The organism is Rhizobium pisi, from assembly GCF_003938655.1.
Lineage (GTDB): Bacteria > Pseudomonadota > Alphaproteobacteria > Rhizobiales > Rhizobiaceae > Rhizobium > Rhizobium pisi.
This window is the reverse complement of record NZ_RJJT01000016.1, coordinates 55,025-111,939: the sequence shown is the minus strand read 5'-3', so window position 1 is coordinate 111,939 and position 56,915 is coordinate 55,025. Positions and strand designations below refer to the sequence as shown.

Annotated in this window: 53 protein-coding genes and 1 pseudogene (1 of these 54 cut by a window edge); 25 read left to right on the top strand and 29 right to left on the bottom strand. The window is 61.4% G+C overall.

Annotated features, from left to right (window positions below):
• Positions 1-703, bottom strand: partial view of a polysaccharide deacetylase family protein gene (locus tag EFD55_RS22310; RefSeq protein WP_125847466.1) — the 5' portion only. It extends 287 nt beyond the left edge of the window; 703 of the gene's 990 nt are visible here — the first part of the coding sequence; it begins with the start codon at positions 701-703; its stop codon lies beyond the left edge, outside the window.
• 119 nt (positions 704-822) lie between these two features.
• On the opposite strand from EFD55_RS22310, the gene EFD55_RS22305 reads away from it, so the two are divergent.
• The 3 genes from EFD55_RS22305 to der all read left to right on the top strand — a co-directional run bounded on the left by EFD55_RS22305 (position 823) and on the right by der (position 3,626).
• Positions 823-1,407 carry an NnrU family protein gene (locus EFD55_RS22305; protein WP_125847464.1) on the top strand — a complete coding sequence of 195 codons (585 nt, stop codon included), beginning with the start codon at positions 823-825 and terminating at the stop codon, positions 1,405-1,407.
• 103 nt (positions 1,408-1,510) lie between these two features.
• Positions 1,511-2,194 (top strand): tetratricopeptide repeat protein, encoded by a 684-nt coding sequence (locus EFD55_RS22300; RefSeq protein WP_125847462.1) that lies wholly within the window; start codon positions 1,511-1,513, stop codon positions 2,192-2,194.
• 16 nt (positions 2,195-2,210) lie between these two features.
• Positions 2,211-3,626 (top strand): ribosome biogenesis GTPase Der, encoded by a 1,416-nt coding sequence (gene der / locus EFD55_RS22295; protein ID WP_125847460.1) that lies wholly within the window; start codon positions 2,211-2,213, stop codon positions 3,624-3,626.
• Positions 3,627-3,699: 73 nt separating this feature from the next.
• Here der and EFD55_RS22290 read toward each other — a convergent pair whose 3' ends face one another.
• Together EFD55_RS22290 and EFD55_RS22285 are read right to left on the bottom strand one after the other, a co-directional pair.
• Complete coding sequence (locus EFD55_RS22290) at positions 3,700-4,881, bottom strand: glycosyltransferase family 4 protein (protein ID WP_125847458.1); 1,182 nt, start codon at positions 4,879-4,881, stop codon at positions 3,700-3,702.
• A gap of 237 nt (positions 4,882-5,118) precedes the next feature.
• Positions 5,119-6,159, bottom strand: coding sequence for a glutamine synthetase beta-grasp domain-containing protein (locus EFD55_RS22285; RefSeq protein ID WP_125847456.1), 1,041 nt, complete (start codon positions 6,157-6,159; stop codon positions 5,119-5,121).
• Positions 6,160-6,591: 432 nt separating this feature from the next.
• On the opposite strand from EFD55_RS22285, the gene gstI reads away from it, so the two are divergent.
• Entirely contained in the window at positions 6,592-6,783 is a 192-nt protein-coding gene (gstI, locus tag EFD55_RS22280) for a glutamine synthetase translation inhibitor GstI (RefSeq protein WP_125847454.1), read from the top strand.
• 75 nt (positions 6,784-6,858) lie between these two features.
• On the opposite strand, the gene EFD55_RS22275 is transcribed toward gstI, so the two are convergent.
• The 7 genes from EFD55_RS22275 to EFD55_RS22245 all read right to left on the bottom strand — a co-directional run bounded on the left by EFD55_RS22275 (position 6,859) and on the right by EFD55_RS22245 (position 13,938).
• Positions 6,859-7,794 carry a sugar kinase gene (locus EFD55_RS22275; protein WP_281039993.1) on the bottom strand — a complete coding sequence of 312 codons (936 nt, stop codon included), beginning with the start codon at positions 7,792-7,794 and terminating at the stop codon, positions 6,859-6,861.
• Positions 7,795-7,970: 176 nt separating this feature from the next.
• Complete coding sequence (locus tag EFD55_RS22270; protein WP_125847450.1) at positions 7,971-8,312, bottom strand: hypothetical protein; 342 nt, start codon at positions 8,310-8,312, stop codon at positions 7,971-7,973.
• 177 nt (positions 8,313-8,489) lie between these two features.
• Positions 8,490-9,476, bottom strand: coding sequence for an ABC transporter ATP-binding protein (locus EFD55_RS22265; RefSeq protein ID WP_125847448.1), 987 nt, complete (start codon positions 9,474-9,476; stop codon positions 8,490-8,492).
• On the bottom strand, positions 9,469-10,470 hold the full coding sequence (locus EFD55_RS22260; protein ID WP_125847446.1) for an ABC transporter ATP-binding protein: 1,002 nt from the start codon (positions 10,468-10,470) through the stop codon (positions 9,469-9,471). The genes EFD55_RS22265 and EFD55_RS22260 overlap by 8 nt, the downstream gene beginning before the upstream one ends.
• Before the next feature lies 1 nt (position 10,471).
• Positions 10,472-11,389 carry an ABC transporter permease gene (locus EFD55_RS22255; protein ID WP_125847444.1) on the bottom strand — a complete coding sequence of 306 codons (918 nt, stop codon included), beginning with the start codon at positions 11,387-11,389 and terminating at the stop codon, positions 10,472-10,474.
• The gene (locus tag EFD55_RS22250; RefSeq protein WP_017965401.1) at positions 11,386-12,309 is read right to left on the bottom strand and encodes an ABC transporter permease subunit; all 924 of its coding nucleotides are present in this window, start codon (positions 12,307-12,309) and stop codon (positions 11,386-11,388) included. The genes EFD55_RS22255 and EFD55_RS22250 overlap by 4 nt, the downstream gene beginning before the upstream one ends.
• Before the next feature lie 48 nt (positions 12,310-12,357).
• A complete protein-coding gene (locus EFD55_RS22245; RefSeq protein ID WP_125847442.1) occupies positions 12,358-13,938 on the bottom strand; it encodes a peptide ABC transporter substrate-binding protein in 1,581 nt (526 codons plus the stop codon).
• 285 nt (positions 13,939-14,223) lie between these two features.
• Between EFD55_RS22245 and bglA the strand changes: the two genes are divergently transcribed.
• The 3 genes from bglA (at position 14,224) to EFD55_RS22230 (ending at position 16,531) form a co-directional block, all read left to right on the top strand.
• Positions 14,224-15,870: a beta-galactosidase BglA gene (gene bglA / locus EFD55_RS22240; RefSeq protein ID WP_125847440.1), complete on the top strand. Its 1,647-nt coding sequence runs from the start codon at positions 14,224-14,226 to the stop codon at positions 15,868-15,870.
• Positions 15,871-15,942: 72 nt separating this feature from the next.
• Positions 15,943-16,248, top strand: coding sequence for a type II toxin-antitoxin system RelE/ParE family toxin (locus EFD55_RS22235; protein ID WP_125847438.1), 306 nt, complete (start codon positions 15,943-15,945; stop codon positions 16,246-16,248).
• The gene (locus EFD55_RS22230) at positions 16,241-16,531 is read left to right on the top strand and encodes an addiction module antidote protein (RefSeq protein WP_125847436.1); all 291 of its coding nucleotides are present in this window, start codon (positions 16,241-16,243) and stop codon (positions 16,529-16,531) included. The genes EFD55_RS22235 and EFD55_RS22230 overlap by 8 nt, the downstream gene beginning before the upstream one ends.
• 33 nt (positions 16,532-16,564) lie before the next feature.
• On the opposite strand, the gene ade is transcribed toward EFD55_RS22230, so the two are convergent.
• Positions 16,565-18,262, bottom strand: coding sequence for an adenine deaminase (gene ade, locus EFD55_RS22225; RefSeq protein WP_125847434.1), 1,698 nt, complete (start codon positions 18,260-18,262; stop codon positions 16,565-16,567).
• Positions 18,263-18,379: 117 nt separating this feature from the next.
• The gene (locus EFD55_RS22220) at positions 18,380-19,483 is read right to left on the bottom strand and encodes a branched-chain amino acid ABC transporter substrate-binding protein (RefSeq protein WP_125847431.1); all 1,104 of its coding nucleotides are present in this window, start codon (positions 19,481-19,483) and stop codon (positions 18,380-18,382) included.
• 460 nt (positions 19,484-19,943) lie between these two features.
• On the opposite strand from EFD55_RS22220, the gene EFD55_RS22215 reads away from it, so the two are divergent.
• The gene (locus tag EFD55_RS22215) at positions 19,944-20,858 is read left to right on the top strand and encodes an HD-GYP domain-containing protein (protein ID WP_125847429.1); all 915 of its coding nucleotides are present in this window, start codon (positions 19,944-19,946) and stop codon (positions 20,856-20,858) included.
• A 76-nt stretch (positions 20,859-20,934) separates the two neighbouring features.
• Here the strand turns inward: EFD55_RS22215 and aptA are convergent, their stop codons facing one another.
• Entirely contained in the window at positions 20,935-22,260 is a 1,326-nt protein-coding gene (aptA, locus tag EFD55_RS22210) for an omega-aminotransferase AptA (RefSeq protein WP_125847427.1), read from the bottom strand.
• 250 nt (positions 22,261-22,510) lie between these two features.
• On the opposite strand from aptA, the gene EFD55_RS22205 reads away from it, so the two are divergent.
• Entirely contained in the window at positions 22,511-24,484 is a 1,974-nt protein-coding gene (locus EFD55_RS22205; protein ID WP_125847425.1) for a PhoX family protein, read from the top strand.
• Between the two features lie 173 nt (positions 24,485-24,657).
• Here EFD55_RS22205 and EFD55_RS22200 read toward each other — a convergent pair whose 3' ends face one another.
• The 5 genes from EFD55_RS22200 to EFD55_RS22180 all read right to left on the bottom strand — a co-directional run bounded on the left by EFD55_RS22200 (position 24,658) and on the right by EFD55_RS22180 (position 28,801).
• Entirely contained in the window at positions 24,658-24,975 is a 318-nt protein-coding gene (locus tag EFD55_RS22200; protein ID WP_125847423.1) for an ArsR/SmtB family transcription factor, read from the bottom strand.
• 117 nt (positions 24,976-25,092) lie between these two features.
• Positions 25,093-25,842, bottom strand: coding sequence for a HugZ family pyridoxamine 5'-phosphate oxidase (locus tag EFD55_RS22195; protein WP_125847421.1), 750 nt, complete (start codon positions 25,840-25,842; stop codon positions 25,093-25,095).
• 31 nt (positions 25,843-25,873) lie between these two features.
• A complete protein-coding gene (gene choV, locus EFD55_RS22190) occupies positions 25,874-26,926 on the bottom strand; it encodes a choline ABC transporter ATP-binding protein (protein WP_125847419.1) in 1,053 nt (350 codons plus the stop codon).
• A complete protein-coding gene (gene choW, locus EFD55_RS22185; protein WP_125847417.1) occupies positions 26,923-27,768 on the bottom strand; it encodes a choline ABC transporter permease subunit in 846 nt (281 codons plus the stop codon). The genes choV and choW overlap by 4 nt, the downstream gene beginning before the upstream one ends.
• Before the next feature lie 76 nt (positions 27,769-27,844).
• On the bottom strand, positions 27,845-28,801 hold the full coding sequence (locus EFD55_RS22180; protein ID WP_125847415.1) for a choline ABC transporter substrate-binding protein: 957 nt from the start codon (positions 28,799-28,801) through the stop codon (positions 27,845-27,847).
• A gap of 237 nt (positions 28,802-29,038) precedes the next feature.
• Here EFD55_RS22180 and EFD55_RS22175 point away from each other — a divergent pair, with 237 nt between their 5' ends.
• The 3 genes from EFD55_RS22175 to EFD55_RS22165 all read left to right on the top strand — a co-directional run bounded on the left by EFD55_RS22175 (position 29,039) and on the right by EFD55_RS22165 (position 32,113).
• Positions 29,039-29,641 carry a thymidine kinase gene (locus EFD55_RS22175; protein WP_125847413.1) on the top strand — a complete coding sequence of 201 codons (603 nt, stop codon included), beginning with the start codon at positions 29,039-29,041 and terminating at the stop codon, positions 29,639-29,641.
• Between the two features lie 116 nt (positions 29,642-29,757).
• A complete protein-coding gene (locus EFD55_RS22170; RefSeq protein WP_125847411.1) occupies positions 29,758-30,831 on the top strand; it encodes a hypothetical protein in 1,074 nt (357 codons plus the stop codon).
• Between the two features lie 151 nt (positions 30,832-30,982).
• The gene (locus EFD55_RS22165) at positions 30,983-32,113 is read left to right on the top strand and encodes a DUF2333 family protein (protein ID WP_125847409.1); all 1,131 of its coding nucleotides are present in this window, start codon (positions 30,983-30,985) and stop codon (positions 32,111-32,113) included.
• Positions 32,114-32,116: 3 nt separating this feature from the next.
• Here EFD55_RS22165 and EFD55_RS22160 read toward each other — a convergent pair whose 3' ends face one another.
• The 3 genes from EFD55_RS22160 to EFD55_RS33860 form a co-directional block, all read right to left on the bottom strand.
• The gene (locus EFD55_RS22160; RefSeq protein WP_125847407.1) at positions 32,117-32,578 is read right to left on the bottom strand and encodes a PAS domain-containing protein; all 462 of its coding nucleotides are present in this window, start codon (positions 32,576-32,578) and stop codon (positions 32,117-32,119) included.
• Positions 32,579-32,625: 47 nt separating this feature from the next.
• Complete coding sequence (locus tag EFD55_RS22155; protein WP_125847405.1) at positions 32,626-33,351, bottom strand: helix-turn-helix transcriptional regulator; 726 nt, start codon at positions 33,349-33,351, stop codon at positions 32,626-32,628.
• A 202-nt stretch (positions 33,352-33,553) separates the two neighbouring features.
• The gene (locus EFD55_RS33860) at positions 33,554-33,838 is read right to left on the bottom strand and encodes a hypothetical protein (RefSeq protein WP_210276304.1); all 285 of its coding nucleotides are present in this window, start codon (positions 33,836-33,838) and stop codon (positions 33,554-33,556) included.
• On the opposite strand from EFD55_RS33860, the gene EFD55_RS22150 reads away from it, so the two are divergent.
• Positions 33,825-35,408 carry a hypothetical protein gene (locus EFD55_RS22150; protein WP_245438518.1) on the top strand — a complete coding sequence of 528 codons (1,584 nt, stop codon included), beginning with the start codon at positions 33,825-33,827 and terminating at the stop codon, positions 35,406-35,408. The two genes, EFD55_RS33860 and EFD55_RS22150, sit on opposite strands and share 14 nt — an antisense overlap.
• Before the next feature lie 87 nt (positions 35,409-35,495).
• Here EFD55_RS22150 and EFD55_RS22145 read toward each other — a convergent pair whose 3' ends face one another.
• Positions 35,496-36,026 carry a TIGR00645 family protein gene (locus tag EFD55_RS22145; protein ID WP_125847401.1) on the bottom strand — a complete coding sequence of 177 codons (531 nt, stop codon included), beginning with the start codon at positions 36,024-36,026 and terminating at the stop codon, positions 35,496-35,498.
• A gap of 258 nt (positions 36,027-36,284) precedes the next feature.
• On the opposite strand from EFD55_RS22145, the gene EFD55_RS22140 reads away from it, so the two are divergent.
• Entirely contained in the window at positions 36,285-37,964 is a 1,680-nt protein-coding gene (locus tag EFD55_RS22140) for a formate--tetrahydrofolate ligase (protein ID WP_125847399.1), read from the top strand.
• Between the two features lie 156 nt (positions 37,965-38,120).
• Here the strand turns inward: EFD55_RS22140 and EFD55_RS22135 are convergent, their stop codons facing one another.
• Entirely contained in the window at positions 38,121-39,053 is a 933-nt protein-coding gene (locus tag EFD55_RS22135) for an extensin-like domain-containing protein (protein ID WP_125847397.1), read from the bottom strand.
• Between the two features lie 271 nt (positions 39,054-39,324).
• On the opposite strand from EFD55_RS22135, the gene EFD55_RS22130 reads away from it, so the two are divergent.
• The 6 genes from EFD55_RS22130 to queF all read left to right on the top strand — a co-directional run bounded on the left by EFD55_RS22130 (position 39,325) and on the right by queF (position 46,620).
• Positions 39,325-41,550, top strand: coding sequence for a TonB-dependent hemoglobin/transferrin/lactoferrin family receptor (locus EFD55_RS22130; RefSeq protein WP_125847395.1), 2,226 nt, complete (start codon positions 39,325-39,327; stop codon positions 41,548-41,550).
• Between the two features lie 267 nt (positions 41,551-41,817).
• The gene (locus EFD55_RS22125) at positions 41,818-44,007 is read left to right on the top strand and encodes an anthranilate synthase (RefSeq protein WP_125847393.1); all 2,190 of its coding nucleotides are present in this window, start codon (positions 41,818-41,820) and stop codon (positions 44,005-44,007) included.
• Positions 44,008-44,166: 159 nt separating this feature from the next.
• A complete protein-coding gene (locus tag EFD55_RS22120; RefSeq protein WP_125847391.1) occupies positions 44,167-44,406 on the top strand; it encodes a hypothetical protein in 240 nt (79 codons plus the stop codon).
• Positions 44,407-44,421: 15 nt separating this feature from the next.
• Positions 44,422-45,093, top strand: a complete 672-nt coding sequence (locus EFD55_RS22115) for a DUF2161 domain-containing phosphodiesterase (protein WP_125847389.1) — start codon at positions 44,422-44,424, stop codon at positions 45,091-45,093.
• A 148-nt stretch (positions 45,094-45,241) separates the two neighbouring features.
• Positions 45,242-46,156 (top strand): CDF family cation efflux transporter EmfA, encoded by a 915-nt coding sequence (gene emfA, locus EFD55_RS22110; protein WP_125847387.1) that lies wholly within the window; start codon positions 45,242-45,244, stop codon positions 46,154-46,156.
• Entirely contained in the window at positions 46,156-46,620 is a 465-nt protein-coding gene (gene queF / locus EFD55_RS22105) for a preQ(1) synthase (RefSeq protein ID WP_097590814.1), read from the top strand. Before emfA ends, queF begins: the two co-directional genes overlap by 1 nt.
• 136 nt (positions 46,621-46,756) lie before the next feature.
• Here queF and EFD55_RS22100 read toward each other — a convergent pair whose 3' ends face one another.
• Positions 46,757-47,524 (bottom strand): DUF2076 domain-containing protein, encoded by a 768-nt coding sequence (locus EFD55_RS22100; protein ID WP_125847385.1) that lies wholly within the window; start codon positions 47,522-47,524, stop codon positions 46,757-46,759.
• Positions 47,525-47,755: 231 nt separating this feature from the next.
• Here EFD55_RS22100 and EFD55_RS22095 point away from each other — a divergent pair, with 231 nt between their 5' ends.
• The 4 genes and pseudogenes from EFD55_RS22095 to leuA all read left to right on the top strand — a co-directional run bounded on the left by EFD55_RS22095 (position 47,756) and on the right by leuA (position 51,799).
• Positions 47,756-48,340 carry an ATP-dependent Clp protease proteolytic subunit gene (locus EFD55_RS22095; protein WP_125847383.1) on the top strand — a complete coding sequence of 195 codons (585 nt, stop codon included), beginning with the start codon at positions 47,756-47,758 and terminating at the stop codon, positions 48,338-48,340.
• 153 nt (positions 48,341-48,493) lie between these two features.
• Positions 48,494-49,724: pseudogene (locus EFD55_RS22090) on the top strand (benzoate/H(+) symporter BenE family transporter).
• Positions 49,725-49,785: 61 nt separating this feature from the next.
• Complete coding sequence (locus tag EFD55_RS34130; RefSeq protein ID WP_281039990.1) at positions 49,786-49,911, top strand: hypothetical protein; 126 nt, start codon at positions 49,786-49,788, stop codon at positions 49,909-49,911.
• A gap of 157 nt (positions 49,912-50,068) precedes the next feature.
• Positions 50,069-51,799, top strand: coding sequence for a 2-isopropylmalate synthase (leuA, locus tag EFD55_RS22085; protein WP_125847379.1), 1,731 nt, complete (start codon positions 50,069-50,071; stop codon positions 51,797-51,799).
• Positions 51,800-52,137: 338 nt separating this feature from the next.
• Here leuA and EFD55_RS22080 read toward each other — a convergent pair whose 3' ends face one another.
• The 4 genes from EFD55_RS22080 to EFD55_RS22065 form a co-directional block, all read right to left on the bottom strand.
• Complete coding sequence (locus tag EFD55_RS22080; protein ID WP_125847377.1) at positions 52,138-52,980, bottom strand: anti-sigma factor family protein; 843 nt, start codon at positions 52,978-52,980, stop codon at positions 52,138-52,140.
• A 2-nt stretch (positions 52,981-52,982) separates the two neighbouring features.
• On the bottom strand, positions 52,983-53,492 hold the full coding sequence (locus EFD55_RS22075) for an RNA polymerase sigma factor (protein WP_125847375.1): 510 nt from the start codon (positions 53,490-53,492) through the stop codon (positions 52,983-52,985).
• A 188-nt stretch (positions 53,493-53,680) separates the two neighbouring features.
• Positions 53,681-54,241, bottom strand: coding sequence for a tetratricopeptide repeat protein (locus EFD55_RS22070; RefSeq protein WP_125847373.1), 561 nt, complete (start codon positions 54,239-54,241; stop codon positions 53,681-53,683).
• 158 nt (positions 54,242-54,399) lie between these two features.
• Positions 54,400-55,308, bottom strand: a complete 909-nt coding sequence (locus EFD55_RS22065) for a metallophosphoesterase family protein (RefSeq protein ID WP_125847533.1) — start codon at positions 55,306-55,308, stop codon at positions 54,400-54,402.
• Between the two features lie 73 nt (positions 55,309-55,381).
• On the opposite strand from EFD55_RS22065, the gene EFD55_RS22060 reads away from it, so the two are divergent.
• Positions 55,382-55,858, top strand: a complete 477-nt coding sequence (locus EFD55_RS22060; RefSeq protein WP_125847370.1) for an NUDIX domain-containing protein — start codon at positions 55,382-55,384, stop codon at positions 55,856-55,858.
• Positions 55,859-55,864: 6 nt separating this feature from the next.
• Here the strand turns inward: EFD55_RS22060 and EFD55_RS22055 are convergent, their stop codons facing one another.
• Positions 55,865-56,851, bottom strand: coding sequence for a glutathione S-transferase family protein (locus tag EFD55_RS22055; RefSeq protein ID WP_125847367.1), 987 nt, complete (start codon positions 56,849-56,851; stop codon positions 55,865-55,867).
• Positions 56,852-56,915 lie beyond the last annotated feature (64 nt).

The following is a 56,915-nucleotide window of genomic DNA, read 5'->3' as shown; positions in this document are numbered from 1 at the left end:
AGAGATTGTAATCCATGCCGATGATCGGCTTCTCATTCGGGCCTTCCGGGATCAGCGGCAGGCCGAAGCGGATGATGCCGTCTTCCTCCACCGGCATGGCCGGGCCTTTGGTGACAAGGCTCGCATCATAGGTAAAGCCCGCCTTCTTTTCGGCGGCGATCATGTCGGCGCCCGCTGTCGCCGAGAGATAGGGCGCGCGAAATCCCTTGATGCCGTGATCGACCAGATCCTGCCAGCCGGTCGGCTCCGCAAGGTTGACACTCTTCCAGGCGTTTTTCAGCGTCTCGTGAAAGGTCGCGTATTCGGCCGACCAGTCGGCCTCGCTCCAGAGGCGGCCGTCGAAATGGCCGCAGGCGTGGCTCGATATGTCGTGGCCTTCGAGATGGGCGTGCCAGATATTGCCGAGGCGCTCGCGGATCTCGTCGTCGCTCTGGGCGAAGCCGACATTGGATTTTCCGCGTTTCTGGTGCGGCGCCTGATAGGCCTTTTTCGCCGCCTCATTCATCAGGAAGGTGCAGGAGAGGAAATAGGTGAAGTGGGCGCCGTTCCTGGCGGCCATCTCGCGGCTCTTCAACCAGAGCGCATTGTCGTGGGCGCCGTCAAAGGAAATGATGACGAGCTGTTTCGGCCGGTCGGCGGCCTCTGCGATTGCCGGAACGAGGAAGGAGGCAGCCAGGCAGGCGGAGAAGAGGGAACGAGACATGGGCACCGCGACAATTTGTTCGCGGTTTCCTTTACCAGAATTGCGGCGAAGCTGCGGTCGCGCTGGCATTTTTTCACGCGAGGCTCTAAGCCATGACAAACGGCACGGAAGGATCCGCAATGACATTGCTTATCGTCGGCATCATACTTTTCCTCGGCGTGCATCTGGTGCGGGTGGTGGCCCCCGGTTTCCGCCGCTCGATGATTGCAAGCCTCGGCGAGACGGGCTGGCGGGCCGGCTATTCGATCGCGAGCATCCTCACGCTGATCCTCCTGATTTACGGTTTCGGGCAGGCGCGTCAGGTGACCGGCATGCTCTACAATCCGCCGGTCTGGATGGCGCATATCACGATCACACTGATGCTGATCGCGCTGATCTGTCTCGTTGCCTCGCTGCTGCCGGCGGGGCATATCGCGACGAAGACCAAGCATCCGATGGTGCTGTCGGTGAAGATCTGGGCGCTGGCGCATCTGCTGGCCAATGGCGAGACGTCGTCGGTGCTGCTGTTTGCGGCATTTCTGGCCTGGGGCGTCATCCTGCGCATTTCCCTGAAGCGGCGGCAGCGGGCCGGCGAGATCACGCTTCGCCCCTTCGTCTCGGCCAAATACGACTTCTATGCAGTCGTCATCGGCATCGTCGTCTGGGCGCTGATCATCTGGAAGCTGCACGAGTGGTTGATCGGGGTTTCGCCGCTCGCCATGTGACGAATCTTTCACATCCCCCTTACAACGGCTGCAAAATGGGGTAGAAGGCCCGACAATATGCATCTTGCATGATGTTGGGTAATTTCCGCGGCCGGAGACGAGAATGGCATTCAACGACGACAGCTTCATCCGTGAAGTCAATGAGGAATTGCGGTCTGACCAGATGAAGGGCGTCTGGCGCCGCTTCGGCCGCTATATCATCGTCGTCGCCATCCTGATCGTCGTCGGCACCGCCGGCAAGGTTCTCTATCAATACTGGGACGACAACCGCTCCTCCAGCGCCGGCGACCAGTTCCTGGCGGCGATGAAGCTTGCCGACGAGAACAAGAACGACGAGGCGCTGGCCGCGCTCGACAAGCTGGAGAAGGAGGGCCATGGCGCCTATCCGGTGCTGGCGCGCATGCGGGCCGCGACCGTGCAGGCACAGAAGGGCGACGCTGCCGCGGCGATTGCCGCCTTCAACGAAATCGGCAAGGATAATGGCGTTCCGGCTGCCGTGCGCGATGCAGCGAAAATGCGCGCCGGCTGGCTGCTGATCGAGAACGGCTCCTACGAGCAGGTTTCGGCCGCGATCGAGGAAATGGCCGTGCCGGGCAACGCCTTCCGCCATTCGGCGCGCGAGGCGCTCGGCCTTGTCGCCTACAAGGCCGGCAACATGACGCAGGCGCGGCAGTGGTTCCAGTCGATCGTCGACGATACCGACAGCCCGCGCAATGTTGCCAATCGCGCCCATATGATGCTTGATCTCATTACCGCATCCGGCAAGGCGCCCGCCGCGCAGGGCTGAGTTTTAAGGAAAAAGAATGAGTTTCACGGTCGCGATCGTCGGTCGTCCGAATGTCGGCAAGTCGACGCTTTTCAACCGGCTGGTGGGAAAGAAGCTGGCGCTTGTCGATGACACGCCGGGTGTTACCCGCGACCGCCGGCCGGGCGATGCCCGGCTGATGGGCCTGACCTTCACGATCATCGATACGGCCGGTCTCGAAGAGGCCGACGAGGAAAGCCTGCAGGGCCGCATGCGCGCCCAGACGGAAGCGGCGATCGACGAGGCCGATCTTTCGCTCTTCGTCGTCGACGCCAAGAACGGGCTGACGCCCGTCGATACCGCGCTCGCCGAAATGCTGCGCCGGCGCGGCAAGCCGGTGGTGCTCGTCGCCAACAAATCCGAAGCGCGCGGTTCCGACAGCGGTTTCTATGATGCCTATACGCTCGGCTTGGGAGAGCCGACGCCGATTTCGGCCGAACACGGACAAGGCATGCTCGATCTGCGCGACGCGATCGTCGAGGCGATCGGCAAGGAGCGGGCCTATGCCAAGGAGGATGTTGCCGTCACCGACGTCGACATTGTCGAGACGGCTGATGAGGGTGAGGACGAGGAGCCCGCCTATGACGACACCAAGCCGCTCAGGGTGGCGATCGTCGGGCGGCCGAATGCCGGCAAGTCGACGCTGATCAACCGTTTCCTGGGCGAGGATCGGCTTTTGACCGGGCCGGAGGCGGGCATCACCCGCGATTCCATTTCGGTCGAATGGGACTGGCGCGGCCGCACCATCAAGATGTTCGATACGGCAGGCATGCGCCGCAAGGCGCGAGTGACCGAGAAGCTGGAAAAGCTTTCCGTCGCCGATGCGCTGCGCGCCATCCGCTTCGCTGAAACCGTGGTCATCGTCTTCGATGCGACGATCCCCTTCGAGAAGCAGGACCTGCAGATCGTCGACCTGGTGCTGCGCGAGGGGCGTGCTGCCGTTCTCGCCTTCAACAAATGGGACATGATCGAGGACCGGCAGGCGGTGCTTGCGGATCTGCGCGAGAAGACCGACCGACTGCTGCCGCAGGCGCGCGGCATTCGCGCCGTGCCGATCTCCGGCCAGACCGGCTGGGGCCTCGACAAGCTGATGCAGTCGATCATCGATACGGACAGGGTCTGGAACAAGCGCATTTCGACGGCTCGGCTCAACCGCTGGCTGGAGACGCAGCAGATCCAGCATCCGCCACCGGCCGTTTCCGGCCGCCGCATCAAGCTGAAATACATGACGCAGGTCAAGGCCCGCCCGCCGGCCTTCATGATCTCCTGCACCCGCTCCGACGCGCTGCCGGAATCCTATACGCGCTATCTGATCAACGGGCTGCGCAACGATTTCGACATGCCGAGCGTGCCGATCCGCATCCATTTCCGCTCGCCTGACAATCCGTTCGAAGGCAAGAAGAGACGGACGTAGGGCCGGGCTTGGCGCTGATTGGTAGCGTTTTGTGAAGTCATCAAGGTCGTGAACGACACGCTTGCAGGAGTGATCAATCTGCGGAGGGAAGAGGCCCGGCGGTTTCGCTGGGCTTTCTGCTTCTCGGAAGCGACTTGGCGTACTGCCAGGCCTTTCTCCATTTCGGCGTGATGACGCCGTTGGCGGCGCGGATGTTGTTGATGAACTGCAGCGTCGCGGCTTCCCAGGAATATTGCATGGCAAGGTCGCGGGACTTCTCGCGTGAGGCCGAGAGCGCGGCAAGGCATGCCGCCCGAAGATCGTGATCGAGCGCGCCGACCTCACTGTCCTCGCCGATAATGTCGAGCGGGCCGGTGACCGGATAGGCCGCGACCGGCACGCCTGAGGCCAGCGCTTCGAGGATGGTATTGCCGAAGGTATCGGTCAGCGACGGAAAGACAAAGACGTCGGCCTGGGCATAGGTTTTTGCCAGTTCCTCGCCGAACTTCACGCCGGTGAAGTGTACCTGGGGATAGCGCTGCTCCAGTTCGGCGCGCGCCGGGCCGTCGCCGACGACGACCTTCGAACCGGGCAGATCGAGATCGAGAAAGGCCGGCAGGTTCTTTTCCAGCGCCACGCGACCGACTGTCATGAAGATCGGCCGAGGGAGGCCGAAGGGCTCGTCTTCAAGCGGCATGGGATGGAATTGCGAGGCGTCGATGCCACGGGTCCAAGGCATCAGGTTCTTGATGCCGCGCGCCGATAGCTCGCGGGCAAGGCTCGGCGTCGCGACCATGCAGCCGGCGCCGCCATTGTGGAACCAGCGCACGAAGGCATAGAGCCAGCTCTGCGGGATCGGCAGGCGGGCAGAAACATATTCCGGAAAGCGCGTATGATAGCTGGTCGAGAAAGGCATGCGCTTGCGCAGGCACCAGCGGCGGGCGGTGAGCCCCAGCGGGCCTTCGGTGGCGATATGCACGTAGGAGGGATTGTGCTTTTCGATCTCGCGGGCGACACGGCGATAACCGGCGATCGACAGGCGGATCTCGGGATAGGTCGGGCAGGGGATGCTGTTGAAGCGCTCCGGCGTCACCATCGAGACTTCGACGCCCAGCTTTGCCAGTTCGCGGTTGGTGTTCTCGATCGAGCGCACGACGCCGTTGACCTGCGGATGCCAGGCGTCGGTGACGATCACGAGCCGTTCCGGCAGATTGCCGGCGGAGGCGGCATTGGCCCAGCTCTCGCCGCTGTAAGTGTTTGCCGGACGTTGCAGCATGTCACGATTTCCATCCGCGTTGCAGTGATATGCCAACGCTCAACCCCAAAGCGGGGTTCCGGAACGGCGATTCCCGCTTGCCTATTTTGAGGCATGACCATGATGGAAATATTACAGCCGCATGTCTGTGTTTGCAGAGCCTTAGCGGCTCGATCCCCGCGAATATGTCAGCGGTCGATCACGGCTTTCATGCGGAAGGAATGACGGCGCCGGTCGAGGACCGGCGCCGCTGGGAGGTCAGGCGGCGGCGGAAGCCGAGCCTGCGAGCGGAACTTCCGAGATCGTCTTCAGAACCTGCGAAGCGATCTGGTAGGGGCAGCCCTGCGAGTTCGGGCGGCGATCTTCCAGATAGCCCTTGTAGTCGTTCTTGATGAAGGAATGCGGTACGCGGATCGAAGCACCGCGGTCGGCAACGCCGTAGGAGAACTTGTTCCACGGAGCCGTCTCGTGCTTGCCGGTCAGGCGCTTGTCATTGTCAGGGCCGTAGACATTGATGTGGTCCATCAGGTTCTTTTCGAACTGCGCCATCAGCGCTTCGAAATAGGCCTTGCCGCCGACTTCACGCATGTACTTGGTCGAGAAGTTGCAGTGCATGCCCGAACCGTTCCAGTCGGTGTCGCCGAGCGGCTTGCAATGATACTCGATGTCGATGCCGTACTTTTCGGTCAGGCGCTGCAGCAGGTAGCGCGCCATCCAGATCTGGTCGGCAGCCTTCTTGGAGCCTTTGCCGAAAATCTGGAATTCCCACTGGCCCTTGGCCACTTCGGCATTGATGCCTTCGTGGTTGATGCCGGCAGCCAGGCACAGGTCGAGATGTTCTTCGACGATTTCGCGGGCGACGTCGCCGACGTTCGAATAGCCGACGCCGGTGTAGTAAGGACCCTGCGGAGCCGGATAGCCCTGCTCGGGGAAGCCGAGCGGACGGCCGTTCTGGTAGAAGAAATATTCCTGCTCGAAGCCGAACCAGGCATCCTCATCGTCGAGGATGGTGGCGCGGGCATTCGATGCGTGCGGGGTGACGCCATCGGGCATCATGACTTCGCACATGACGAGCGCGCCGTTGGTGCGGGCCGGGTCGGGATAGATGGCGACGGGCTTCAGCACGCAATCGGAGCTGCGGCCTTCGGCCTGCTGCGTCGAGGAGCCGTCAAAGCCCCAGAGCGGAAGCTGTTCCAGCGTCGGGAATACGTCAAATTCCTTGATCTGCGTCTTGCCACGCAGGTTCGGTACCGGAGTGTACCCATCGAGCCAAATATACTCGAGCTTATATTTTGTCATCGTGACTCTCTCAATGCTACGAAGGTGAGCAAATCCGGAGACGATCTCGGCGCGCAAACGCATCCGACCGCCAGGGGATGCATCTATTGAAGCATGTAGCGTGCCAGTTTGACGCCCTGCGAAAGAAAAATCACGAATCAGCCGGCCTGCGCGCTTTTTTCCGCTTCCCCTAAAGTAGCCCGATTTCACAGCCGAAGGCTGAATCATCAGGAAGAAAGGAAATTTTTGGCCTTGGAACCGGATGAAAAATTGGGCGTTAGCCTAAACTGATGAAGTGTTGAACAAATAGGCGCCAGCTTCTGGCGTAGACAGCATAGCGATCAATCACCGTGATGGTGATGCATATATTTTATGCAATTTGCATAAACTCTGTGCATCGTGCTATGGTTTCGGTGGCAAATGTTGATGCGCGAGCTGAATGGAGGCGATCTCATGCCCACCGGTTTCCATCGTGAATCCGCAACGATCTACCAGTTTCCCGTCAGGCCGCCGCGGGCCGTCAGCCGGTTCGAACGCGCCCGGATAATGGAGCGCGAGGCAGCCGATGTCTGCGACGCAGCGCTCGACAGCTGCTGGTATCATGACGAGGCGGTTCGCGAGACCGATCGGCCGACGAAGTCCTGATTTCCTGTTTCGCTCCGGGGAGCCGGAATGCCGATAAGGCGGGGAGCGCCCGCGCATGGCATTCTTGTTATATTGTCATGCGCGGGCCCGGCCGCCGCTCAAGCCAAGCTTTTCTTTCACGACCAACGCGCCATGCTCGCTGACGACGCGGGCTGCGACGCCTGCCGCGAAGCGGGCGGCGGCGGGCGCATCGCCGGTTTCCAGATATCGGGAAAGGAAGGCGCCATTGAAACTGTCGCCGGCGCTTGTCGTGTCGACCACCTTCTTCACCTTCTCGGCCGGAACGAAGGTCTCCTCGCCGGCGAAATTCAACCTGACGCCATCCGCACCGTTCTTGACGACAATATTGACGGCGCCGAGCGCCTTATAGCGGTGGATGGTCGCGTCGATGGAATCGTCGCCAAAATGGGCGGCCTCGTCGTCGAAACTCGGCATGACGAGCACGGAAGAGCGGGCGCCTTCGCTGATCGTCGTGTGCATCACGTCGTAGCTTGCCCAGAGGCGGGGACGGATGTTGGGGTCGAAGACCACGAGCTTGCCGGCGGCTTTGGCGCGGCGGATTTCGGCGAGCAGCGTTGCGGCATCCTCACGCGGAAGAATGGCAAGGGTGATGCCGGAGAAATAGACGACGTCAGCGCTTTCCACCGCCTCGCGCACACGGTCAGGATCGGCGGCGAGGCTGCGGGCAGCCGAATTGTCGCGCCAGTAGCTGAAGGAGCGCTCGCCGTCCTTCAGGTTGATCATATAGAGGCCGGGCGTTCTTCCTCTGATGCGGCGGATGAGGCTGGTGCCGATGCCTGATTTGTCGATGAAGGCCACCATCTCATCCGACATGGCGTCGTCGCCAAGCGCGGTGAAATAATCGACGGACCAGTCGGCGGCAAGACAGGCGCGGGCATACCAGGCGGTGTTGAAGGTATCGCCGGCAAAGCCCTTGCGCAGCAAGCCGTCGCCCGCCTGCGAAAGTTCCACCATGCATTCACCGATCGATAGAAACCGTCTTGCGCTCACCTTGTCCTCCCGGCATGAGCGCCGCTGATCCAACAGGCCGCTCCATCGCTTTGATTATCCGCTGATACGCGGAGCCGCGCGGAGAGACAAGCACCGATATCATCGGCGCCGATCTCACGCGGAATGAAAAGCCCGCCTTCACCGACGAAGCGAAGGCAGGCGCCGGCGAAGGATGGTTATTCGTGGATTGTGTAGCTGCCGAGTTCGCAAAGGTCCTGCGTGTCTTCGGTGGTATCGAGGTCGGAACCCTCTTCGAATTCGAAGCGCATATCGTATTTGCAGACCGTGCGGCCGTCGGCGATGGTGATGTTGACGCTTTCGCCCGGATCGAGAACGTTCTCGCCGAATACATCTTCCTCCCAGTTGTCGACGCCGGTCGGCGAGCTGTAGAAACGCGTCAGGACGGAATTGGTCCCATTGGTGAGCTGGAACTTCAGATCTTCGGCATGCGAAGGCCCGGCGGAGGCGGTGACGATCGCAGCCGCAAGTGCGATCAATCCTGACAGTTTCGATTTCATGTAACGTTCCCCTGGCCCATGATCAGGCCGGAACGAAATAGCATATCGCCATCTAAATCTTCGTTATCAGAGACTATAGATTCCGAAACAAGCCCGTTTCGGAACGCTCCGTCTTGAAGATGGATGCGCAGATATTCGGAAAAGAGCGAAGGCCACTTCAGGTGGCCTTCGTTCCATTCACGGCCTGTCCATGTGATAGCAGGCGGCCTTCTGGCCGGGGCGGACTTCCTCGGTCGGCGGCATTTCGGTGCGACAAATGTCGGTCGCTTTCCAGCAGCGGGGAGAGAAGACGCAGCCTTTCGGCGGATTGAGCGGCGAGGGTGGATCGCCCTGCAGGCGGATGCGGGTGCGCAGGCGCGCAAGTTTCGGATCCGGGATCGGCGCTGCGGAAAACAACGCCTGCGTATAGGGATGGGCGGGATGATCGAAGACGGTGGCGCAGTCACCGGCTTCCACCACCCTGCCGAGATAGAGCACCAGCACATCGTCCGAGATCAGGCGCACGACCGAGAGATCATGGCTGATGAAGATCAGCGTCAGGCCGAACTCCTTGCGCAATTTGCGCAGAAGCGTGATCACCTGGCCCTGGATCGAGACGTCGAGGGCGGAAACCGGCTCGTCGCAGACGATGAGCTTCGGTTTGGTGACAACCGCGCGGGCAATGCCGATGCGCTGTGCCTGGCCGCCGGAGAATTCGTGGGGATAGCGGTTGATCATCTCCGGCACGAGGCCGACAGCGGTCATGATCTCTCGCACGCGCTCGGTGCGCTCGGCCTTCGAAAGCTTCGGCTCGAAGACGGTGAGCGGCTCGGCGATGATATCGCCAACCGTCATGCGCGGGTCGAGCGAGGCGATCGGATCCTGGAAGATGATCTGCATGTCGCGGCGTGCGGCGCGCATTTCCTCATCGGTGAGGTCGAGAAGGTTGCGGCCCTGCCAGAGGATGCGGCCCTTCTGCGACTTCAGGAGCCGCAGGATGGAGCGGCCGAGCGTGGACTTGCCGCAGCCGGATTCGCCGACGATGCCGAGCGTGCGGCCCTCGGCGAGATCGAAGCTGACATTGTTGACGGCGGTGAGGAAGACCGGCGGCTTGAAGAGGCCTTTTGCCGGCAGTTCGAACTGGGTCGTCAGGTTCTCGACCCTCAGAAGCGATCGATCAGCCATGGTTCAACAACTCCTCACGACGGGGGAACGGATGGTAGCAGGCTGCGCAGTGGCGCGGCGCCAGCGTTTCGAGGGCGGGCGGGCGGTCGATGCAATCGTCCTGGACCTGCGAACAGCGCGGCGAGAAATTGCAGCCCTTCGGCAGGTGCTGCAGGTTCGGCGGACGGCCGGGGATGACGACGAGGTCATCGACATCCTGGTCAGGGCGCGGGATCGAGGCGTGCAGCGCTGCGGTATAGGGATGGGCCGGGTTGTCGAAGAGCTCGTCGACGGGCGCCTCCTCGACGATGCGGCCGGCATACATGACGGCGACACGGTCAGCGAGGCCGGCGATGACCCCGAGATCGTGGGTGATCATGATAAGGGCCGTATTCATTTCCGCCGTCAGATCGTTGAAGAGATCAAGGATCTGCGCCTGGATGGTGACGTCGAGCGCCGTCGTCGGCTCGTCGGCGATCAGGAGCTTCGGCTTGGTGAGCAGCGCCATGGCGATAACGATGCGCTGGCGCATGCCGCCGGAGAGCTCGTGCGGATAGAGGTTGAAGCGCCGCGTCGGGTCGGGGATGCCGACGCGTTTCAGCATGTCGAGGGCAGCAGTGGATGCGGCGCGTGCCGTCAGGCCACCGTGGACCTCGAGCTGTTCCGTCAGCTGCCGGGAGATCTTTAGCGACGGATTGAGGGCGGTCATCGGGTCCTGGAAGACCATGGCCATATCCTTGCCGCGGATCTGGTCGAGTTCGCGCGGCTTCAGCGCCAGCACGTCCTTGCCTTCGAGCAGCGCCTGTCCCGTCGTTTTGCCGTTCTTGGCGAGCAGGCCCATGATGCCGAGGAAGGTCTGGCTCTTGCCGGAACCGGATTCGCCGACGATGGCGATGCGCTCGCCGCGCCGGACGGTAAGGTTCATGCCGGAGACCGCCTTCACCTCGCCGTCGGGCGTCGCGAAGGTGATCGAGTAGTCCTTGAGTTCGAGGAGGATGTCTTTTTCTTGGAGCATTCTATCGATCCTTCGGGTCGAACGCGTCGCGCAGGCCGTCGCCGATGAAGAGCAGGCTGAGCAGCAGCGCCACAAGGAAGCTGGCCGGGAAGATCAGCAGCCATGGCATGCTTTCCATGGCGTCGGTTCCTTCGGCGATCAGCGTGCCAAGCGAGGTCAGCGGTTCCTGCACGCCGAAGCCGAGATAGGACAGGAAGCTTTCCGTGGCGATGATCTCGGGAACGGTCAGTGCGGCGAAGATCACCACCGGGCCGACGAGGTTCGGAATGATATGCTTGATGATGATCTTGAACGGCCGCTGCCCGGATGCGCGGGCCGCCTCGATGAATTCGCGGTGTTTGATCGATAGCGTCTGGCCGCGCACGATGCGGGCCATGGTCAGCCATTCCAGTGCGCCGATTGCGGCAAAGAGCAGATAGACGTTGCGGCCGAAAATCACCATCAACAGGATGACGAAGAGGATATAGGGAAGCGCATACATGATATCGACGAAGCGCATCATGATCGCATCCAGCCTGCCGCCGATATATCCCGATACTGCGCCGTAGAGCACGCCGATGAAGACGGAGACGACAGTTGCCGTCAGTGCCACGGCAAGCGAGACGCGGGTGCCGTAAAGGACGCGGGCGAGAAGGTCGCGGCCATTCGGGTCGGTGCCGAAATAGTGGCCGGTTTCGATCGAGGGCGGGATGCGGAAGGCCGCCCAATCCGGATCCTCGTAGTTGAAGGGAATGAACCAGGGACCGAGGAAGGCCACGAGGATCAGCAGCGCCAGGACGATAATCGACAGGACAGCTGCCTTGTTGCGCCCGAGGCGGCGCAGCGCATCCTTGGTCAGCGACCGGCTTTCGGGCGCAAGGCCTTCCGCCGCCAGCAGTTCCTGGGCAAGCAGTTCGCGTTTTGCGGGGTTGAGGATCATCGGTTTCTCACTTTCGGATCGAGCCACGCATAGGCGATGTCGACGAGAAGGTTCAGGAACACGATCAGCACCATGTAGAAGATGACCGTGCCGAGAACCATGCCGTAATCGCGGTTCAGCGCCGCGTTGACGAAATAGCGGCCGATGCCGGGCAATCCGAAGATGCTCTCGACAACCAGCGAGCCGGTGAGAAGGTAGCTTGCCGCGGGTCCGAGATAGGAGACGACAGGCATCAGCGCAGGCTTCAGCGCGTGGCGCATCACAGTCAACCGCGGGCCGATGCCCTTGGCCTTGGCGGTGCGGATGAAGTTCTGGTTCATCACCTCGATCATCGAGCCGCGCGTGATGCGCGAGATACGCCCGGCATGCGGCAAGGCAAGCACGACGATCGGCAGGATGAGGTATTTGATCGAGCCGTCGCCCCAGCCGCCAACCGGAAACCACGCGAGATGGATGCCGAAGACGAGCTGCAGGATGGGCGCTATCAGGAAGTTCGGCAGCACGACGCCGATCAGGATGAGCGCACCCAGAATATAATCCGGTGCCTTGTTCTGATAGAGCGCTCCAAGACAGCCGACGGCGACGCCGACAATGATGGCAATCAGGAAGGCAGCCGTACCGATGGTGAAGGTGTAGGGCAGACCGATCATGATCTGCTGGGCGACGGTGAAATCCTCGCTGGCGAAGGAGGGGCCGAGATCGCCCCTGAGCAGGTCTCCGACGTAGATCAGGTACTGCTGGATGAGCGGCTTATCCAGATTGTAGTGGATCGCAAGGTTCTTGAGGATCACCGGCGGCAATGGCCTTTCGCCATCGAAAGGGCCGCCGGGGGCAAGGCGCAAAACAAAAAACGAGGCTGTTACGGCGATCCACATGACGGGGATCGTCGACAGGAGGCGACGGAGGGCGTATTTGATCATGGTCGTGGGCCGGTCCTTTCCGCGGTGTGCGGAAAGGACCGTTTTCCCTTACTCTTTCATCGACAGCCAGCGGGTGCGGTGGATGTCCTGAATGTTGTCGACGAAGCCTTCGATCTTCGGCGAAACGACATTCTTGGAGACATAATAGTAGATCGGCAGGGCGGCGGATTCATCGAGCGCCAGTTGCTCGGCCTTCTTGAAGATTTCGGCGCGCTTCTTCAGATCGGTCTCGGCGTTGCCGTCCTTGATCATCTTGTCGTAATCAGGATTGGACCAGCGGCCGTAATTCATCTGCACGCCCGTCACCAGGAGGTTCAGGAAGTTATCAGGATCGTTGTAGTCGGCGAGCCAGCCGGCGCGGCCGATCTCGACCTGGCCACGCTGCATCTGGTCGTAATGCACCTTGGTTTCAGCATTGACGAGTTCGACATCGACGCCGAGCGGCTTCCACATGGAGGCGATGGCGACGGCGATGCGCTTGTGGTTGTCGTTGGTGTTGTAGCTGAGGACGGCGTGGAGCGGCTTGTCCGGGCCGAAGCCGGCTTCTTTCAGCAGCTTCTTGGCTTCTTCGACCTTGTCCTTATAAGGAAGATCCTTCCAGGAAACATAGGCCGGTTCGCCGTAGTTTGCCGTGCCCGGCGGAACCCAGGAGTAAGCCGGCAATTCGCCGGTGCCGAGGATCTGCGGACCGATGACTTCGCGGTTGATCGCCATGGAGAGAGCCTGGCGGACGCGCTTGTCGCTGAAGGGCGGCTTCTGCGAATTGACGACGTAGTAGTAGAGGCCGGAGAAGGGGGCGACATGCGCCTGGCCCGGCAGGTTCTTCTTCATCCACTCGTACTGGTCGGTCGGGAAGTCAGTGAGAATGTCGAATTCGCCGGCGCGGTAACGCTTCAGCGCGGCTTCCTGGTCCTCGAGCACGAAGAACTTGGCGCCGTCGATCTTCAGGTCCTTGTTGCCGTACCACTGGTCGTTCTTGACTGTTGTGACGTGCGAGCCCGGAACCCATTCGACCGGCTTGTAAGGGCCGTTGGTGACGATATTGCCGATCTTGACCCAATCCTGGCCCTTCGCCTCGACGACATGCTTCGGCAACGGATAGGCCGTGTAATGCATCAGGGCGTTAATGAAGTAAGGCGTCGGGTTTTCCAGGGTGATTTCGAGCGTCTTGTCGTCGATCGCCTTGACGCCGAGCTGGCTGAAATCGGTGATCTCACCCTTGTTGATCTTTTCGGCGTTCTTGATGGTGAACTGCAGATAGGCATAGTCGGCGGCGTTCTTCGGGTCGACGAGGCGCTGGAAGGCGAAGACGAAGTCTCCTGCCGTTACCGGCTGGCCATCGGACCACTTGATGCCGTCACGAAGCTTGAAGGTGTAGACCTTGCCATCAGGCGAAATGGTCCAGCTTTCGGCCTGGCCGGGGATCGGATTATCCTTGGCGTCCTCGGTGACGAGGCCTTCGAAAATGTCGCCGGCGATACGGTTTTCCCAGTCGCCGGAAAGTTTCTGCGGATCGAGCGACTGCGGGTCGCCACCATTGTGAATATTGAGCGTGGCCGCATGCGCCGAAAATGCCAGCAATGTGCCAAGCATTGCGGAGGCGAGAAATTTTTTCGTGAATTGGTTCATGGTGGGTCCACCTTTCTAGGCTTTGCGCCTTTATTAGACATTTGTTCCCGGGTTTGACCTCTTACGTGCAGGTCAGTGCGCACCTTATCGCAAAGGCTTTGCGTTGCAACCCCAAATCCGGAGGATGGATTTGGGTTGTGGACAAGCCTATAAACGCCGCCCCCTTGCCGGTTCGCGACGACGCGTTGCGACCACGTCGGGACCGTTCATAACGGCTTCGCCCGGTTGTCTTTTGTTGCGTCCGCTTTAGTGTGGCGGGCGCGAACAAGACAGGAGACGCAGCCGATGACATTGCAGGCAGGCGGGAATGCGGACTGGTGGCGCGGCGCGGTGATCTATCAGGTCTATCCGCGCTCGTTTCAGGACACCAACAGCGATGGGCTCGGCGACCTCAAGGGGATTACCCGCCGGCTGCCTTATATCGCCAGCCTCGGCGTCGATGCGATCTGGCTTTCCCCTTTCTTCAAATCGCCGATGGCCGATATGGGCTACGACGTTTCCGATTACTGCGACGTCGATCCGATCTTCGGGACGCTTGCCGATTTCGACGAGATGATGGCGGAAGCGCACAGGCTCGGCATCAAGGTCGTCATCGACCAGGTGATCTCGCATACCTCCGATCGCCATCCCTGGTTCGTCGAGAGCCGGTCGAGCCGGACCAATCCAAAAGCGGACTGGTATGTCTGGGCCGACCCGAAGCCGGATGGTACAGCGCCGAACAACTGGCTGTCGATCTTCGGCGGTCCCGGCTGGGAATGGGACGGCGTACGCCGCCAATATTACCAGCACAATTTCCTGACCTCGCAGCCGGATCTCAATTTCCATAGCGGGGAAGTGCAGGATGCGGTGCTCGAGACGGTGAAGTTCTGGCTCGACCGCGGCGTCGACGGCTTCCGGCTGGATACGGTCAACTATTATTTCTGCGACAAGCAGCTCAGAAGCAATCCGCCGCACGAGCCCGATACCAGCGACGGAGGCCTCGATGCGCCCGACACCAACCCCTACGGCATGCAGAACCACCTCTACGACAAGACGCAGCCGGAAAATATCGGCTTCCTCAAGCGATTCCGGGCACTGCTCGACCAATACGAGGACCGCACGACCGTCGGCGAAGTCGGCGACGGGGCGCGCTCGCTGAAGACGGTGGCCGCTTATACGAGCGGCGACGACAAGCTGCACATGTGCTACACGTTCGATTTGCTGGGGCCGGAGTTTACCGCCGAACATATCCGCGGCTGCGTCGATGCTTTCCAGAAAGCCGTGACCGACGGCTGGGTCTGCTGGGCTTTCTCCAATCACGACGTCATGCGCCATGTCAGCCGGTTCGCGCTGACGGAAGAAGAGCGCCCCGTCATCGCAAAACTGGCGATCTCAGTGCTCGCGGCGCTGCGCGGCTCGATCTGCCTCTATCAGGGCGAGGAACTCGGCCTGCCGGAGGCGGAGCTCGCCTTCGAGGATCTGCGCGACCCCTACGGCATCCGCTTCTGGCCGGCCTTCAAGGGTCGCGACGGATGCCGCACGCCGATGCCCTGGGAGGCCGGCAAGGCGCATGCCGGCTTCACCTCGGCCGAGAAGAGCTGGCTGCCGGTGCCCTACGAGCAGGCGGCACTTTCCGTGGATACGCAGGAGGGGAGCGACAGCTCGGTACTGCACCACTATCGCCAGACGCTCGCCTTCCGGAAGAGCCATCCGGCACTGATCGACGGCGACATGAGCTTCATCGACACCAACCAGGACCTGCTCGCCTTCATCCGCGAAAAGGCCGGCGAAAAGCTGCTTTTCGTTTTCAACCTGACGCGCAAACCGGCAGAATTCCGCCTGCCTGCCGGCATAGTGCTCGGGGAGCCGCTTGATATGCCGGGCTTCGACGCAGTGGCAGGCCCGGGATCGGTGAAGCTTGCGGCGCTGGATGGGTTTTGCGCGCGGGTTTGATATTTGGGCTGCTCGTTCCGGCCGTGGAAACGGCGGATTTTGACAGAATGTATTTTTTAACTTACAATTGACGTGTTCATATTGAAGCAGACGGCCACGTTTCGAAAGTGGCACAAAAGGCTGAAGGATGGAAAGGCCAAGGCGATGATCGCCTTGCGTCTGCAGCGTCTTGTGACCGGACATGCCGGCGACGCCGCACCAGTCGGCGAGGGAGTGAGCGAACTGAGCATTCATTACGGACCCGGCTATCGGATCTATTACCGGAAGCGGGGAGAAACCATCATCGTGCTTCTCTGCGGCGGTGATAAGAGCACGCAGGAAACCGATATACGAACGGCAAAAAGAATTGCCGCGGAATGGAGCGACGATAATGGCTGAAGAAATTTTCGACTTCGATCCCGCCGAGATGCTCGATTCCGACGAGGCCATCGAGACCTTTATCACCGAGGCACTACAGACCGGAGACGCGAAATTCATCGCGTCCGCTCTTGGTGTTGTCGCGCGCGCCAAGGGCATGAGCAAGATCGCCAGGGAAACCGGTCTTGCGCGGGAGCATCTTTATAAGGCCCTCAGCGAAAACGGAAATCCTACCCTCGAAACCACGCTGGCCGTGATGAAGGCCATCGGGCTTGAACTCACGACCAGACATCACGCGGTCTGAGAGCGTCCGCCGCCAATCCGGCCGAACAACGCATCACCTAATCAGCGCGAACTTGTCCACATCAACCATTCCCATGTCCGAAATCTTCAGATGTGGGATGACGGGCAGCGGCAGGAAGGCGAGCTGGAGAAAGGGTTCTTCCAGCGTGGCGCCGAGCGCGAAGGCGGCCTTGCGCAGATGGTGCAGCGTATCGCGGACGGTCTCGTAGGGCTCGAGGCTCATCAGGCCGGCGATGGGCAGGGCGATTTCGCCGGTCACCTTGCCATCCTCGACGACGACGAAGCCGCCCTTGATCTCGCCGAGGCGGTTTGCGGCGCATGCCATATCGTCCTCATTGACGCCGACGATGCAGATATTGTGGCTGTCATGGCCGACGGTGGAGGCGATGGCCCCCTTCTTCAAGCCGAAGCCCTGGACGAAGCCGTTGGCGTGGTTGCCGTTCTTGCCGTGGCGCTCGATGACGGCGACCTTGATGATATCGTTGTCGAGATCGACCGTCGTCTCGTTGCCCTTGACGGGCAGGCGGTAGCGGCGATGCTCCGTGATGATCTTGCCCGGCATGACGCCGATAACCGGCGTTTCACCCTCGGCGACCGGCACGCCGAAATGGGCGGCGTTGACGGGCCGGGCCTTGACGCTGTCGAGACCGATCGGGGCGACCGGCCTGCGTGTCGAAAAGAGTGCGTCGGTGACGCGGCGGCCGGCCGAGAAGACCATCTCGGCACGGCAGTTTTCCAGGCTGTCGAGAACGACCAGATCGGCCCGCCAGCCCGGCGCCACCAGGCCGCGGTCCCTGAGGCCGAAGGCGCGGGCGGCAGAGATCGAGGCGGCGCGATAAATCGCCAGGGGCTCGACACCGGCTGCGATCGCGGTGCGGATCATGTGATCGAGATGGCCCTGTTCGGCGATATCGAGCGGATTGCGGTCGTCGGTGCAGAGCGCGAGGTAGGGTGAAAGCCGCTCGGTGATGATGGGGATCAAAGCGGCGAGATCCTTGGAGACCGAGCCTTCGCGCACGAGGATGTGCATGCCCTTGCGGATCTTTTCCAGCGCTTCCGCAGCGCTCGTGCATTCGTGCTCGGTGTGGATGCCGGCTGCGAGGTAGCCGTTGAGGTCGTTGCCGGAAAGAAGCGGGGCGTGGCCGTCTATATGGCCGCCCTGAAAGGCGTCGAGCTTTGCCATGCAGACGGGATCCTTGTGGATCACCCCGGGAAAATTCATGAACTCGGCAAGGCCGATGACCTTGGAATGGTCGCGGTAGGGCAGGAGGCTTTCGATCGGCAGGTCGGCGCCGGAGGTTTCGAGATGTGTGGCGGGTACGCAGGAGGAGAGCTGGACGCGGATGTCCATGATTGTTTCCAGCGCCGAAGCGAGGAAGAACTCGATACCTTCCTTGCCAAGCACATTGGCGATCTCATGCGGATCGCAGATCGCGGTCGTGACGCCGTAGGGCAGGACGCAGCGGTCGAATTCGTGTGGCGTCACCAGCGAGGATTCGATGTGCAGATGCGTGTCAATGAAGCCGGGAACGACTGTTCTGCCCGAGATATCGATTTCGGTCTCACCCTCGTAATTGCCTGACGTGCCGACGATGCGGTCGGCGCCGATGGCAATGTCGGAGCGGACGAGTTCACCGGTGACGAGATCGAAGAAGCTGCCGCCCTTCAACACGATGTCGGCAGGCACACGGCCCACACCCTGGTCGATGAGACGTTCGAGTCTGCTGGTCATGGCTTTGCTCACATTGCAACCGATTCCAAAACTTATAACCGATCTGCGGCGACATGCGATGCCCACAAACGAAACCGGGCGCCTTGCGGCGCCCGATCGCTGTCTCTGTGCCTTGGTTTATTCCGCGGCGACGATCTTGCCGCCTTCCCACTTGTAGAGCGTGAAGCTCTGCGAGGTGAGGTCACCGGTTTCGCCGTAGGTGACCTTGCCGATGGCGGTCGGGATTTCCTTGCCGTCTTTCAGCGCAGCCGCAACGGCTTCCGCATCCTCGGCGCTGCCGGCCTTCTCGATGCCGGCTTTCAGAACTTCGACGGCAGCATAGGCGTTCAGCGTGAAGGCCTCGGCCGGAATGTTCTTGGCGAAGAGCGCATCGGCGGCAGCCTTGGAGTCCGGGCTTTTGGTGGCGTCGGACGCGTTGGTGAACAGCGTGCCTGCCGCTGCATCCGTGCCGATGGCCCAGAATTCGGTATTGGAGAGACCGTCGCCGCCGATGATCATCGCGTTAGCGGCGAGATCATGAAGCTGGCGGGCAAGCAGGCCGCCTTCCGGGTGGTAGCCGCCGAAATAGACGACATCGACCTTCTCGGACTTGATGCGGGTGGTGAGCGCGCTGAAATCCTTATCGCCAGGCGTGATCGCATCGTTGACGACTTCGGTGACGCCGCCTGCATTCAGCGTCGCTTTGAAGGCATCGGCGAGCCCTTTGCCGTAAGCGCCCTTGTCGTTGACGATGGCGATGCGCTTATCCTTGAAATTCTTCAGCACGTATTTCGCGGCGACTTCAGCCTGCTGGTCATCGCGCCCGCAGGTGCGCAGCACATTGGTGAGGCCGCGCTTGGTAAGGTCAGGGGCCGTTGCGGTCGGAGTGACCATCAGCACGCCGTTTTCGGCCAGAACGTCCGAAACGGGAATCGCAACACCTGAGGTCACGGGGCCGACGACAAAGCGGATGCCGTCGCCGACCACCTTATTGGCGGCGGAAACGCCCTGCTTCGGTTCGCCGGCATCGTCTGCCAGCTCGAGAACGACCTTCTCGCCGAGGATGCCGCCCTTTTTGTTGATCTCGTCGACGGCGGTCTGAGCGCCGTTCTTCACCTGGTCGCCATAGGCGGCGACGGGGCCGGTCAGCGGCGCGATCAGGCCGATGGTGATATCGGCATGGGCAAGCGGCGCAAAGGCGAGCGACGCGACGAGGGTCGCCGTCAGTGTCTTGAGGGTCATTGTCTGTCTCCTTGGATGGGGTCGTCCGACCCGCGATGAGATGCCGCGCCGGCTTTCCCGATCATTCAACGGCCTCCGGGCCGTGCCAAGGACGATCGATAGCGGCGCGATCAGCGAGCCCACCGGCCATATTTGACTCGGGAAGGCTCATGAGGAGATTTCTAGGAATTTTGACAGGATTTCGCAAGTTCATAACAAAATGGAACGAAAATCAGATCGATCCGGCCGAAAATGCGCTCGGACTGGTCATTTTTCTTGCGTTTCCGCCGATTTTTTCAAGCCGGCCCAAAGCGCAAATCCTTGTCGAGATCGAAGGCCTCAGCTCTTGTGGAGGCCTTTATCTTTCCCATTAACCGTTAATTTGGCTGCTTGCGGTAGAAACATTCGATACCCAAACGCGCAGCAGTGAAAAAACAACTATCAAAGAATTACATAGACATATTAGGAAATAGAGATCTGGATGCTCAAGCGTATCGACGCCAGCCAGGTGCGTATCGGAATGTTTGTAGAGGTCATCGAAGGCCTTTGGCAGGATCCTCTTTTATCCAAGCGCAGATTTCCCCTGCGGCGCGAGATCGATGCCGCGAAAATCCGCAAATGCGGCACTGCCACCGTCGTCATCAATACGACCAGGGGTTTCGATACCAACGGCCTGCCGGGTCGTGACATCGAGATCGACGTCAAGGCCGCGCGCGAGACCATCCAGAAATCCGTTGAGGTGCTGGAGGAGGTTTTCGGCAGGCTGCAGGTTGGCGACGGAATCACCGTCGATCAGGTCGCGCCGGTGATTTCCTCCGTCTCCAAGTCGCTGGATCAGAACCCTTCGGTTTTCATGAGCGTCACGCGCCTGAAATCAAAGGACGAAGTCACTTTCCTGCATTCGATTTCGGTGAGTGCGCTGATGATCCTTTTCAGCCGTCATCTCGCTCTCGACGAACATACGGTTCAGATGCTCGGCACTGCCGGATTGCTGCACGACGTCGGCAAGATCGATATTCCGCTTGAAGTGCTCAATAAGGAAGGGCGCCTGGATGAGGATGAGATGAACCTTATCCGGCGGCATCCGGAGAAGGGGCACACGATCCTGTCGCAGCAGGAGGAGATGCCGGAGATCGTTCTCGACGTCTGCCTCAATCACCACGAACGCATCGACGGCAAGGGCTATCCGCATGGGTTGTCCGGCAGCCAGGTCAGTCTGCACGCGCGTATCGCTACGATCTGCGATGTCTATGACGCCATCACCTCCGTGCGGCCGTACAAGGCGCCGTGGAGTGCCAGCGATGCGCTGAAATGGATGCTGGGCGTGGAAGGACATTTCGATCGCCGGCTCCTGAAGAAATTCGCCCTCTGCCTTTCGATCGCCTCGGTCGCTTGAGTTTTCTGCGCTCGCAGAAACGAAAAGCCCGCGAAGACGGTTCTCCGCGGGCCATAGGCTGGAAGCCTTCACATCTTCAGATGTTGTTCTGCAGGATGGTCCGCAGCTTGCCGAAGAGCTCGTCGATATGCTGCTTCTCGATGATCAGCGGCGGGGAGAGGGCGATGATATCGCCGGTCGTGCGGATCAGGAGACCGCTTTCATAAGCCTTCAGGAAGGCCGTGAAGGCGCGCTTGGTGGGCTCGCCGGCAATGGGGTCGAGTTCGATCGCGCCGATCAGGCCGGTGTTTCTGATGTCAATGACATTGGGGCAATCCTTCAGCGAGTGCAGCGCATCGGCCCAGTAGTCGGAAAGTTCGGCTGCGCGGGTGAGCAGGCCTTCTTCCTTGTAGGTGTCGAGCGTGGCGAGAGCGGCTGCCGAAGCGATCGGGTTGCCGGAATAGGTGTAGCCGTGGAAGAACTCGATCATGTGTTCCGGGCCGTTCATGAAGGCATCATGAATCTCGGAGGTGACGAAAACGGCGCCCATCGGGATGACGCCGTTGGTCAGCCCCTTGGCGGCCGTGATCATGTCGGGCTTGACGTCGTAATATTGCGCGGCGAAGGGGGCGCCGAGGCGCCCGAAGCCAGTGATGACCTCGTCGAAGATCAGAAGGATGCCGTGCTTGGTGCAGATTTCGCGCAGCTTCTGCAGGTAGCCCTTCGGCGGGATCAGGACGCCGGTCGAGCCGGCCACAGGCTCGACGATGACGGCGGCGATGGTGGAGGCGTCATGCAGCGTGACGATACGCTCCAACTCGGTCGCGATGTCGCCGCCGTGCTCGGGCTCGCCGCGTGTGAAGTTGTTCTTGCCGGGCTGGTGAGTGTGCGGCATGTGGTCGACGCCGGTCAGAAGCGTGCCGAACATCTTGCGGTTGCTGACGATGCCGCCGACAGAGATGCCGCCGAAATTGACGCCGTGATAGCCGCGCTCGCGGCCGATCAGGCGGAAGCGTGAACCATTGCCCTTCACGCGGTGATAGGCAAGCGCCACCTTGAGCGCCGTCTCGACGGATTCGGAGCCGGAATTGGTATAGAGAACGTGGTTCAGGCCCTCCGGCGCGATGTCGACCAGGCGGTTTGCCAGTTCGAAGGCCTTGGGGTGGCCGAGCTGGAACGCCGGTGCGTAATCGAGCTCGCCTGCCTGTTCGCGGATCGCTTCGGTGATCTTCGGGCGGCAGTGGCCGGCATTGACGCACCAGAGGCCGGCCGTGCCGTCCAGCACCTGGCGACCGTCATGCGTCGTATAATACATGTCCTTGGCGCCGACGAACAAACGCGGCTCCTTCTTGAACTGGCGATTTGCCGTAAACGGCATCCAGAAGGCGCGAAGATCGTTCGGTGCATTGAGGCGATTGGACATGCTGTTCTCCTGGCCGCCGGCGGCCCATTTCCGGGGCTTCACGCCCATATTTTTACTGTCCGGTCAAATTATCAGGGCTTCCCGAGTCGTCAACGGGAAAAGTCCTGAAAGCTGCTGTGACGACCGGCAGGCTCAGGCGGCCCGTCATCATTCCTTCGCCTCGGCTTGCTACAAAAAGCGATGGCCTGCGGGCGCAATGGCATTTGCATCAATTCACTGAAATAAAACGATATTTCGACCGGAGATACTCATGTCTGACCGTCAGAAGACAAGAGCGCGGCCCACCGCGCGCCGCGCATTCGCGCCGAGTTACGGCGCCATCCTCCAAGAGGGCGTTCGCCGCCGCAGCGTGCTCAAGGGCTTCCTCACCGCAATGGGCGCTACGGCACTTGCGCCAGTGCTCGGAATATCGCGCGCGGAGGCTGCCGATTCCAGCCTGACTTTTCCTGAACTCAAGCGCGTGCGCGACACCGCCGACCACTGGCCGGAGGGTTATGAGCGCCAGATCCTGGCGCGTTGGGGCGACGCGCTGTTTCCTGACAGCCCGGAATTCGACATTGCGAGGCTGGATGGCAAGGCGGCCGAGCGGCAGTTCGGCTACAACAACGATTTCACCCAGTTCCTGCCGCTGCCCTGGGGCGAGAAGAGTTCCGACCATGGGCTGATGGTCGTCAGCCATGAATATGCGACACCTTTCCTGATGTTTCCGGGGCTGACGAAGGAGGACTACCGCGAGAAGCTGACGGAGAACCAGATCCGCGCCATCATGGCCGCCCTTGGCGTCTCGATCTTCGAGGTGAGGAAGACGGACGGCCAGTGGGCGATCGTCAAGGACGGCAAATACAATCGCCGCATCCACATGAGTACCGAGATCGGCATCTCCGGCCCGGCCGCCGGCGACGACCGCCTCAAGACCAAGGCAGATCCGAGCGGAACGGTCGTGTTCGGCACGGTTTCCAACTGCAATGGCGGCATCACTCCTTGGGGCACGATGCTTTCGGGCGAGGAAGGTGCGATGGACGCCTTTGCCGGCGACTACAAAACGCTCGCGAACCAGGAACTGGTCGAGCGCCAAGGCTGGGATGAGGATGAGAACGATATCTATTCGGTCAGCCGCGTCGAGCCGCGCTTCAAGTTCGAGGAGGAGCCGAACGAATGGATGCGTTTCGACTGGGTGGTCGAGATCGATCCGTTCGATCCGACGGCAAGGCCAGTCAAGCGCACGTCGCTCGGCCGCATGACCCATGAGGGCGCGCAGTGCTGTGTCGCTCCCGACGGCCGCGTGGTGGTCTTCATGGGCGATGACGACGATTTCGAATATATCTACCGTTTCGTCACCCGCGATCCTTGGAATCCTGGCGATCGTGCCGCCAACAAGGATCTGCTCGACCACGGCACGCTTGCTGTCGCCAAGTTTGAAAGCGATGGCACGATGGCCTGGATCCCGCTCATTGCGGGCGAGGGGCCGCTGACGGCGGAAGCCGGCTTCAAGAGCCAGGCCGACGTCGTGCTGGCGACGCGCGCCGCAGCCGACCTTGTCGGCGCCACGCCAATGGACGGGCCGGAAGGCTTCATTCCGCATCTTGGCACCGGCAAGCTTTATGTCGCCATGACGGAAAATGAGGATCGACTGCCGAAGAATGAGGGCGGCGATGAGAAAGAGATGGTCAATATTGCCAATCCGCGCGGCCCCAACCCGCATGGCCACCTTTTGGAGCTTATCGCACCCGGCGGCCCGGAAAAGCCGAATTATGCGGCTTCCAGCTTCAAGTGGGACGTCTTCATCCTCTGCGGCGATCCCGCCAAGCCTGAGGACCAGGCGATGTTCCATCCGGCCACGACGTCGGCCGGCTGGTTCACCGACCCCGACAATCTCGCCGTCGATCCGTCCGGCCGCCTGTGGGTCACCACCGATGGCCCGCCGCCGGAAGGTATTGCCGATTCCGTCTATGTGATGGACACCGAAGGCCCGGGCCGGGCGCTGCCGAAGTTGTTCTATATCGCGCCGGTTGGCTCGGAAACCTGTTCGCCGACCTTCACCTCGGACGGCAGCAGCGTCTTCCTCTCGGTCCAGCATCCGGGTGAACTCAGGATGGCCGACAACGAGGATGCGACCTCGATGGAGGACGCCGGCACCAATTGGCCGGATTTCAAGCCCGGCATACCTGCCCGTCCGTCGCTGGTGGTGCTGAGGCGCGCCAACAACGGCGCTGTCGGCAGTTAAATTGCGCCGACAGAAGCGGTAGGAGATGGCAGGCTTCCAAAAAAACACGACCGGCAAATCGCGAGATCTGCCGGTCGTGCCGTTAAGGTTCTGGTGCTGAAATATCCTTGCCGCGCCTCCGGGAACATCCCCTTACGGCACGATATCGGCCGACATTCATGTCAGCGCTATCATCAGGCTGCGGATCTATTCCTGCTTTGTACGAGGTAGATGTCTTCGAGCGTCGCCAGGATCTTCATGACCGGCTCGGAGGTGCTGGAATAGTAGATGGTCTGCGCGTCCCGGCGGGTTTTGACGAGCTTTTGGGCACGCAGTTTCGACAGGTGCTGGGAGAGCGCCGACTGGCTGAGCCCGACCTGTGTCGCGAGCGCGCCGACAGCCACTTCGCCTTTCACCAGGCTGCACAGGATCAGCAATCTTTTCGGGTTGGCCATAGCCGACAATAACGCTGCCGCCACATTCGTGTGATCGGCCAAATCAGAGGTTTCCATATTGTTATCTTCCTAATGCGAAACGTACATCATCCGTGTTGGCACAGGCCGCCAGCCGGAGTTTCGACTGGGCGGCAAAAACTAGCAATTAGGCTCGAAGATTGTATATACCTAAATTTAAGGTATCGAGTATGCTATTTTAGATATGTTTGAACAAATGTGATCGGAATCCACAGCGAGGGTTTCGAATTCGTATCGCAGCAAAAAATCACCGGAAATGATGTCGAAGCCCGCGGGATCGATACCGCAAATGCGCCAGGAACCCGATTCCGGCACTTTTAGCCGCGTTGCGAGCCTTTCGGCCACATCAGGGTGGCGTTCTACTAAATCTCGCACTGCGTCGGCCGCCGTGGCGGCGATCGCCTCATTGGCGGGCGACTGGATGATGAGATCGTTCCCCTCCAGACGATAGGCGCGGCCGAAGCCGCCATTGAGGCTTGCCTGTTTCGGGTTGAGGCGGAAGAAAAGGAAATCAGGAAAGTCGATATAAAGCTTGGCCTTGTCGTGGCGCTCGAGAAAGCGTGTGCGGATGCGCTCGTGGAACGCGTGCCCGCGCTCCACGGGTTCCACCAGGCACTGGGTCGTCAGGCGGCCGTAGGCGAGAGGATCGCCCTTGCCGGGTTCGCCGGTCAGGAGCGAGGCGCGGGGGTCGTTCGCCAGCGCCTTCGTATGGGCCGACAGCCTCGAAACCAGGATGACGGGCACGCCGTCGATATCGGTGGCGAGCAGGACACGGCTGGCGAAGGGAAAGCCGGTCTCGGGGTCGAGAACGGCAAGCGCCGCGTGCCTGGCGGAGCGCAGAAGCACGCGGGCGAGCTTTCGAGCGTCGTCGTCGGTTTCGCGAATAGGCGAGGGTTGATCTTTCATATCCGCTTTGTGGCAAAGCGGATTGAAAACATCAAGCTTCCTGCTTACGGCGATGGCGGGTGAGGCCGGCGACGATATCCTGGGCCGAGATGGTGCCGACGATCGTGCCGTTCTCGACAATGCCGATGCTGCCGGGCTGGCGGGCAAGGGCGTCGAGGACATCGACGAGCGGGGTTGCGGCGCGGGCCGTGGCGCTGACGCTCATGCCGGCGGCCGTCTGGCCGAGGCCGGGCTGCATAACGTCGGCTGCTGTCAGCATGTTGATCGGATTGAGGTTCTGCACGAAGTCGGCGACATACTGGTCGGCAGGGTTCTTAACGATGTCGTGCGGCGTTCCGCACTGGATGATGCGGCCACCCTCCATGATGGCGATGCGGTTGCCGATGCGGAAGGCCTCGTCGAGATCGTGACTGACGAAGAGAATGGTCTTCTTCAGCCGCCGCTGGAATTCCAGGAGTTCGTCCTGCAGGCGGGTGCGGATCAGCGGATCGAGTGCGGAGAACGGCTCGTCCATGAGCAGGATCGGAGCGCCGGTGGCAAAAGCGCGGGCAAGGCCGACACGCTGCTGCATGCCGCCCGAAAGCTCGTTGACCTTGCGGCCCGCCCATTTCGTCAGGTTGACGAGTTCGAGCTGTTCGCCGACGCGGACCTTGCGCTCGGCCTCCGGCATGCCGGCGAGTTCGAGGCCGAAGCCGACATTCTCGGCGACCGTGCGCCAGGGCAGGAGGGCGAACTGCTGGAACACCATGGAGACGGTGTGAGTACGCAGGTCGCGGAGCGCCTTGCTATTGCACTTGTATGGGTTGACGGAGCCGGTTGCCGTGGAGACCGCGACATCGCCGCGTACGACAGGGGCGAGTCCGTTGACGGCGCGCAGCAGCGTCGACTTGCCGGAGCCGGACAGGCCCATCAGCACCAGGATCTCGCCTTCCTCGATCGTCAGAGAGGCATCGGCGACGCCGAGCACAAGGCCGGTGGCGGCGCCGATTTCGTCGCGCGTTTTGCCCTGGTCGACCATGGCAAGGGCTGCTTCCGGCCGGTCGCCGAAGATGATGCTGACATTATTGAAAGTCACCGCGGTCATGCACCGTCTCCTTCACCCGCCGAGCGGAACATGCGGTCGAGAATGATCGCCAGGATGACGATGCAGAGACCGGCTTCGAAGCCTTTCGCGACATTGACGGTGTTCAGCGCGCGTACAACGGGCACGCCGAGACCGTCGGCACCGACGAGGGCGGCGATGACGACCATCGACAGCGACAGCATGATGGTCTGGGTGAGGCCCGCCATGATCTGCGGCGTGGCGAAGGGAAGCTCGATCTTGCGCAGCACCTGGGTCGGCGTCGCGCCGAATGCAACGGCAGCTTCGACGAGCGAAGGCGGCGTCGAGATGATGCCGAGGCGGGTCAGCCGGATCGGCGCGGGGATCGCGAAGATGACGGTCGCGATCAGGCCCGGCACCATGCCGAGGCCGAACAGGATCAGCGCCGGGATCAGATAGACGAATGTCGGGATCGTCTGCATGAGGTCGAGCACCGGGCGCATGGCGGAATAGACCCAGGCGCGGCGGGCTGCCGCTATGCCGAGGGGAATGCCGATCACCATGCTGACGAAGGTGGAGGCGAGCACGAGGGCGAGCGTCTCCGTCGTCTCCTTCCAGTAGCCCTGGTTCATGATGAGCAGCAGGCCGAAAAAGGTGAAGAGGGTGACGGCGATCGACCGGCGCAGCCAGAAGGCCAGCGCGGCGACGACGACTATGACGATCAGTGGGTGGGGCTTCTGCAGCACGAAGAGCAGGCCGTCAATGACGTGCGACAGCAGGAAGGCGAGCTGGTTGAAGAACCACTCACCGTTCGATGTCAGCCAGTCTACGAACAATTTAGCCCACGGGCCAATCGGAATCTTAGCGTCGGTGATCCAGTTCAAGGGGCGCGCCTATTCTGAAAAGAAACAACAATCGGACAAAAATGAAACGGGGCGGCGAGCCGCCCCGTTCATATCATCAAAGGCCGAGGCCAGTTTTGGCGGCCGCCAGCGCGTCGCCCTTGCCGTCGCGGGTCTTGACGCCGGCGAGCCAGGGCTCGAGCGCCGAAGGGTTCGCCTTCAGCCATTCGGAAGCCGCAGCTTCCGGCTCCTTGCCGTCGTCGAGGATCTTGCCCATGATCTGGTTCTCCATCTCGAGGGAGAAAACCAGGTTCTTCAGCATCGCGCCGACATTCGGGCAATCGGCGAGATAACCGGCTCGGACATTGGTGTAGACCTTGGCGCCGCCGAAATCAGGCCCGAAGATATCGTCACCGCCGGTGAGGTAGGTCAGCTTGAAGTTGGTGTTCATCGGATGGGGTTCCCAGCCGAGGAATACAACGGGCTTACCAGCCTTGTCGGAACGGGCGACCTGGGCGAGCATGCCCTGTTCGGAAGATTCGACGACTTCCATGTCCTTCATGCCGAAGGTGTTCTTTTCGATCATGTCCATGATCAGGCGGTTGCCGTCATTGCCGGGCTCGATGCCGTAGATCTTGCCGTCGAGATCGTCCTTATGGGCGGCGACATCCTTGAAGTCCTTGATGCCGAGTTCCGCGCCCTTGGCATTGGTGGCGAGGGTGTACTTGGCGCCGACGAGGTTAGGGCCGAAGGATTCGACCGACTTGTCGTCGATATAGGGGCGGACGTCCTTTTCCTGCGTCGGCATCCAGTTGCCGAGGAAAATGTCGATGTCCTTGTTCTTCAGCGAGGTGTAGGTGACCGGCACCGAGAGGACCTTGATGTCGGTCTGATAGCCGATGCTTTTCAGGACGACGGATGCCGTCGCCGTGGTGGCGGTAATGTCAGTCCAGCCGACGTCCGAGAAGTGGACGGTGGAGCAGCTGTCGGGATCGGCGGCGAATGCGGCGGTCGCTATGGAGAGAGCGGCAACGGCAGTCGCGGTGACGAATTTGAATGTGCTTGTTGTTTTCATTTTAGACTCCCAGTCTTTAAGTTCCCAAGCCAATCACCAATAGCCGAGTTTGACAAGCGACCTCAGTGTGTTTGCGTCGTATCAAAGGGTGCGAATGCGACGTCGAGGGATTTTTCTCCTACCCCCTGTTTTCAAGGGTTCCGGCGGTTTTTGGGCGTGGAATCCTGTGATTATCACCGTCACGGGGCTTTTCTTTGCCATTGCGAGCTTTCAATAAGCCGATCAAGGAGAAATCGGATGGCAAAACTCTATTTCAACTACTCGACGATGAATGCCGGCAAGTCGACGATGTTGCTGCAGGCCTCCTACAATTACCAGGAGCGCGGCATGCGCACGGTGCAGCTGATCGCCGCTTTCGACGAGCGCGCCGGCCGTGGCATCATCGGCTCGCGGATCGGGCTGGAGGCGAGCGCCATTCCCTTCGAACCGCACGAGGATCTGTTCCGGCTGATCGCGGGCTTGAGCCGAGAAGGAGCGCCGATTTCCTGCGTCTTCGTCGACGAGGCGCATTTCATGACGTCGGTCCATGTCTGGCAGCTCGCCCGCATCGTCGACAGGCTCGGCATCCCAGTCATGGTCTATGGGCTCAGAACCGATTTCCAGGGCAAGCTGTTTCCGGCCTCGCAGGAACTCCTGGCGATCGCCGACGAAATGCGCGAGGTGCGCACGATCTGCCATTGCGGGCGCAAGGCGACGATGGTGGTGCGGCTCGACGCGGAAGGAAAGGTGCTGCACGAAGGCGCGCAGATCGACGTCGGGGGCAACGAGAAATATGTTTCGCTCTGCCGCAGGCACTGGGACGATGCGATGAACGGCGCCTGGATCGCGGAGCCGGTCTGAAGCCGCCTCTTCAGCGTCGCAAGCAAAATAATGGAGCATGACGTCGTCCGAAAACCGCTCACACTTTTCGGCATCATGCTCTAGCTTGAGAGCAGGAGATTCCCTGGAGAGATCAGGTGCGCAAGCCCCCGCCATTCGACAGCCAGTATGAAGCCGCAGGCGGCCTTGCCGAGAAGATTGCGGCCGAGGGAGCCTATTGCGTGGCTTGCATCGGCGCCTTCACTGGCGACGAAACACGGTCTGCCGACGAAGTCTTCCTTGAACAGAATGCCCGCTTCCAGGCCCATATTGCCGACGGCGCCGCGCTCGACGCGCTGCTCGCCGAGCTGGTCTTTTCCCTCGACCGGCTGACGGCCGAGGTTTCCGCCGATCTCGACAGTTTCCGGGGATTGACGTGGCGCGAGAAAATGGCTGGCTGGGTGTCGCGCCAGCGGATGTGGCGCAAGTATACTGAACGCGTACGCGAGGCGCCCGTCGTCGAGCGATTGCTCGATCTTCTGGCGAAGTCGGACGCGCTCGCCAGGCTGATCGCCAGCCAGCGCGTCTCGATCACTGAACGGCACAAGGCAGCCGAACGCGGCCTCGTCGACATCGTCGAGCAACGGCGCCGGCTGGTCGATTCCATCGATATCGCCCGCCTCAAGATGAAGGAGCTCAATGCCAAGGCGCTGACGACCCAGGGCCGCATCGGCGTCTATGGCAACAGGGCGCATTGGGAGCAGATGGAGGCGGAGCGGCGGGCGCTGAAGGCGGAGGCCGAGCGCATTTCCGCCGAGGAGCACGAGATGCGCGACGACAGCCAGCGGCGCGAGCACTTCATCGGCCTGTTCCAGTCCTTCGTCGATTCGCTGAACGGCCGGATCGCCGCCTGCAACGTGCTGCTGCGCAAGCTGATGATCGATGTCGAGGAGCGGCTGATCATCTATCAGGCGCAGGTCGATACCGACCGGCCGGGCATGAAGATGCGGATCAAGCCGGAATTCTTTCCCGATATCGCCACACCGATCAGGCTGTTCGAGAAAGGCATGCTGGTCGCCCAGGATCTGGAGCGGCGCAAGAGCCGCGCCGATCTCGAAGCCACGGGGAAGTTTCCGGCCTATGCCGAACCGTCGCCGGAGGCATCGGGTGCGCCGCTGATCGACACGGCGCGCAGGTCTTTCCGTCTCAGGCTGCCTTTCCTCAGTTCCTGAGCAGAAGCGCACGGGTCCGTGCCGCTTTTGTACAATGCCTCCCTTCGGAAAAATCGAAGGGCCTCGTGTTGTGCTCGGCCCACCGAGCGCATATGTGGATGCAACGGGGCGGCGATGTCCCGATGTTCGCCTCGCCTGACAGGAGACGACGATGCTTGACCGGATAGCCGGTTTTTTCAGGCTGATCGGCCAGATGATCGGCCGCTGGGCCCGCCTGTTTGCCGCCTGGGCCTTCTGGCCATTTCTTGCCGCGCATGGCTGGTATCAGCGCCGGAGCTGGATGATCCGGCTGCCTGTGATCGCGTTCGTGGCGCTCTTCGTCGTGCTCTACGGCTATTTCTTCTGGCAGACGCAGGCCTGGACGAATTTCAACCCCGCCTTCGTCGACCAGTACCGGCTTTCCGAACGCAAGGTCGCAGCCGGGCAGGACTTGCCTCTGGCCGAGGGGGCCGATGCCACGGCGCCGAAAACCTGCCAGCGCTCGGCGATCGTCGATGTCGCGGCTGACCTCACCGATTTCAACGTCAACCAGAACGCCTGGATTTCTTCCATGGTGCTCTACAAGGCGGGCTTCTTCGGCATCGACTGGGACCACACGCCCTTCTTCGACAACAAGGCGTCGTTCCAGCGCGGCGTCAACCAGGCAGTCCGGCGCACTTCGGTGGAGCTTGTCGACACGCTCGGGCGTGTGCGCGGCACATCGGGCATCAACAGCGACCTGCAGCGCGCACGCGGCAACCTGCAATTCGACGAATACAGCTGGTATTTCGGCCTCAATCCCTTCGGGCCGAAGACGCCGACACCTTCCTATTATCGCTCGGCGATCGACAGCCTGCGCAAGTTCAACACCGATCTTGCCGCCTGCAACGCCATTTTCGACGGTCGCGCCGACAATCTGGTGCAGTTCGTCGACCGCATCGCCAACGATCTCGGCAGCACCTCCGACATGCTCGCCGAGCGCTCGGAAAACCACAATCGCGGCTGGTTCGATACGCGCGCCGACGACAGGTTCTGGTTCGCCTACGGGCAGCTCTACGGCTATTACGCGATCATGGCGGCCGCTCAGGCGGATTTCTCGCAGGTGGCGCAGGAACGCAATCTCGGAGCGATCTGGGGCGGCACGATGCGGCAGTTCCAGGCAGCACTGCGCATTCAGCCGGCGGTCATCTCGAACGGGCGTGAGGACGGCTGGATCATGCCGAGCCATCTCGCCACCATGGGCTTCTATATATTGAGGGTGCGCTCGAATCTCGTCGAGATCCGGTCGGTGCTCGACCGCTAAATTTCAGCGGAGCGGCGTGTTGTCCTCGAGGCCGACGATGCGCAGTTTCTCGACGAATTCATAGGTGACGCCGACGATGCCGCCGCCGCTTTCATCGTCGCGGAAGCGGCCGACGCTGCGCACCAGCTTGCAGCCGCCGAGCCGGTTGTCGACGCGATAGACGAAATGGAAGCCGACCCGGTGAAGGCTTGCCTGTTCGAAGGTTTCGGCGATCAGGCTACGATCTTCTTCATGGATGCGCGACATCAGCTCGGCCAGATTGACCGGGCCGTTGCTGTAGGGGAGGTCGAAGATCGCGTGCACGTCCTCGCTTGCGAAGAAATGTCCCGTCTCGATGTCGATGCGCCAGAAGCCGAAAAGGCGATAGGCGGCAAGCATCTGGACGATTTCCGCATCGGTGATGCCGATGTGGGCGCGGGATTGTTCGATCTTGTCGACGATGGGCTGTTCGAAGCGAAGAGGCACGGTTCCACCAGGTCACGGGACGACCCCGCTGACTCTCTTCTGAGACTTCAGTTGATCAGCTTCAATCGAATGGCCTTAGCTACCAACTGGGTACGGTTGACGCAATCGAGTTTCTTGATCGCGTTCGTCATATAGGCATTCACCGTATGGTCCGAGAGCGCCAGGATCTGGCCGATCTCGATCGACGTCTTGCCCTGTGCCGTCCAGCGTACGACTTCCAGTTCGCGGGCCGAGAGCGCACTGTGCGCGCTTTCCTCGTTGCGCTTGACCGCATTATAGGCGTCGAGCGCATGCAGGATGATCATCGCCAGCTCGTTGACTTCGCTCTGGCCGAGCGCTGCCCGCTCGCCGCAGAACCAGAAGACCAGGCGCTGGCCGTCGGCTGCAATGGTCGGCATGGCAACGCCTGCCGGTATGGCATGGCGCAGCATCAGGGCGCGCAGTTCGGCGGGAAAGGCCTGGCCATTGACGGCGTCGTTGAGGTGCCAGACCGGCGGCACGGCCGACTCCCTCAGCCGCAAGCCGAAAGGGCAGCCACGCAACATGTGGGTGCGATCGAACTCCCTGACATAGGCAGCCGGGAGCGAACTCTCGATCAGCAGGGGTTTCAGCAGGAGGTCTTCGGGAGAGGGGGCGTGCATCAGAGTCGCATGCGACAATCCGAAGGCCGCGGATATTCTGTTGAGCGCCTGTGCAAACAGACCGCGTGTTCTTGCCGTCGCAAGTTCCGCCGAAAGCATAGACTGTCTTTCAGAGGTGGTCATGTAAGACATTTATACGCCCCCGGCAGCCCTAATGTTACCGCTATCAGATACAGAATCTCGGCCGGAGGCTAGTGCCAATTCACGTCATACCAGTCCAATACGCGCCGATTAATTCAAATTGTGAAGAAATAGTCACAGCTTCGCGCGTCTCGGTTGAGTTACGTGTGATGCAAGTACCGTTACGGTATCTCTGACTTCTTTCGTGACCTGATCACTGTGAGTTGCGCCTAGCCCGAAGCGGAAGAGAATCACTTCGGGGAACGTCGGGATGGTAGCCGCCATCGAAATCTGGCTTGCTGCAATCCAATGCAATTGCTAAGCGTATTGTCATGTATAATTGAGGCGATTTAATCGTGCGCTTTGCAGTTTCTTTTTTCGTGAAGTATCTGTTTTCCCTGATATTACTTTCTTCATTCCTTTTGATCTTGCCGATCGCTGCAACCTCCCAGGCTGCCGAGCAGAAACATGCGGAACAGCCGCCGATGCGGTTCATCATCGTGCGCAGTTCCCTCTGCCAGGAGAACTGTCCGGAATGGATATCGGCGGAGGGACGCATCACCGCCGATACGCCCGCTCGCTTCAGAAAAATCCTCAAGAAGATGGGCGACCGGAAACTGCCGGTTGTCTTCCGTTCGGAAGGAGGCGACGTCGACGCCGCCTATGGGATGGGCCGGATGATCAGGAAAGCCGGTTTGGAAACGGCGGTAGGCGGCACGCGGCTGAACGGTTGCCTGGTTCAGGATACGCTCTGCGACGCCGCTATCGCAAAGGACGGCACGGCGGCCGGTTACACCTATTCGGCCGGCGCATACTGCTTTTCCGCCTGTCCGCTGGCGTTTGCCGGCGGTACGTCGCGGGTCGCGTCGCAGTGGTCGTTCATCGGCGTCCACCAGATCACGACCATCTACAACAGGGTGCGCGTCTCCTACCGCATCGAATACAAGATCGTGAACGGCAAGAAGAAGGAAATCTCCCGTAAGGAGATCGGCCGCACAGCGGCCGGCCAGAGCAGTTCCACCAAGCTCGGCAAGAAAGCCAACGCCGCCCTGACGGCCTATCTGAAGGAAATGGGCGTCAGCGACCAGGTGATCGACATGATGATGAGCGCCACGCCCGACAGCATCCATATCGTGCCGGCTGCAGACGCCCTTCGAACAGGTCTCATGACGGATATGCTTGCTTACAATGAGTGGCCCGGCATGCCGCTTTGCGCGCCGGATGCCGCGGCCGAGACGGTTTGCCGGCGCCATCCGGCAGCTGCCGCGCCGGTGGCAGTTGCCGCGCCTGTCGTAGCTGCCGCGCCTGAGGCAGCGGGGGCGCCTGCCTTCAAGGCGTCCGCACAGAATACGGCGGAACAAGCAAGCGAGAGTCTGCCGAAAACCCAGCCGATGGACTTTCTCCTGATGTCCAACGGCAATTGCCAGGAAGAGTGCAAGCAGTGGATTTCTGCGGATGGAGACATCACGCCCGATACGCCGGCTCGGCTGAAAGCTTTCTTGGAGACGCTTGGCGGGAGAGAGCTGCCGGTCGTCCTTCAGTCCAATGGCGGGGATATGGATGCGGCTTTCGCGATGGGGCGTATGATCCGTGCTGCAGGTCTGGAGACCTCAATTGGCAAAACGCAATTGCCAAATTGTCCAAAGCTGGATCCGCGTTGCAAAACGAGCATCGCCAAAAGTGGACCGACCGAGGGCGAAGTCTTTGCCGGCGGCGGGCACTGCCTTTCGACCTGTACTCTTGTCTTGATGAGCGGAATGCCGCGGATTGTCGGATATTCCAATATCGGCCTCGTCAGACCCACGACGGCTGAATATACGAAATTCTTCGCCTATTTCGACGAGATGGGCGTCAGTGGCAAGACCTACGAGACGATGATGCTCGGGACATCGATTGAGCGAGGAAATATAGTTCGTTCTCAGGCGCTCGAACTCGGCATCATCAATGGTATCATCCCTAATGACGAAGAGCCTGGCTTGCACGTCTGTGGGCCGGAGGCCAGGGAAAGCCTTCGATGCCCCAGAAAAGCGGAGGCGGAGATCGTTCCTGCTACTGCGTCGGTCAATTGATATCAGGACGCGAAAGAGCAGGGCTCGACGTTTTCGTGTCGGGCTTACTGCTTGTTCACCCGGCCTAAGGCGCCTCTGTACCGCCCTCTAGGCCTTATCCTTCAAATCATTCTTCGACGTCAGGCTCATCAGCTTCTCCAGGAAGCCGAGCATGACGGCGGAGGCGACGAAGGCGAGGTGCATCAAGGTCAGCCACATGATCTTGCCGTCGGCATATTTGTCGGCGTTGAGGAAGACCTGCAGCAGGTGGATGGAGGAGATGGCGACGATCGAGGAGGCGACCTTGATCTTCAGGCTGCCTGAATCGAGCTTGCCGAGGAAGGAGACCTCGTTGTCGGCTTCACTTGCCTCATCGAAGCGGCTGACGAAATTCTCGTAGCCTGAGATCATCACCATGACGATCAGGCTGGCGACCAGGGCTGCGTCGATCAGGCCGAGCATGGCAAGGATCATCTCCGCCTCATCGAGTTCGAAGACGCCGGAGGCGATCTTCAGGAACTTATAGCCGAAGGAAACGGCATAGACGGCGAGCGCCAGCACCAGGCCGATATAGAAGACGACGAGGAGCCAGCGGCTCGACAGGATGATGCGCTCGATGATGAGTTCCAGTGACTTCATGTCTTCATCCTAGAAGATCGCGGTTGCAGACGCCACATAGACGCCTAGCGCATCGACCTGAAAATCGGAACTGATTTTCAGGTCGATGCGCAGATTCAAAGTGTTACAGCGTCCTTTGCGCGTCCGAAAAGACGCGCGGCGCTGTCAGCATGGCGGCTGCAAGGCGCAGCGCTATTCACACCTCGCCGATATTTCGCTATCCCGATGAAGGGAGAAGAAATGCCTCCGCTCCCCCGGAGGTTGGGACGGGGAACATCCATGCCATCAATCAAGTCCGACATCGAAATTGCGCGCGCCGCCACCAAGAAGCCGATCGTCGAGATCGGGGCGAAGCTCGGCATTCCGGCTGAGCAGCTCGCCCCCTATGGCCACGACAAGGCGAAGATCAGCGCCGAGTTCATTGCTGCGCAGACGGGCAAGAAGGACGGCAAGCTGATCCTCGTCACCGCGATCAATCCGACGCCGGCGGGCGAGGGCAAGACGACGACGACCGTCGGGCTCGGCGACGGGCTGAACCGGATCGGCAAGAAAGCCATCGTCTGCATTCGCGAGGCTTCGCTCGGCCCCTGCTTCGGCATCAAGGGCGGGGCGGCCGGCGGCGGTTATGCGCAGGTCGTGCCGATGGAAGACATCAACCTGCATTTCACCGGTGATTTCCATGCGATCACCTCGGCGCATAATCTGCTGGCGGCGATGGTCGACAATCACATCTACTGGGGCAACGAGGAGAATATCGATATCCGCCGCATCACCTGGCGGCGGGTCATGGATATGAACGACCGGGCGCTCAGAAGCATGGTCTCCTCGCTCGGCGGCATTGCCAACGGTTTTCCGCGCCAGGGCGGCTTCGACATCACCGTCGCCTCCGAGGTGATGGCGATCCTCTGCCTCGCCACCGATCTCAAGGATCTGGAACGCCGGCTTGGCGACATCATCATCGGCTACCGCTTCGACAGGACGCCGGTGCATGCGCGCGACCTGAAAGCCGACGGCGCCATGGCGGTGCTGTTGAAGGATGCCATGCAGCCGAACCTTGTGCAGACGCTGGAGAACAATCCGGCTTTCGTGCATGGCGGGCCTTTCGCCAACATCGCCCATGGCTGCAATTCGGTGACGGCGACCAAGACGGCGCTGAAGCTCGGCGACTACGTGGTGACCGAAGCGGGCTTCGGGGCCGATCTCGGGGCTGAAAAATTCTTCAACATCAAATGCCGCAAGGCCGGGCTGAAGCCGGATGCAGCCGTCATCGTCGCGACCGTAAGAGCGCTGAAGATGAATGGCGGTGTGAAGAAGGAGGATCTCGGCGCGGAGAACGTCGGGGCTCTGAAGAAGGGCTGCGCCAATCTCGGCCGGCACGTCGCCAATGTGCGCCGCTTCGGGGTACCTGTCGTCGTGGCGATCAATCATTTCGTCTCGGATACCGATGCAGAGATCGCGGCGGTGAAGGAATTCGTCTCGCGGCTCGGCGCCGAAGCGATCCTTTGCCAGCACTGGGCGAAGGGTTCGGCCGGCATCGAGGAACTCGCGCACAAGGTGGTGGAGCTGGCCGAATCGGGCCAAGCGAAATTCCAGCCGCTCTACGGCGATGATATCTCCCTGTTCGAGAAGATCGAGATCGTCGCCTCGAAGATCTACCATGCCGGCGAGGTGACGGCCGACAAGGCGGTGCGCGACCAGTTGCAGACATGGGAAGAGCAGGGCTACGGCAGGCTGCCGGTCTGCATGGCGAAGACGCAATATTCCTTCTCGACCGATCCGAACCTGCGCGGCGCGCCGGAAGGGCACATCGTCTCAGTGCGCGAAGTCAGACTTTCAGCCGGGGCAGGCTTCGTCGTCGCCATCACCGGCGAGATCATGACGATGCCCGGCCTGCCGAAATCGCCGTCGGCCGAGCGGATTTTCCTGAACGATCAAGGTTACATCGAAGGGTTGTTCTGATCCTGGATGGGCTTGGCGGGGCGTTCGATGGGCTGACGTTGCCGGCGCTTTTCAACGTCCGGATCGATGAACAGCCAGATAAAAAGCCTTTCCAGATTGCTGGAGAACAGCAATCCGACAACCGATTCAAGCGTGAAACGCAACTCTTTGAAATGATTAGTGACAATAACGATAGCCGCCCTTCCTCTCGATCACGTCGAGATGGAAATGGGTTTCGTGGGCGGCGTCGCTTTCGGGGTCCAGCACGGTGGTGAAGTAGAGGCAGCCGGCGGCGCTGACGGTGCGCTGGAAGGCGCCGGTCAGCGTCGGGTCCTCGCGGCGGGAGCGGACGGCGACATCCTCGCCCTTTTCGAAATGGAAGCTCGCAATGTCGATGGCGTTGCCGCGGGCATGTTCGGAGATCTTGCCGGTTTCGGCGTTGTTGCGCAGGCGGCACATATAGGCCGTTGCCTGGTTGATGGTGGTGATGCGGCCCTGCTCCGGCAGCGCCGTGGAGGCGGTCGGGATGACGCTTTCCTTCATCCAGCGGGCAAGGGCGAGGGCGGTGGGGCAGCGGATCGTCGCCTCCGGTTTCAGTTTGATGCCCGGCAGGGCTTCGGAAACGATGATCGGCTTGTCGATGCCGCAGCCGTTGCCGTCATCGATGCGCGGCGCTTCCTTGAAGACGACGCCCAGCGCCTGGAGTGCGGCCGTGCATTCGGCGTGCTCGGTATCGCTTTCGGGTTCGATCGTCAGATGCTGCTCTTCCAGCGTCTGCTCGCCGGGCGGCGGCTTGCCTTCTTCTGCCGGCGCCTGCGGGCCTCCGAGGCCGCCCGGCGGCAGCGGCGGGCCTTGCATCGGCTTTGCCGGTCCGGCCGGCGGTGCGGGCGGTTGGGCCGGTGCTTCCGGCGCCTTCATGTCAGGCTTTGGCTGAGGCGCTGGCACGTCTGCAGGTGCGGGCGGCTCAGTCTTGTCGGGGAGTGGAGCGGGGCCTGTTGCTTCCCCGGCATCCGGCCGAGGTTGGGGTAAAGGGCCCTGTGGGGGCAGGCGGGCGCCGGCAAGAAAGGCGGTAGCGGCGAGGAGGATCGCCAGTATCGAAAGTTTTCTCAAGGCATCCGCTTCCCTGGTGTCGATGGGAGAGGAATAACGCGCGAGGGCGGGTTTCGTTGCAATTGCGCAACGTTTGGGAAGATCGCTAAAACTTGATGATAATATTCAACATAAATCGACGACTTATGTTGACAATTGCTCTCATGTTTTTTATGCGGCGAAAAGAAGGCGAAATACTGTTTCGTCTTTATCCGTAAAAGCCCAGCCAGCCCCTCGAGCGTGCGACGCGCCACGACCAGCCAGCCCGGTAATCATCATGAGAGGGTAGGTTATGATCGTCCGGCATTGGCGCTCGGTTCTATTGGTCTGCACGGCAGCCGCAACTGTTCTTCCTGTTTCGCAATCCTTCGCGCAGAGCGCTCCGGCAGCGCCGCAGGCGACCGCGACCGCGGATAACGCCACCGTTCTGCAGAAGATCGTCGTCAAGGGTAAACGCGCCGCACCCGGCAGCGTCGCAGACACGCCGCTCGCGACCGAGATCACAGCCAAGCAGCTGGAGGAGAAGCAGGTAACCAACTTCAGGGATCTCGGGCGGAGTGTGGATGCCGGCGTGAACTATTCGCGCGGCGACGGAGGCTTCAACCTGCGCGGCCTTTCCGGCCCTCGCATCCTGACCACCATCGACGGCATTCCGATCCCCTATGTTTCGAACAGCGCGCGCCAGGGTGCCTTCGCGACGAGCAATGCCAACGGCGGCGGCGACACTTTCGACTTCGATTCGCTATCATCGCTCGATATCGTGCGCGGCGCGGATTCGAGTAAGGGCGGTTCGGGCATGCTCGGCGGCGCCTTCGTTCTCAATACGCTCGAGCCCGAGGATCTGATCCCGGAAGGACGCGATTGGGGCGCGATCGTCAAGTCGACCTATGACAGCGAAGACCGGAGCATTTCCGGCTCCGCAGCCGGCGCCAAGAAGGTCGGCAACACCTCCATCCTTTTCCAGGGCAGCTACCGCAAGGGGCATGAGCGTGACAACATGGGCGACAACGACAGCTACGGTCGTTTCCGCACCGAGTCGGATCCCGCCGATTTCGATCAGCACAACCTTCTCTTCAAACTGCGCCAGGATCTGGAAGGGGGCCATCGCATCGGCCTGACCGCCGAGCGCTTTCGTCGCGATCTTCAGACCGATCTCCGCGAGCAGCAGGGTACGGGCCGCGCCAATATGATCGGCAATTTCGATGGTCGCGAATTGCGCGACCGCGATCGCGTTTCGCTCGACTATGATTATGAGGCGCAGTCTTCCGACGCATTCTTCAGCAGTGCCCGGGCCACGCTCTATTGGCTGGACCTGAAGAAGGAAGCCGGTAGCAATGGTCGCACCGCCGCCAATGTGCCGTACGGCCGCAATAACGAGATCGAGAATGAAAGCTGGGGCTTCAGCGGAACGGCGACGAAGGATTTCGAATATTCCGGCCTGAACCACTCCGTCCGTATCGGTCTCGATGCGGCAGTTGCCAGCTGGAGCCAGTACAGCTTTGGGCTTTGCTCGACAACGTGCCCGGCGCTGAACAACCAGGCGGAAGTGCCTGACGTCGACAGCCAGAATCTTGCGCTGACCTTCGAAGACAAGATCGAAATCGGCAATACCGGTTTCGCGCTGACGCCCGGCTTCCGCTTCGACTGGTTCAACTACAATCCCTCGACCGGTGGCGGTTTTGCAACCAACACAGGGCTTTCCCGTTTCGGCGATCTCAGCGACCGAACGGAAGCCGCCATCTCGCCGAAGATTCTTGCAACATATGACCTGACGCCTGATGTCCAGCTTTACGCGCAACTGGCCGTCGGCTTCCGCGCACCGACCGTGGACGAGCTCTACAGCCGCTTCTACAATCCGACGGGTCGCTACGCCCAGCTTGGCAATCCCGATCTGGAACCGGAAATCGGCCGCGGTATCGAGGTCGGTGCCAATTTTGACACGGGCGATTTTACCGGCAGGGTCGCGGCTTTCCACACCCGCTATCAGAACTTCATCGAGACGGTGACAAGCGTCGACGCGACAGGTTTCACGACCTTCAATTACACGAACGTCTCAGCCGCCACGATCTCGGGTGTTGAAGCAAGCGCAGCCAAAACGTTCAACAACGGCATCAATCTGCATGCGTCGCTTGCCTATGCCTATGGCCGCAACGAAGATACAGACAAATACTTGCGGTCGGTCGCCCCCTTCAAGGCGATCGTTGGCGGCGGTTGGAGCAACGACAATTTCGGCTTCGACCTCTCTTCGACGCTTTCGGCTGGCATGCCCGACGACGACTCCACCACGACCTTCGATGCGCCGGGTTATGGCATCGTCGACCTGACCGGTTGGTGGACGCCGGAACAGGCGCCGGGGCTGCGCGTACAGGCTGGCGTCTACAACGTCTTCGACCAGGAATATTTCAATGCGCTCGCCGTGCGCGACGTCAACCTGACCTCGGTGACGGCGTCCCAGCCGCGCGAGTGGTATTCCGAGCCGGGCCGCACATTCAAGGTGTCGATCACGAAGACCTTCTGACGCCAATCAAGCCTTCGAGGCTGGGGAGGAGCGGCTTTCGGGCGCCCTTTTCATTCCGATAATCGCCCCTTGCGCGACGGCTGATCTCAGGCTAACAATTTTCTTCATGATCACGTCCTTGAACATTGCTGTTTGGTGGTGGGCTCGCTGAGGCGGCCTCGACCAATCGTGTCCAAAGACGACGACGAGTGAGCCGCCCGAAACTTCGAGGCGGCTTTTTTGTTTTATCGCCGCCCTTTGTCCGGGCCCCGATAACGGAGTGGAACAATGGTAACGATCCTGCGGGATGATGGTGCGGAAATCTACGAGACCAAGGGCGGCATCACCGTTACGCGGCAGCGGCGGGCCATCCCCTATGGCGATGCGGTTTCTTCCTATGTCGACAAGCTCGACGAGCGCCGCGGCGCGGTGTTCTCATCGAATTACGAATATCCGGGCCGTTATACGCGCTGGGATACCGCCGTCGTCGATCCGCCGCTCGGCATCTCCTCCTTCGGACGCGACGTCTGGATCGAAGCGTATAATGAACGCGGCGAGGTGATCCTCGGCTTCGTGACCGAGCGGCTGAAGACGGTACCCGAGCTTGTGCTCGGCGCTTCTACCGCACGCCGGCTCGACCTCACCGTCAAGACGCCCGACCGTGTGTTCACCGAGGAAGAGCGCTCGAAGATGCCGACGGTCTTCACGGTGCTGCGCGCCGTCACCGACCTGTTCTACTCGCAGGCGGATGCGAGCCTCGGGCTCTATGGCGCCTTTGGTTATGACATCGCCTTCCAGTTCGATGCGATCGATCTGAAGCTGACGCGGCCCTCCGACCAACGCGATATGGTGCTCTACCTGCCGGACGAGATCCTGGTCGTCGACAATTACGCCGCCAAGGCCTGGATCGACCGCTACGATTTCGAGAAGGGCGGCCTTTCGACCGAAGGCAAGGCCGGGGAGATCGCGCCGGAGCCCTTCAAGCACACGGACGCCATTCCGCCGAAGAGTGACCACCGGCCGGGCGAATATGCCGAGCTCGTCGTCAAGGCGAAGGAAAGCTTCCGCAAGGGCGACCTCTTCGAAGTCGTGCCGGGGCAGAAGTTCATGGAGCGCTGCGAAAGCAAGCCTTCCGACATTTCCAAGCGGCTGAAGGCGATCAATCCGTCGCCCTATTCCTTCTTCATCAATCTCGGCCACCAGGAATATCTGGTCGGCGCCTCGCCCGAAATGTTCGTGCGCGTATCCGGCCGCCGCATCGAAACGTGCCCGATCTCGGGCACGATCAAGCGCGGCGACGATCCGATCGCCGACAGCGAGCAGATCCTGAAGCTCCTGAACTCCAAGAAGGACGAATCCGAACTGACCATGTGCTCGGACGTCGACCGCAACGACAAGAGCCGCGTGTGCGAACCGGGCTCGGTCAAGGTGATCGGCCGCCGGCAGATCGAGATGTATTCGCGCCTCATCCATACGGTCGACCATATCGAGGGGCGGCTGCGCGACGACATGGACGCTTTCGACGGTTTCCTGAGCCACGCCTGGGCGGTCACCGTCACCGGCGCGCCGAAGTTGTGGGCGATGCGCTTCATCGAGAGCCGTGAAAAGAGCCCGCGCGCATGGTATGGTGGGGCGATCGGCATGGTCGGCTTCAACGGCGACATGAACACGGGCCTGACGCTGCGCACCGTGCGCATCAAGGACGGCATCGCCGAAGTGCGCGCCGGTGCGACGCTGCTCAACGATTCCGACCCGCACGAAGAAGAAGCCGAAACCGAATTGAAGGCCTCTGCCATGCTTTCCGCCATTCGAGACGCCAAGACCGGCAATTCCGGCAAGGTCCAGCGCGACGTCGCAAGCGTCGGCAAGGGCGTCAACATCCTGCTCGTCGACCATGAGGACAGCTTCGTCCACACGCTCGCCAATTATTTCCGCCAGACGGGGGCGACGGTTTCGACCGTGCGCACGCCGGTGCCGGAGGAAATCTTCGATCGGCTGAACCCGGATCTCGTCGTGCTGTCGCCCGGGCCTGGAACACCGAAGGATTTCGACTGCAAGGCGACGATCAAGAAGGCGCGGGCGCGCAACCTACCGATCTTCGGCGTCTGCCTCGGCCTGCAGGCGCTTGCCGAAGCCTATGGTGGGGAACTGCGCCATCTGGCGCTGCCGATGCACGGCAAGCCCTCGCGCATCCGCGTGCTGGAACCGGGCATCGTCTTCTCGGGCCTTGCCAAGGAGGTGACGGTCGGCCGCTACCACTCGATCTTCGCCGACCCCTCAACGCTGCCGCGCGAATTCATCATCACGGCGGAAAGCGAGGACGGCACGATCATGGGCATCGAACACGCCAAGGAGCCAATCGCCGCGGTGCAGTTCCATCCGGAATCGATCATGACGCTCGGCGGCGATGCCGGTATGCGGATGATCGAGAACGTCGTGGCGCATCTGGCGCGCAGGGCGAAGACGAAAGCTGCGTGAATGACAGTTCCGCCTGGCCCTTCCTGCTTGCGGGAAGGGCGGGCATTCTGACGGTGGATCCGGCGGTTGGCGAAGGAACGGGGACGGCACGGCAGAGTTCTGTTGACTTTATCGGGCAAATCAGAACATTTCAGGAACGATCAATTGGGGTGTATCGCCGTGGCCAATGCTGAAAAGTTCATCGTTCTTCCCTACCGCAAGAACCGGGGCAATCTCGTTCCCGGTGAAATGCGTCAGGCATCGAACTCCGTCAGCGCGGAGAAAATCGCCTCGGCGATGGCTGAGCGTTTCGTTGGCGTCGCCGCCTATGCCGTCATCGTCGACGAGGAGACCGGGGACATGTCCTCGCCGCGGCTGCTTGCAAAATACGGCGAGATTGCCGATCTCAACGCCGCCTGAGGCGCGGTTTTCAGAATGGAGACATCGCTCTACCTGCCGGTCAAAGCGTTCCTGGAAGCGGCAGGCTACGTCGTGAAGGGCGAAGTCGGCGGATGCGATCTCGTCGGCTTGAGCGATGGCGAGCCGCCTGTTGTGGTGGTCTGCGAACTCAAACTCTCCTTCAACCTCGAACTGCTTCTCCAGGCGGTCGACCGGGCGGCGATGAGCGATGAGGTCTGGATTGCGGCCCGTGTCTCCGCCAAGGGTCGCGGACGAGAGGCCGACAAACGCTACCGCGATCTCTGCCGGCGGCTCGGTATCGGCATGCTCGGCGTCTCCGATACCGGCGAAGTCAGCGTCATCGTCAGTTCGGTTTCTCCGATGCCGCGCACCAATCCGAAACGGCGGACGCGTCTTGTCAAGGAGCATCAGCGCCGCCGGGGCGATCCCGCCGTCGGCGGCGGCTCGCGGGCGCCGATCATGACCGCCTATCGCCAGCAGGCGCTGCTTTGCGCCTCAGCACTCGAGCAGGGGCTGGCAAGGCCGCGGGATATGAAGGCGCTTGCACCCAAGGCCGGCCCGATCCTGCGCGACAACGTTTACGGATGGTTCGAGCGTAAAGAGAAGGGCGTATACGCACTGACGCCTGCGGGGCAGGCGGCGCTTCTGCGTTGGCCGCAGCCTGTTTTCTCCGAGCCCGCTCTGTGAGCCATGGGGCGTTTCATTCCCCTTTGACAAATCGGTCATCTTCCCCCATATCACCTTCAACTGAGCCGCCTGCGCGACATTCGCGTGGGCGGTTTTGCGTTTCAACGGCTTGAATTCTGCAATTCATTCGCAACCGCAGGGGAACGATATGAGTGACAACGGCGATCTTACGGTTCGTAAGCTGGCGATGTGGGGGATTCCGCTGTCGCTCGGCGTCATGGGGCTGAAGATGGTGGCCTGGTGGGTCACCGGCTCGGTGGCGTTGCTGTCGGACGGGCTCGAATCGACGGTCAACGTCGTTGCCGCCTTCATCGCCTTTTTCGTGATCCGCTATGCGCAGAAGCCGGCCGATCACGACCATCCCTTCGGCCATCACAAGGCGGAATATCTTTCTGCCGTCACCGAGGGCGTGCTGATCGTCGTCGCGGCACTGCTGATCGTCAACGAGGCGATCGGTTATCTCGCCGAGCCACGCATGCTCGATGCGCCGGTGCTCGGCCTTGCGATCAATTTCGCAGCCGGCGTCATCAATGCGCTCTGGGCGCGGCTGCTGATCCAGACCGGGCGCAAACACCGCTCGGCCGCGCTGTCGGCCGATGGACAGCACATCATGTCCGATGTGGTGACCTCCGTCGGTGTGCTCGTCGGCTTGCTGCTGGCGCTGGCGACCGGTTATGCGATCTTCGACCCGGTGCTTGCCATCCTCGTTGCCATCAACATCCTTTATCAGGGCTGGAAGGTGATCTCGCAATCGATCGGCGGGCTGATGGACCAGGCGGTCGAGCCGCAGGAGGAGGAGGCGATCAAGCAGGCGATCGCCACCCATGCGGCAGGCTCGATCGGCGTGCATGACCTGAAGACCAGGCGGGCGGGCACCGTCACCTTCATCGATTTTCACATGGTGGTGCCGGGAGCTATGTCCGTGCGGCAGGCGCATGATATATGCGACCGCCTTGAGGATGCCATCAGGGCGGTGCATGAGGGCGCCAAAATTGCCATTCATGTGGAGCCGGAGGGCGAAAAAGCCCATGGAATCCGCGTCAAAGTCGTCAAGGAGGCATGATGCCGAATACAGATGTTTCCAGCCTGTCGATGCTGGGCCAGCAGACCGAAACCGCCAAATCGCCTGAGGAGGCGGTGCTTGAGAAGGTGCCGTCCAATCATGCCGGCACCGATTATGTCGTGCGCTTCACCGCGCCGGAATTCACGTCGCTCTGCCCGATGACCGGGCAGCCGGATTTCGCCCATATCGTCATTGACTATATTCCGGGCGAATGGCTGGTGGAATCGAAGTCGCTGAAGCTCTTCCTGCATTCCTTCCGCAACCACGGCGCCTTCCACGAGGATTGCTCGATCTATATCGCCAAGCGCATCGTCGAGCTGCTCGATCCGAAGTGGCTGAGGATCGGCGCCTACTGGTATCCGCGCGGCGGCATTCCGATCGATGTCTTCTGGCAGACGGGTAAACCGCCGGAAGGCGTGTGGCTGCCGGACCAGGGCGTCGCCACCTATCGCGGCCGTGGGTGAGCCGCGGTCGGGCGCAGCCCGAGCAATCGATCCAGTGAATCGATTGCAGCGGCGAACGCCCTGAGCCAAAGCGAAGGGCCGGGCAACGGTGCGGCAATGTAAAACCAACTGCCGCCCATCCTTTGGTCCTTACGCCTCAAACATCCGTGACGTCATTGCCGGAGTCGTCGCTGTAATCGTCATTGTCGTCGTAATCCGCCTGCTGGATATTGTCGTTGTCCCTGTCATCGGCAGTATCGGCCGCCTGGCGGGTGTCATCATTGCCGTAATAATTGTTGATGACCGTTTCCTCGGTCGGGGCGCTGGCATTGCCGAAGGGGTTGGCGCCGAAGGGCGAGCCCCAGCCGAGCGAGGACATGTGGTTGCCGAAGATGCCGCTCAGCGAATTGGCAAGCAGCATGCCGCCGGCAACGCCCGCCGCCGTGCCGAGCGCGCCGCGCAGGAAGCTGCCGCCGGCCGAGGGCGCAGAGGCCTGCGGGCTCCAGGGGCCGGTCGGCTGCTGCGGCATCTGGCGGACGTCGCGGTCGTAGCCGCGGGAATCGTCATAGCCGCGGGAGGGCTGGCCCCAGGGGCCGGGGTTGGACGGGACAGGCGCGGGCTGCTGCGTCTGCGTATTGCCGAAGATCGAACTCAGGAAACCGCCACCCTGTTCGGCCTGGCGGTGATCGCTCGCGCCGGCTTCCAACTGGCGCAGGCGCTCCTCGAGTTCCTTGATATGATTGGCGGCCGCTTCCAGCCCTTTTTCCTGAACGATGACGGCCTGGGCCAGATAATAGGTGGCCGATGGCTGCTCGCGCGTCGCCTGGTCGATCAGGGCTTCGGCGTCACGGTCGCGCGGCTGGGCCGCTGCCGTGCGCACGCGGTCGAAGAGGGTGGTCAGCAATTGGCGTTCTTCCGGTGACATGTCCTGTCTCCTGTTGATCTCGTATGGCAGTTGCCACGTGAGGGGTGAGGTAGGAACCGATTCTGGCTTTTCAAAGCCTTTCATCGTTACATTTCAGTAAGGCTTGCAGAACGGCGCGCGGCTTCTTAAGGATATCTCCACCGCTTCGGTGCCTTGTGTTTTTCCCGCATTGTTTTAGGCATTGAGTCGCACTATGTGCGAGGAACCCGAATTCATCTCCGAGAGGTTCGAATGAACGACGAAGAACAAGACGACAAGACGAAGGAACTGCCGCTCGGCAAGGAAACGGAGGCGAATCTTTTCAAGTCGCGTTCGATCTTCATTTATGGGCCGATCAACCAGGAACTGGCGCAGAAGGTCTGCTCGCAGCTCGTGGCGCTTGCCGCGGCCAGCGACGAAGACATCCGCATCTATGTCAATTCGCCCGGCGGCCACGTCGAATCCGGCGATTCCATCCATGACATGATCAAGTTCATCAAGCCGAAGGTCTGGATGATCGGTACGGGTTGGGTCGCCTCGGCCGGCGCGCTTATCTATGTCGCCGTTCCGAAGGAGCGGCGTCTGTGCCTGCCGAACACGCGCTTCCTGCTGCATCAACCCTCGGGCGGCACGCGCGGCATGGCGTCCGACATCGAGATCCAGGCGCGCGAGATCATCAAGATGAACGAGCGCCTGAACAGGATCATGGCTACGGCCACCGGCCAGCCGCTCGACAAGATCGCCAAGGATACGGATCGTGACTACTGGCTTTCGGCCGAAGAGGCGAAGGACTACGGCCTCGTTTCGCGGATCGTGACGTCGCAGTCCGATATCTGAGTTTTCTCAGTCGAAGCTGCCGAATACCGCCCTTGCCTGCCGACCGCAGGCAAGGGCGCTTTGTTTTCGGATGATGCTTGCCATCATCCATCGGCGAGGGCTGGACCGAAAGGGCTGATTCCGGGCTTGCGCGGGTGGCAATCGTCATGCTCCATGCGCCATTCCCGCTGCAGCGAGTCCGGCCATGCTCAAAGATTTTTCCGTCCAGGCGCTGTTCATGGGCCTGCTTACCGCTTTCGTCGGTTTCGCCAGCTCCTTCGCCGTCGTGCTGCATGGTCTGCAGGCGGTGGGTGCGACGGACGCGCAGGCGGCCTCGGGATTGATGGCTCTGTCGATCTCCATGGGTATCTGCGCGGTCGTGCTGAGCGCCGTCACCCGATTGCCGATCAGCATCGCCTGGTCGACGCCGGGTGCGGCGCTGCTCGCAAGCACCGGTGCGATCGAGGGCGGTTTCAATGCGGCGGTCGGGGCATTCCTGGTCTGTGCCGGGCTGATCGTCATCGCCGGACTGTTCAAGCCGCTCGGACGGGCGGTCGCCGCCATTCCGGCGCCGCTCGCCAATGCGATGCTCGCCGGCGTGCTAATCGGCCTCTGCTTTGCGCCGGTGAAGGCGATCGGCTTCAATCCGCTGTTCGGGCTGCCGATCGTCATTTCCTGGATTGTCGTCGGCGCCTTCACGCGGCTCTGGGCGGTGCCGGCGGCACTTGCAGCCTTCGTGCTGGTGCTTGCCTTCGGCGTCGATATTCCCGACGGCGCCTTCGCCTCGCTCGAACAATCGCTGGTGCCGGCGGCGGAAATCGTCCGGCCGGTGTTCAACTTTGCCGCTTTCATCTCAATCGCGCTGCCGCTCTTCATCGTCACCATGGCCTCGCAGAACATTCCCGGCATCGCTGTTCTCAAGGTCAATCTTTACGATCCGAAGCCCGGGCCGCTCTTTGCCGTCACCGGCTTCTTCTCGCTGCTGTCGGCGCCTTTCGGCGGCCACGCCGTCAATCTGGCGGCGATCACCGCGGCGATGTGCGCGGGCCAAGATGCACATGCCGATCCGAAGCGGCGCTATTGGGCATCGCTGATCGCTGGTGTCGGTTATATCATCCTCGGGCTGCTTGCAGGCGCAATGACGGCCTTCGTCGCCTTGGCGCCTCCCATCCTTATCGAGGCCGTGGCGGGACTGGCGCTGGTCGGTGCCTTCTCATCCTCGGCGATGTCGGCCTTTCAGGCGCAGGAATCGCGCGAGGCGGCGGCGATCACCTTCCTCGTTACCGCATCCGGTGTTTCCTTCGGCGGCATCTCGGGCGCTTTCTGGGGATTGATCGCGGGCGGGCTGATGCTCGCACTGTCCCAACTGGTCAAGTTGGCGAAAGGCCGGTCTCCGTCGAAGTAGCGGAAGGCCGGCGCGCGGCGAGGGCTTGCCAGTTCCGCCGCCCAAGGTTATAAGCGCGGCCATGAAGACCACTGGCGCCAAGATTTCCGACAGCATTGCACGCGGCCGCATCGCCCTGCGTGACAATACGCGCGCCCTGACCTCGCTTCTTCTCCTCGGCCTTACGCGCGGTTGCCGGGTCCTTTGAGGAGCGCCCGGCGGCCGAAAGCCCGCCCGGCCATCGCTCCTCGCGACTCATTTTCAAAATTGACCTAACGACCGACGAAGGTCCGCATTTGTTTATCGCCAAGCCCGATGCGATCGGCTAAGAGGCGGGGCAAATGCCGGGACGAGGAGACAAGACAATGGACAAACCGACCAACCGGTCCTCCGCAAACGCTTCCGCCAAGGGCATGCCCGATGCCGCGGTGAAATACCGGCCCTATCCGCAGGTGAACATTCCCGACCGTACCTGGCCGACCAAGACCATCACCAAGGCGCCGGTCTGGTGTTCGGTCGACTTGCGCGACGGCAACCAGGCGCTCGTCGACCCGATGGGCCACGACCGTAAGGCCCGCATGTTCCAGCTGCTGCTCGAGATGGGCTTCAAGGAAATCGAGATCGGTTTCCCCTCCGCCTCGCAGACGGATTTCGATTTCGCCCGCTGGTGCGTGGAGGAGGGCAACGTGCCCGCCGACGTCTCCCTGCAGGTGTTGGTACAGTGCCGCCCGGAGCTCATCACCCGCACCTTCGAAGCGCTGGAAGGCGCAAACCGGCCGATCGTGCATTTCTACAATTCGACCAGCGAGCTGCAGCGCCGCGTCGTCTTCGCCAAGGATGTGCAGGGCATCAAGCAGATCGCCGTCGACGCCGCCAAGATGATCACCGATATGGCGGCCAGGGCAGGCGGCGGCTACCGTTTCGAATATTCGCCGGAGAGCTTTACCGGCACCGAACTGGAAGTGGCGCTGGAGATCTGCAACGCCGTCATCGAGGTCGTCAAACCGACGCCCGACAACAAGCTGATCATCAACCTGCCGTCCACCGTCGAGATGGCGACGCCGAACGTCTATGCCGACCAGATCGAATGGATGTGCCGCAACCTCGACAATCGCGAGAACCTGATCGTCTCGCTGCACCCGCACAACGACCGCGGCACCGGCATCGCGGCTGCCGAACTGGCCTTGCTGGCGGGCGCCGACCGCGTCGAAGGCACGCTCTTCGGCAATGGCGAGCGCACCGGCAATGTCGACGTCGTCACCATGGCGCTCAACATGTTCACGCAAGGGGTCGATCCAGGCATCGATTGCTCTAATATCGAGCACATCAAGGACGTGTTCGAGTATTCGAACCAGATGGCGATTGCAGAGCGCCACCCCTATGTCGGCGAACTGGTCTATACGGCCTTCTCCGGCTCGCATCAGGATGCGATCAACAAGGGCATGAAGGCCGCGCAGGTCGCCAACCATCCGGTCTGGGAAGTGCCCTATTTGCCGATCGACCCGCGTGACGTCGGCCGTTCCTATGAGGCGATCATCCGCATCAACTCGCAGTCCGGCAAGGGTGGCATCGCCTATATCCTCCAGCAGGATTATGGGCTGAACCTGCCGCGCAACCTGCAGGTCGAGTTCCGCGAGGACATCCAGCGCATCACCGATGTGGAGGGCAAGGAGCTTCCCTCGAAGCGTATCCATGACCGCTTCATCGAACGCTACGTGACCCAGCCGGATGCCCGTCTCAAGTTCATCGACCACCACACCTATCCCGACACCGAGCGCAAGGGCCAGCGGATCGTTGCGGCCGAGATCACCGACAATGGCGAGATCAAGCGCATCGAAGGGCGCGGCAACGGCCCGATCGACGGCTTCATCAACGCGCTGTCGCATTATCTCGGCATCGAGATGTCGGTCGAGGACTATTCCGAGCACTCGCTCCAGCATGGCTCGAATGCCGCGGCGATCTCCTATGTCGAAACGTCCTATCCGGGCGGCAAGCTCTTCGGCGCGGGGATCAACACCAACATCGTTGCGGCATCGCTGGAAGCGATCGTCTCGGCCGCCAACCGCGTGCTCGACGTGAAGGCCGGCAAGGCCTGATATCGGAAAGTCTCAGGCCGCGATCGCCTTGGTGCGGCCTGATGATGCCGTCTTCGCTGTACGCTAGCGAAACGCAATGAAGGGCGTGCCGTGCGGCCCCCTCATCCGCCCTACGGGCACCTTCTCCCCGAGGGGAGAAGAGGAGAGCAAGCCTTTTGCCCTGACTTCTTGCTGTCGAGGCTTTAGGGGCGAGACGTTGCCGCATGTCTCTTCTCCCCTCGGGGAGAAGGTGCCGGCAGGCGGATGAGGGGGCTGCCAGTGCCGATGGCCACTTTCCATCCTCCCGCTTCCGTTCCGTCGGCGCGTCAACGTCGGCAAAAGCGCGTCGATCGCATATGTCAGATCGCTGTCGCGATCTCCATGGCGAGTTGGCCGAGCGTGGCCTCGGAGGAGGGGCCGGCGAGTACATAGGAAGTGCCGGCATTGTGCCAGGTCACGAGGCCGATCTCGTCCTTGATCGTTTCCTTGAAGTCGTCGGTCTCCGGCGGCTGCGCATCCTTGCGGAAGCAGATGGAGATGATGTCGCCGTCATTGTTGGAATAGACGAGCTGGCCGACAGGGCGGCTGTCGCCGAGGATGACGCGCGCGCCCTGGAAGGTCCAGGATTCTGCGGAAAGATCGGGCACGCGGAAGGGCACGCCGATTGCAGTCGTCAACCAGCTGGAGATTTCCTCGGCCTGCGAGGCGGGCACTTCGACGAGATGGCGGGGCTGGCGCATCAGCAGGCGCTGATAAGCGGTGACATCCCCCAGCCAGTCGCTGGTATTGGCGGGCGCCGTGGTGGCAGTCGTGGTGGCGATGTCGTCGGCATCCGGGCTATTGCCGACGAAATAGCCGATGCCGCAACCGACGACAAAGAGGATGAGGGCAGCGGCCAGCGCCTGCGGACCGCTTGGCGCCAGTTTCACCTGCGGGCGCGTGGCGCGCTGGGCAATCGGCGTCTTCGGCGGCTGCGTGCTCTTGATCGAGCGGACGAGGGAAAGCGGCACCGGCTCCTTCAGGACATCGTCGAGGCGGCGGCGGCCGAAATCGGCGCCGTGGCGCAGTTTTTCATGCAGCCGGCGCGCATTCTCGTCGCTTGCCAGGCGCTGCTCCAGTTCGTGGCGCTGTTCGGGCGAGACTTCGCCGTCGAGAAGGGCGGTGAGCTGGGCTTCGAGCGGCAATTTCCTGAGATCGAGCAAATTCAGTACCTGTGGATCGGGTGGGAGCCGGCGAGCCCGGCAAAATGCAGCCTTGCGGTGGCGAGCTGGGAGACGACGCTTGCCGCGGGAATGCCCATGATGTCTGCGGCCTGCTGATAGCTGTGGCCTTCGACGTCGACGAGCAGGAAAATCGAGGAAACGCCGTCCGGCATTTCGGCGATCATGCGATGGATGACATCGGGATCGGCCGCGGCAGAGCGTTCGCGCGCAGCCTCTCTGATATCGGTGACGTTGCTGCGGGCCGACGCCTTCGGCTTGCGCTTGCGGCTGTCGTCGGCCCATTGCTGGCGGGCGAGCGTATAGATCCAGCTTTCCAGCCGGCCTTCGCCGTTCCACTGGTGTCCTTTGGTGATGGCGCGCTGACAGATGGCCTGGACCAGTTCGTCGGCCACCGCAACATCACCCGCGAGCGTAATCGCGAAGCGGCGAAGGCGGGGCAGAAGGCCGACGAGGTCACGCCGGAGATCGATGGTCGTTGCGGGCTGACGCATTGTCTATCCAAGAAGCATTCACAATGGTTTCGCGGACGAAGGTTTCGCTGTCGGGCGCGAAGCCGACTTTAACGGCGCCGACGATGCATGCGCTTTATGAAACAAGTCTCCTGTACTGTGCAAGCATCCGGTCGTCTTCATCCCCCCTTTCTCAAGGGATTTTCGTAGCGTAGCCCACAAAGCTTGCGTCAATATGTCCTGTATCCGTTCAAGCTTTGCAGCAGAGCGCGATAGGCCCAGGTGCCTTCGCCGCCGCGATCGCGGATTTCGACGAGCTGGACGCGGGCGCCCTGAATGTCTCCCTGTTCCACCAGCGCCATGCCCATGTAGGAGCGTGCGAGGATGTAGTTCTCATCCGCTTGCAGCGCCTTGCGATAATAGGACATGCCGAGTTCCATGCGGCCGGCCTTGCGGTTGGCATAGCCGAGGTAGTTCAGGATGCGCGGATCGTTCTGGTTGCTGGCAAGGTTGAGCACGGTGATGGCGTTCTCATACTGGCCGGCATAGGCGAATTCGCGGGCGAACTTGTAAAGATCGTCGTCGTTGAAGCTGCTCTTCTTCGGGGTGACGCATTCCTTCTTCGCCTTGTCCCAGACCTTGCCACCGGTGCAGGTCTTGGTCGTCTGGGTCTTCGGCGGTGGATTGGTGTCGTCGTTGTTGTCACCGACCGCGAAGGCGGCCGTTGCGATGCCAACGGCAAAGCCGGCAACGAGCGAAATTCTGCACATGCGATGGAAGGGGGAAGTCATTGGCGGCTCCGTTCTGAGGCGATGCAGTTATCTGGAGTGTACGCTTAACGCCAAAAATACCAAGGGGGTAAGCAGCCTCGACGGCAAATGTTGTGAGGATGGCCCGATGTCTTCACAGGCCGATTGAAGCGCTGGATAAAGACGGTGCGGAGAGAAGGCTAACGTACGAAAATATTGGTGCTTTCCGGCATGACGGCGTCACCGGCCCTGTTCACGCTGAAGCGCTCGCCGGTGAGCTCCCAGGCGCCGGGAGAGCCGTCGATCGAGAAGAGGTTGTAGGCGGCGGGCGGCTTGATGCTGCCCGGTCCCTGCGAGGCCGACGCGATGCCGACGACGGGCACCGGCTGCACCTGGCCGCGCAGCCAATGTAGCGTGTTGAGATGCGTGTGGCCGTGCAGCACGAGCTCGGCGCCGCCGGTCGAAATCACGGCGGCGAAACGGCGGATGCCGATCATGCGCTTGTAGAAGGCGGTGGCGCCGCGGATCGGCGGATGGTGGATCATGACGACGCGGAAGAGACCGGCTTCACCGGCCGCGCGCAGCATGTTCACCGTGTCACGGGCCTGGCGGGCGCCGAAGAAGCCGGAGGCGGCAAAGGGAGGGGTGGCGACCGCCGTCGAGCAGCCGACGATCGCGACTTTGCCGCGGATGCGCAGATAGGGGAAGATGTGGCGGTCTTCCTGCCATTGCGGCGGGGAAAGATCGCCGCGGACATAATCGTACCAGGCACGCATCGACTTTTCGTAGGCGCCGGGCACATAGGCATCGTGATTGCCGGGAACGACCGAGGTGTCGGCGGGATCGCCGAGTTCGCGCAGCCACGCGGCGGCGGCGCGGATCTCGATGCCGCTCGCCAGATTGACGAGATCGCCGGTGACGGCCAGGTGATCGGCCTGATGGGCGCGGATGTCGTCGAGCAGTAGATCCAGCGTGCTGCCGAAAAGGTGCTTGCGTCGATTTCGATGCCAGTTCACAAAGCCGGTTATGCGTTTGGAAAACAGCTCTTGAACGGAAAGACGGGGCAGAGGTCCGAGGTGGACGTCGGAAATATGCGCGAGCTTGAACATTCTACGAGACATAGACCAGCTTATTGACAAATCAAACACATCCGGCGTGATGAATAGCCGAAAGGGAGCAACGGTGGATAAAGAGAAGCGGCCCCTTCACATCAGGGCGGCACTGCGCCTCCTGCATGTCTATTTCTCCTTCGCCCGCGGCATGACGATGGGCGTCCGGGCCGCCTGCTTCGATGCCGAGGGGCGGATTTTCCTCGTGCGCCATAGCTATGTCGGCGGCTGGCATATGCCGGGCGGCGGGTTGGAGCGCAACGAGACGGTCGCGGAAGCGCTGGCCAAGGAGCTGCGCGAGGAGGGCAACCTCAGGATCATCGGCAAGCCGCAGCTGATCCAGGTCTATTTCAACACCTCGACTACAACGCGCGACCATGTCGTGTTCTACCGGGCGACCGTCGAGCAGACGGCGCCGCGCCCGCCGGACTGGGAAATCTCCGACAGCGGCTTCTTCTCTCTCGACAGCTTGCCTGCGGGCACGACCGAGGCGACGCATCGCCGCCTCGCCGAGCTTCGTGGCGAGCAGGAGCCCGACCACCGCTGGTGAGAAGCTTCAGGCGGCATTCAGCCTCGCGCGGCCATGTGGGCTGTCGAGATCGAGCGCCGGGCCGACGGGGACGATGCCGGTCGGGTTGATCGTCTTGTGGCTGCGGTAATAATGCTGCTTGATATGCTTCAGATTTACCGTCTCGGCAATGCCTGCCGTCTGATAGAGATCGCGGAGATAGCCTGCCAGGTTGCGGTAATCGGCGATGCGGCGGATGTTGCACTTGAAATGGCCGACATAGACGGGATCGAAGCGCACCAGCGTGGTGAAGAGGCGCCAGTCGGCCTCGGTCAGCCTGTCGCCGACGAGGTAGCGGCTCTTGCCCAGGCGTTCGTCGAGCATATCGAGCGTCTCGAACAGCTTGCCGACATTTTCCTGATAGGCTTCCTGGGTAGTGGCAAAGCCCGCCTTGTAGACGCCGTTGTTGACGTTGTCGTAGACGGTGGCGTTCAGCGCGTCGATTTCGGCGCTGATATCCTCAGGGTAAAAATCGGCCTTCGAACCGGTCAGCCCGTCGAAGGCGCTGTTGAACATGCGGATGATCTCGGCGGATTCGTTGTTGACGATCGTGCCTGACTTCTTGTCCCAGAGGACAGGAACGGTCACGCGGCCGGAATAATGCGGATCGGCCTTGACGTAGATCTGCCAGAGGGTGGCGGCGCCGAAGAGATGGTCGCCGGTAGCGCCATCGCCGATCCTGAACTCCCAGCCGTTTTCGAGCATCAGCGGGTCGACGACGGAGACCGAAATCAGGTCTTCCAGCTTCTTCAGCTTGCGGAAGATCAGCGTGCGGTGCGCCCAGGGGCAGGCGAGCGAGACATAGAGATGGTAACGCCCGGCTTCGGCCTTGAATCCACCGCTGCCGGAAGGGCCGGCTTCGCCGTCCTGCGTCACCCAGTTGCGGAACTGCGAGGGCTGCCGCTTGAACTGGCCCTTGCTCTCTTTCGTATCGTACCAGATGTCATGCCAGACGCCGTCCACCAGCATTCCCATGATCTTCATTTCCTTGATTTGCGTTTGGGGATCGAAGTTAGCTGAGATAGTGGGGCTTTGCAGG

Coding starts and splice junctions, on each gene's coding strand:
- choV (WP_125847419.1), bottom strand. CDS start 26,926: ATGACCGCGGTGACTTTCAATAATGTCAGCATCATCTTCGGCGACCGG.
- EFD55_RS22285 (WP_125847456.1), bottom strand. CDS start 6,159: ATGACAAAATATAAGCTCGAGTATATTTGGCTCGATGGGTACACTCCG.
- queF (WP_097590814.1), top strand. CDS start 46,156: ATGCCGAATACAGATGTTTCCAGCCTGTCGATGCTGGGCCAGCAGACC.
- emfA (WP_125847387.1), top strand. CDS start 45,242: ATGAGTGACAACGGCGATCTTACGGTTCGTAAGCTGGCGATGTGGGGG.
- EFD55_RS34130 (WP_281039990.1), top strand. CDS start 49,786: ATGAAGACCACTGGCGCCAAGATTTCCGACAGCATTGCACGCGGCCGC.
- EFD55_RS22115 (WP_125847389.1), top strand. CDS start 44,422: ATGGAGACATCGCTCTACCTGCCGGTCAAAGCGTTCCTGGAAGCGGCA.
- EFD55_RS22140 (WP_125847399.1), top strand. CDS start 36,285: ATGCCATCAATCAAGTCCGACATCGAAATTGCGCGCGCCGCCACCAAG.
- EFD55_RS22245 (WP_125847442.1), bottom strand. CDS start 13,938: ATGAACCAATTCACGAAAAAATTTCTCGCCTCCGCAATGCTTGGCACA.
- EFD55_RS22195 (WP_125847421.1), bottom strand. CDS start 25,842: ATGAAAGATCAACCCTCGCCTATTCGCGAAACCGACGACGACGCTCGA.
- EFD55_RS22130 (WP_125847395.1), top strand. CDS start 39,325: ATGATCGTCCGGCATTGGCGCTCGGTTCTATTGGTCTGCACGGCAGCC.
- EFD55_RS22175 (WP_125847413.1), top strand. CDS start 29,039: ATGGCAAAACTCTATTTCAACTACTCGACGATGAATGCCGGCAAGTCG.
- EFD55_RS22250 (WP_017965401.1), bottom strand. CDS start 12,309: ATGATCAAATACGCCCTCCGTCGCCTCCTGTCGACGATCCCCGTCATG.
- EFD55_RS22155 (WP_125847405.1), bottom strand. CDS start 33,351: ATGTCTTACATGACCACCTCTGAAAGACAGTCTATGCTTTCGGCGGAA.
- EFD55_RS33860 (WP_210276304.1), bottom strand. CDS start 33,838: ATGATGAACCGCATCGGCGGCTGTTCCGCATGTTTCTGCTCGGCAGCC.
- EFD55_RS22100 (WP_125847385.1), bottom strand. CDS start 47,524: ATGTCACCGGAAGAACGCCAATTGCTGACCACCCTCTTCGACCGCGTG.
- EFD55_RS22255 (WP_125847444.1), bottom strand. CDS start 11,389: ATGATCCTCAACCCCGCAAAACGCGAACTGCTTGCCCAGGAACTGCTG.
- gstI (WP_125847454.1), top strand. CDS start 6,592: ATGCCCACCGGTTTCCATCGTGAATCCGCAACGATCTACCAGTTTCCC.
- EFD55_RS22095 (WP_125847383.1), top strand. CDS start 47,756: ATGAACGACGAAGAACAAGACGACAAGACGAAGGAACTGCCGCTCGGC.
- EFD55_RS22260 (WP_125847446.1), bottom strand. CDS start 10,470: ATGCTCCAAGAAAAAGACATCCTCCTCGAACTCAAGGACTACTCGATC.
- EFD55_RS22300 (WP_125847462.1), top strand. CDS start 1,511: ATGGCATTCAACGACGACAGCTTCATCCGTGAAGTCAATGAGGAATTG.
- EFD55_RS22075 (WP_125847375.1), bottom strand. CDS start 53,492: ATGCGTCAGCCCGCAACGACCATCGATCTCCGGCGTGACCTCGTCGGC.
- EFD55_RS22180 (WP_125847415.1), bottom strand. CDS start 28,801: ATGAAAACAACAAGCACATTCAAATTCGTCACCGCGACTGCCGTTGCC.
- EFD55_RS22125 (WP_125847393.1), top strand. CDS start 41,818: ATGGTAACGATCCTGCGGGATGATGGTGCGGAAATCTACGAGACCAAG.
- EFD55_RS22215 (WP_125847429.1), top strand. CDS start 19,944: ATGCTCAAGCGTATCGACGCCAGCCAGGTGCGTATCGGAATGTTTGTA.
- EFD55_RS22220 (WP_125847431.1), bottom strand. CDS start 19,483: ATGACCCTCAAGACACTGACGGCGACCCTCGTCGCGTCGCTCGCCTTT.
- EFD55_RS22065 (WP_125847533.1), bottom strand. CDS start 55,308: ATGTTCAAGCTCGCGCATATTTCCGACGTCCACCTCGGACCTCTGCCC.
- EFD55_RS22145 (WP_125847401.1), bottom strand. CDS start 36,026: ATGAAGTCACTGGAACTCATCATCGAGCGCATCATCCTGTCGAGCCGC.
- bglA (WP_125847440.1), top strand. CDS start 14,224: ATGACATTGCAGGCAGGCGGGAATGCGGACTGGTGGCGCGGCGCGGTG.
- aptA (WP_125847427.1), bottom strand. CDS start 22,260: ATGTCCAATCGCCTCAATGCACCGAACGATCTTCGCGCCTTCTGGATG.
- EFD55_RS22205 (WP_125847425.1), top strand. CDS start 22,511: ATGTCTGACCGTCAGAAGACAAGAGCGCGGCCCACCGCGCGCCGCGCA.
- EFD55_RS22305 (WP_125847464.1), top strand. CDS start 823: ATGACATTGCTTATCGTCGGCATCATACTTTTCCTCGGCGTGCATCTG.
- EFD55_RS22165 (WP_125847409.1), top strand. CDS start 30,983: ATGCTTGACCGGATAGCCGGTTTTTTCAGGCTGATCGGCCAGATGATC.
- EFD55_RS22150 (WP_245438518.1), top strand. CDS start 33,825: ATGCGGTTCATCATCGTGCGCAGTTCCCTCTGCCAGGAGAACTGTCCG.
- EFD55_RS22290 (WP_125847458.1), bottom strand. CDS start 4,881: ATGCTGCAACGTCCGGCAAACACTTACAGCGGCGAGAGCTGGGCCAAT.
- der (WP_125847460.1), top strand. CDS start 2,211: ATGAGTTTCACGGTCGCGATCGTCGGTCGTCCGAATGTCGGCAAGTCG.
- EFD55_RS22200 (WP_125847423.1), bottom strand. CDS start 24,975: ATGGAAACCTCTGATTTGGCCGATCACACGAATGTGGCGGCAGCGTTA.
- EFD55_RS22230 (WP_125847436.1), top strand. CDS start 16,241: ATGGCTGAAGAAATTTTCGACTTCGATCCCGCCGAGATGCTCGATTCC.
- EFD55_RS22270 (WP_125847450.1), bottom strand. CDS start 8,312: ATGAAATCGAAACTGTCAGGATTGATCGCACTTGCGGCTGCGATCGTC.
- EFD55_RS22070 (WP_125847373.1), bottom strand. CDS start 54,241: ATGACTTCCCCCTTCCATCGCATGTGCAGAATTTCGCTCGTTGCCGGC.
- EFD55_RS22055 (WP_125847367.1), bottom strand. CDS start 56,851: ATGGGAATGCTGGTGGACGGCGTCTGGCATGACATCTGGTACGATACG.
- ade (WP_125847434.1), bottom strand. CDS start 18,262: ATGACCAGCAGACTCGAACGTCTCATCGACCAGGGTGTGGGCCGTGTG.
- leuA (WP_125847379.1), top strand. CDS start 50,069: ATGGACAAACCGACCAACCGGTCCTCCGCAAACGCTTCCGCCAAGGGC.
- EFD55_RS22265 (WP_125847448.1), bottom strand. CDS start 9,476: ATGGCTGATCGATCGCTTCTGAGGGTCGAGAACCTGACGACCCAGTTC.